The sequence below is a fragment of the Actinocorallia sp. API 0066 genome (genome assembly GCF_020991275.1).
In the GTDB taxonomy this organism is placed as follows: Bacteria; Actinomycetota; Actinomycetes; order Streptosporangiales; family Streptosporangiaceae; genus Actinocorallia.
Window position 1 is genome coordinate 226,238 of record NZ_JAJLQY010000004.1, and the last position, 56,052, is coordinate 282,289.

Genomic DNA, 56,052 nt, shown 5'->3' on the forward strand with positions numbered 1-56,052 from the left:
ACCTGTCCACGAAGTACGCGCTGGAGCTGGCCGAAGCCGAGGGACTGGAGCTCGTCGGGGTGCAGCACCACCACGCCCACGTCGTGTCGTGCCTCGCCGACAACGGCGTGGCCGGGCCCGTCCTCGGGATCGCGTTCGACGGGCTCGGCTACGGCCCGGACGGCACCCTGTGGGGCGGCGAGGTCCTCGTCGCGGACGCGGCGGGCTACCGGCGCGCGGCCCATCTCGCGCCCGTCCCGATGCCGGGCGGCGCGGCGGCGATCCGCGAGCCCTGGCGCATGGCCGCCGCGTACCTGGACGCCGCCTACGCCGGAGACGTCCCCGAGCTGCCCCTCATGGCCCGGCACGCCGACCGCTGGTCCGCCGTGACGTCGCTGGCCCGCTCCGGCACGCACGCCCCGCTCACGTCCAGCGCGGGCCGTCTCTTCGACGCCGTCGCCGCCCTCGCCGGGCTCCGCGACACCGTCCGCCACGAGGGCCAGGCCGCCATCGCCCTCCAACACGCCGCCGACCCCTCGGAGCCCGGCTCCTACCCCATCGACATCTCCGACGGCGACCCCATGGTCCTCTCCTGCGCCCCCCTGATCCGCGCCGTCACCGACGACATCCGCAGGTCCACCCCGCCCCCCGTCATCGCCGCCCGCTTCCACAACGCCCTGGCAGAAGCCGTCCTCACCACCGCCAGAACCCTCCGCTCCCGCACCGGCCTCACCACCACCGCCCTCACCGGCGGCGTCTTCCAGAACCCCCTCCTCCTCACCACCCTCACGACCGCCCTGGAAACCTCCGGCTTCCACGTCCTCCTCCACCACAGAGTCCCGCCCAACGACGGCGGCCTCTCCCTAGGCCAAGCCGTCATAGCCGCAGCTCACGCCTGACCTCCCATGGCACCGCTCCGCAGGCCGAGCCGCCGTAGCAGCCGCCCATCCACGGCTCCGGTCGCCAGGGCCAGGCAGTCGTAGCCGCCACGCGCCCCTGACCTCTCGGGGGCCGCGTTTCCCGGGGCGGGCCGTCATGGCCGCCCGGCGCCTCTGGCTTCCCGTGGCAGCCGATCCGTCAGCAGATTCGGGGGAGGGGGTCGCCTACCAGGACGTCGACTATTCGGGTGCCGCCGAAGGTGGTGTTGAGGAGGACCAGGGCGGAGGGGTCCTCGGTCACCCGGCCTATCTGGGTGGCGTCGGCGGAGAGGGGGTGGGAGCGGAGGGCGGTCAGGGCGGTTTCGGCGGCGGTAGCGGAGACGACAGCTACGAAGCGGCCCTCGCAGGCCACGTAGAGGGGGTCGATGCCCAGAAGTTCACAGGCGCCCGCGACGGGGGGCTGGACCGGGACGGCCGGTTCGTCGACGGTGATCGTCAGACCGGCGGCCCTGGCGATCTCGTTGAGGACGGTGGCGACGCCGCCGCGCGTCGCGTCGCGCATCACGCGGACGCCGTCCGGGACGGCGTCGAGCAGCGCCGCGACGGGCCCGTTCAGGGGCGCGGTGTCGGAGCCGAGGTCGGCGGCGAGGTCGAGTTCACCGCGCGCGAGCATGATGGTGACGCCGTGCTCGCCGATCGGCCCGGACACCAGGATCGCGTCGCCGGGCCGTACCGCGCCGGGGCCGAACGTGCCCGGCCGGTCCAGCACCCCGACCCCGGCGGTGGTGATGTAGCACCCGTCGCCCTTGCCCCGCTGGACGACCTTCGTGTCACCCGTCACGATCGCGACCCCCGCGCGCGCGGCGGCCTCGCCCATCGACGTGGCGATCCGCCGCAGGTCCGCCACCGGAAACCCCTCCTCCAGGACAAAAGCGGCGGACAGGTGCGACGGCCGTGCCCCGGACACCGCCAGGTCGTTGACCGTCCCGTTCACCGCGAGGTCCCCGATGTCGCCGCCGGGGAAGAACACCGGCGACACGACGAAGGAGTCCGTCGTCATGACCAGGCGCGGCCCGCCCGTCCCGAGAGCGACGACGGCGCCGTCCCCCAGCGCCTCCAGGGCCGGGTTGGCGAAGGCGGTGACGAACACGTCGTCCACAAGGGTCTGGGTGGCCTTGCCGCCCGCCCCGTGCGCGAGCGTGATCCGCTCCTCGCGGACCTTCGGGGCGCGGCGCCGGGCGCGGGCGATCCGGTCGAGGACCTGCTGTTCGGTGGTCATGCGTGGGTCGCCTCCCGGACGCGGTCCCTGGTGAACCGCCCGTAGTTGTAGTAGGCGGCGCAGGCCCCTTCGGAGGAGACCATGCACGTGCCGATGGGTGTCTCCGGGGTGCAGGCGGTGCCGAACACCTTGCACTCCCACGGCTTGATGACGCCCTTGAGGACCTCGCCGCACTGGCACGCCTTGGGGTCGGCGACCCGGATGCCGGGCAGCGCGAACACCTTCTCGGCGTCGTGCGCGGCGTACTCGTCGCGCAGCCGGAGCGCGGAGTGGGAGATGAAGCCGAGGCCGCGCCACTCGAAGTGCGGCCGCAGCTCCATGGTCGTGGCGATGGCCTCCAGCGCGCGTGTGTTGCCCTCCCACGGGACGACGCGCGTGTACTGGTTCTCCACCTCGCACCGGCCGTCCGTGAGCTGCTGGAGCAGCATGGCGACGGATTGCAGCAGGTCGAGCGGCTCGAACCCCGCGCAGACGAGCGGCCTGCCGTACCGCTCGGCGATGAACTCGTAAGGCCGACAGCCGATGACTGTCGAGACGTGGCCGGGCCCGAGGAACCCGTCGAGCCGCAGGTCCGGCGAGTCGAGGATCGCCTTGATCGCCGGAATGATGGTGACGTGGTTGCAGAAGACCGAGAAGTTGGCGATCCCCTCGGCGGCGGCCCGCAGCACCGTGACGGCCGTGGACGGCGCGGTCGTCTCGAATCCGATGGCCATGAACACCACACGCCGGTCCGGGTTCTCCCGGGCGATCTTGAGCGCGTCCAGCGGCGAGTAGACCATCCGGATGTCCGCGCCCTCGGCCTTCGCGTCCAGGAACGAGCCCGTGCCTCCGGGCACCCGCAGCATGTCGCCGAACGAGGTGAGGATGACGTCCGGCTCATGGGCGATCGCGATGGCGTCGTCCACCCGGCCCATCGGGATGACGCACACCGGGCAGCCGGGCCCGTGGACCAGCTCGACGGCCTCGGGCAGGTGGTCTTCGATCCCGTGCTTGTAGATGGTGTGGGTGTGGCCGCCGCACACCTCCATGAACTTGTAGTGCCTGCCGGGTTCGCACAGCGCGGCGATCCGCCCCGACAGCGCCCGTGCCTTGTCCGCGTCGCGGTACTCGTCGACGAACCGCATGCCCCCGCGCCCCCTCGGTCCCTAGATGTCAGGTGATGTCGGATTCGGCGAGCGCGTCGAGCTCGTCGGTGTACGCCTGGCCCAGCCCCTCAAGGAGCTTGAGCGTCGCGGCCGCCTCCGCCTCGTCGATCCTCGACATGGCGAAGCCGACGTGCACGAGCACCCAGTCGCCGGGCCGCACGCCGTCCGGGCCGAGCAGCCCCACGCTGATGGGCCGCCGCACCCCGGCGACCTCGACGAGGGCGAGGTCCTCCCGGTCCGGCAGGAGTTCCACGATCTCCCCTGGAATGCCCAAGCACATCGGCTCTGCCGCCTCTCACATCCGCCTCATCCTGAGGTAGCGCCGCAGCGCCGGAAGCTCCTTCACGAACACCGTCAGCGCGACGGCCGTCATCAGCGCGGCCATCACGATCCAGAGTCGTCGCACCACCGTCCCCCTTCCCCGAGGCGGGTGAAGAACGCCTCGATCTCCGGCCCGACCAGGGAGCCCCCGGACAGGCCCTTCCAGGTGCCGCGCACGACGGCCACCAGCCGGTGGCAGTCGGTGACGGGCACGAGCCACTGCTCGTCGGCCCCGCGCAGCGTGTTGACGAGCAGCGCTTCCACTCTCGGCGCGAGCCCCGCGAGCGGCGGGCAGGCGGCGACGGCGGCCGACCACGCCTCGGGGTCCACCTCCCAGCCGGTGGCCCCGGCCGGGCTGGGATACCGGGCGGTGACGGCGCCGTCGTGGCCCACGGTGAAGAACGCGAGGCCGACCGGGACGCCGAGGTCGGCGGCGCGCAGCCCGGTCAGCCGGACGCGCCGCTCCGGCACCGGCCGGTAGTGCCCGGTGCCCTCCCCGAACAGCAGGACACACGCCCTGCACGCGCACAGGAGCCCGTCGTCCCGCTCGTCCAGGACGTGCGGATGTTCCGCGCCGACGGGCGTGCCGCACAGCCCGCACGTCTCGGCCTGCGGCGCGGCGGCCCGGCGCATGAGCCGGTCGAGCGTCCGCCAGCTCACGGCGGTCCTCCCCGCAGCGCCTCCACGGGGACGAACGCGGGCTCGCCGCTGCGCAGGTCGACCGACGCGAGTTCGGGCGCGGTGGCCAGCACCGCGTCCCGTACCACGTCCTCCAGCGGCCCGCTGCCGCACCCACGCGCCCCGCTAAGCCGGATCCGCGCGACGTCCCCCGCGACGCCCTCAAGCCGCGCCTCAGCCCCGCCGAGGACCGGCCGGAGCCGGGCCAGCGCCCGCTCGATCCGGGTCTCCAGCGGCTCGGGGTGGACGCCGTGCAGCACGAGCAGGTGCCCGACGAGCTCGTCGGCGGCGAGCGCGTCGCAGAGCGCCCGCTCCCCGCCGATCCGGTCGACGACGCGGGCCAGCGCCTCCCCGTACACCTGGGTGAGGAGGGCGACGGCGTCCAGCGCGCGGGCGGCGGTCGCGCCCGGCATCGCCTCCAGCGCGCCGACCTCCGCCTCGATCCCCGCGAGCCGTTCGGCGACCGCCTCGTCGTCGAGCCGCTCACCCATGGGTGGCGCCGAACATCGGCGAGTGCGTCTTCTTCAGCGTCCTGCCCTTGCCGAGGTACATGTGGACGCCGCAGGGCAGGCACGGGTCGAAGCTGCGGACGGCCCGCATGATGTCCACGCCCCTGAAGTCCTCCTGGCCGTTCTCCTCGAAGATCGGCATGTCCTGGACGGCGTCCTCGTACGGGCCGGGCGTGCCGAAGCTGTCGCGCGGGCTGCCGTTCCACGGCGTCGGCGGGTACGGGTGGTAGTTGGCGATCTTGCCGTCGCGCACCACGAGGTGGTGGGACAGCACACCGCGCACCGCCTCGTGGAAGCCGCAGCCGATGGCCTCGTCCGGCACCTTGAACGGCTCGAAGACCTTCGTGTCGCCCGCCTTGACGAGCTTCAGCGCCTCCTCCACGAAGTGGACGGCCATCGCGGCCGCGTACGCCACGAAGTAGGAGCGCGCCCGGTTCCGCTCAAGCGCGTTGGACCACAGCGGGATCCGCCACTCCAGCGTCGTCTCCGGCAGCTCCGTGCCGCGCGGCAGCGAGATCCGGACGCTGGAACCGGTGGACCGCACGTACGGGGTGTCGACCATGCCCGCGAGGGCCGTCGTGTAGAGGCGGGCGAAGGCGCCGCCGCCCGTGTCGAGCGCGAGGTGGTCGCCGGTGGCCTTGTCGTACCAGCGGGGGCTCATCACCCAGCTGTACTTGCCTTCGAAGTCGCGCTTCTGCGGCGCGGGGGTCGTCGTCTGGTTCCACGGGTGGCGCATGTCCACCGGGTTGCCGAGCGGGTCGCGGTCGACGAACTTCTCGCCGCCCTCCCAGTCGTCGTAGTAGGAGCTGCCCAGAAGGATGCGGATGCCGAGGTTGATGTCCACCAGGTTGGTCGTGAGCAGCTGGCCGTCCACGACGACGCCGGGCGTGACGTACATGGCCTTGCCCCACGTGTCCATCGTCTCGTACCGGTAGTCGACGACGTTCGGGTCCTGGAAGGAGCCCCAACAGCCCAGCATGACCCTTCGACGGCCGACCTCCTCGTAACCGGGCAGCGCCTCGTAGAAGAAGTCGAAGACGTCGTCGTTCATCGCGACGGACTTCTTGAAGAAGTCCACGACCCGCATCAGCCGCGTCAGGTAGTCGGTGAAGACCGACGGATTCGGGATGGTGCCGACGCCGCCCGGATAGACCGTCGACGGGTGCACGTGCCTGCCTTCCATGAGGCAGAACATCTCCCGGGTGACCCGGCTTATCTTCAGCGACTCCTTGTAGACCTCGCCTTCGAACGGGTTGAACGCCTCCATGATGTCGCCGATCGTCCGGTATCCGTGGATCGCGGAGTTCGGCGCGGCGGTCTCCCTGGCCCGGCGCAGCACGCTCGGGTTGGTGTCCTTGACCATCGCCTCGCAGTAGTCCACAAAGACGAGGTTGTCCTGGAAGATCGTGTGGTCGAACATGTACTCGGCGGCCTCGCCGAGGTTGATGATCCACTCGGCGAGCGGCGGGTTCTTGATCCCGTAGGCCATGTTCTGCGCGTACACCGAGCACGTCGTGTGGTTGTCGCCGCAGATCCCGCAGATCCGGCTGGTGATGAACCCGGCGTCGCGCGGGTCCTTGCCGCGCATGAAGACCGAGTAGCCGCGGAACATCGACGACGTCGCGTGGCACTCGGCCACCCTCCGGTTCGCGAAGTCGATCTTGGTGTAGACGCCGAGGTTCCCGACGATGCGCGTGATCGGGTCCCAGGACATCTCCACGAGCTGGCCCGGCCTGGTCTGCCGGGCCGCCCTCGGATCGGTGATGGCCATCGGTGGTCCTTCCGTGGGTCGGGCGGCTCAGTGCCGCGTGGCCTGCCGGTGGTAGCCGCTGGTGAGCTTGTCGCCCGGGTGCCGCCACTTCGGCTCCCGGTTGGCCGTGTGGTTGGTGAGCGCGCGCATCCGCCGGATGAACGCCCCGTACGGCTTGATGAGCGTGGACGACAGGGACGCGCCCGGAGGCATGTCCATGAAGGGCATGAACTTGTCCGGGAACCCCGGCATGGTGCAGGCGATGCAGATGCCTCCGACGTTCGGGCAGCCCCCGATCCCGGCCATCCACCCGCGCTTGGGCACGTTGCAGTTGACGACCGGCCCCCAGCACCCGTCCTGCACCAGGCACTTGGAGGAGTTGTAGTCCGGCGCGAAGTCTCCCTGCTCGTAGGAGGCCGCCCTGTCGCATCCGTCGTGGACGGTCTGCCCGAACAGCCACGTGGGCCGTCCGAGGTCGTCCAGCGGAGGCACCGGCGCGGAACCCGCCGCGTAGTAGAGCAGCCAGGTCAGCGACTCCATGAAGTTGTCGGGCTGGACCGGGCAGCCGGGGATGTTGATGATCGGCAGGCCGCCCGCCGAGCGGAAGTCGGCGCCCAGGTAGTCCATGAGGCCCATCGACCCCGTCGGGTTGCCCTCCATCGCGTGGATGCCGCCGAACGTCGCGCAGGTACCGACGGCGACGACGGCGAACGCGCGCGGCGCCAGCGCGTCGATCCAGTGGTCGAGGGTGAGCGGCTCCCCGGTGACGAGGTCGTTGCCGAACGACGTCCAGTAGCCGTCCCCGTTGATCCGCTCGTTGGGGACGGAGCCCTCCAGCACAAAGATGAACGGCGTGAGCTCGTCGGACGCCGCGGCCCGGAACGGGCCGAGGAACTCCTCGCCGCCGAGCGTCGGCGACAGCACCTTGTTGTGCAGGTGCACCTTCGGCAGTCCCGGGATGAGGCCGGTGATGACGTCCTCGATGGCGGGCTGCGCGGCGGCGGTGATCGACACGGTGTCGCCGTCGCAGCTCATGCCCTCGGAGATCCACAGCACGTGGATCTCGCTGATCCCCTCGCGGGCCGTCTCGTCCCGCGTCGTAGCGGTGCTCATGGCACGCCTCCCCTCACCCGCCGGTCCCGGCGGGCTCGTCCACGGTGATCGACTCCAGGAACGCCTCCTCCTCCCCGGTCGCCTCCACGTCCAGCGCGCCGCAGTGCGCGCAGGCGGTCAGGCCCAGCGCGCCGTCGGCCCTGCCCTCGGTGCCGCAGGCGCGGCAGCGCACCTCGGCGAGCTCCTGCACCAGCTCCACCGACGCGTCGGCGGCGAGTGTCCCGGCCGCCGCCATGCGGAAGCCCTGCTCGATCACGGCGGGGTCCACCGGATGGCCGGTGACGCGCACCCGCACCGCGCGCACCCTCCGGTCGCCCGCGCGCTTCAGCGCCGCCTCGACGATCCCCTCGCACAGTCCCAGTTCATGCACCGGCCGGTTCCTCTCGTTCCGTCCGCGCCGCTTCGGCGCGGGCCACGTCACCTACCAGGCGGACCGCCTCGTCCACCGCCGCCCGCACGGGCTCGGACAAGCCCATGCCCTCCTCCAGCGACGCCGGGCGGCAGCCGACCACAAGGACCCGGTCCACCTCGCCGCCGAGCCTGCGCAGCAGCCGCAGCACGGCGAGCGGATGCATGCCGTGCGCGTCCACCGCCGCGTCGTCGTCCGCGCCCAGGTCGTCGGCGCCGACCTCAAGGACGGCGAGGGTTCCGGGCGGGCCTTCCAGCGGCACGGCGTCGACCATGACGAGGGTGTCCGTGGTGCCTTCCAGGAGTTCGTAAGCGAGGTGGACGCCTCTGATGCCGTAGTCCACGGCGCGGACACCTTCCGGCAGGGTGGCCGGGTCGATCCCGCGCAGCACGTCGACGCCGAACCCGTCGTCGCCCAGGAAGACGTTGCCTATGCCCGCCACCAGGACGCGGCGTGACGCGCTCATCGGGCGGCCTCGCCCTGCGCGAGGGGTTCGACCTCGTCGGGGGCGAAGTAGCGGAACCTGCCGTACCAGCGATCGAGGTCGGCGGCTGGGTCGTCCTCCAGGGTGACGGCCAGATGGGTGGCGTCGTCCATGTCGGCCAGTACCTTCTCCACCCGCGCGGTGCGGCCCTCCAGGAACCTGTCCTGCGGGTCGGTGCCCCGGCGGCGCGGACGCAGCCGCACCCGGCTGCCCGCCGTCAGCCGGACGCCCGCGACGACGACGGACGCGTCGGCCTCCGGCTGCTCCGGCCGCTCCAGCGCGCGGAGCGCGCCGTGCAGCCGCTCGAACACCTCGGGCGGCATCGCGTCCACCCGGTCCAGGATCGCGGCGGCCCGCGCGTCGGTGGCGCGCGCCTCGCGCTTCTCGGCGTCGGTCAGGGTGAGCGTGCGCAGCGACAGGATCTCGTCGATCTCGCCGGAGTCGTGCAGGTCGCCGGGGCTCTCCGGCGCCACCTTCGGGTGGTCGTACAGCAGGATCGGCGACGACAGGACGAGCGCGTCGTCCCGCGCGGCCAGGACGGGGAACGTATGGACGTTCGCGCAGCCGCGCACCGCAGGGGCCGCCCACTCGGGCGGATCGAGAAGCGAGACGAAAGCTCCGCCCTCCACGGCCAGAAGCAGGTGGCATGCCAGCGGCGAAAACCGCAGCGCCTCCTCACGCGGCGTTCCGGGCGCGACCCCTTCGGCGGCGTTCTCCACCCGGACGCTGAGCCGCGCGAGCGGGCCGTCGGGGCCCTCCCCGGCGGGCTCGGCGCTGATCCGCGCGGTCGCCTGGAGCCGCCACCTCGTGCGCACCACACGTCCGGCAAGGCCGCCGTCCGCCCTGGCGACCTCCTGCGCGTCCCGGCCTCCGGGGACGGTGAACGTCAGCGTCTCCTCCGAGCCGAGCACAAACGTGAAGGGGAACTCGCGGGGCACCGCCTCGTCGAAGGGGACCTCACGGCGTTCGCCCGCGTCGAGATCCTCCGCCGGGCGGTAGCGGCCGTCGACAAGCTCCTCGACGGTCTTGCGCTGGAGTTGCAGGAAGCGCAGCACGCCGTGCACGCGGACGCCCTCCGGGGCCCGCACCAGGCACTGCGTCCGCTGCCACCAGCCCTCGGCGGAGCCCGCGACACCGGTGTCGTCGGGGCCGCGCGCCCTCGTCCACGCGCGCGGGGTGAGCACGCCGAACTGCCAGCGCACCCGGTTCTTCCCGGACGACCGCCGGTACGGGTACAGGAGGTAGCCCTCGTACAGGATCGCGTCCGCGACCGCGCGGACGGGCCCGAAGGCGTCGTACGCCGGTTCCGTCGTCATACCCCGCCCCTCCCCGCCCCGCGCGCTCACGATGAGTACCCGGTTCGTCCCCATGGGTGACGTTCTCCGTTCTAGCCGGTGGCCGGGGACGCGGGTAAGTGGCGGTGCCCGCTAGGTGCGGAAACCACCTAGTCGGTGGAGGAACGAACTCCTTCTGTGGGTTGATCGGAATGCCCTAGGATCTTCCGGCGAAGGGGGAGATCACCATCGGAGCGCACGCCCGCCGCCGGATCGGCGGCAAGACCTGGCACGTCGCCGTCGCGGTGGCCGTCGTCGCGGCGACGGCGGGCGCTTTCGGCGTCGCCGGGTTCGGCGACGACACCGAGGACCTCGCCATCGCGCCCGAACGGCCCGCCGCCGCCACCGCGACGACGAGCATCGTGCCGAGCACGGCCCCGCAGCTCGCCTCGCAGTCCCCCAAGCCCGTCGCGCCGCCCTCCCCCACCGAGACGCCGACGTCGCAGGCCCCGCCCTCGCAGCCGCCCGCACCGCCCTCCTCCGTGCCGCCGCCGCCCGACCCGAACCTCAGGACCGTCCCCGACGTGGTGGGCCTCTCCGTCGACGAGGCGGCCGCGCGCCTGGCCGCCGCGGGCTTCGGCTACGGCACCGTCTGCGTGCGCGGCCGCTCGGGCCGGGTCGTCGCCCAGAACCCCACCCCCGGCCGCGAGTGGACGGCGGGCGGCGAGGTCGCCATCGTCGTCTCCGGGCGCTGCCACGGCGGCGGCTGGGACAACGACCGCCACTGACGGCTCACACACTCCCTCAAGTGTCCTACTTTGACATCCCAGGGTAATTGAGGGAGTCTGAGGGCTACTGAGAGAGTGGGGCGGGATGGAGCAGCGGTACTACTCGGTCGAGGAGGTCGCCGAGGTGCTCGGGCTGCACGTCAAGACCGTGCGGGCGCACATCAAGGACGGGCGGCTGCGGGCGGCCCAGCTAGGCAGGCGGTACAGGGTGAGCGCGGCCGATCTCGCCGCCTTCACCGGCACGCCCACCGCGCCCGAGCCCGCGCCCACGCCGCACGTCGAGGTGTCGGCGACCGCGCGGATCGAGGGGATCTCCCCCGAGGAGGCGCGCCGCGTCACCGCCGCGCTCACCGCCTCCGTCTCCGGCCGCGACCTCCAGGGCCCGCCCCTGCGCGTCCAGACGGCGCACGACGCGGGCCGGGCCGTCCTCACCGTGCTCATCCTCGGTGGCCCCGCCGACACGGCGGCGCTGCTCAGGTTCGTCGAGGCGCTGGCCGCCAACCCCCGCTGACCGCCCGGCGCGGCACCGGGAAGACAAGGAGTCCCCATGTCCGAGACCGCTCCCCCCGTCGCCGTGGACGTGCACGGCACGGACGTCCTGTTCTGCCCCGTCGAGGGCGCGCCGTTCGCCGACGTCGCGGAGGTCATCGGCGACGCGTGGGCCACCGGCGCGTCCTGGGTCGTGGTGCCGGTCGGGCGGCTGCTTCCGTCCTTCTTCGACCTGGCGACGCGCGAGGCGGGCGAGATCGTGCAGAAGTTCGTCAACTACCGCCTCGGGCTGGCCGTCGTCGGCGACCTCACGCCCTATCTGGAGGCCAGCAACGCGCTACGGGCCTTCGTGGGCGAGGCCAACCGGGGCGCCCACACCTGGTTCCTTCCGGACGAGGACGCCTTCCGCGCCCGCCTCCTCCCCCGCTGACCATCCGGGCCGGATCGGACACGTGCCGCACGGGACGGAAGTCACCCAGGGCAACGTAAAGGAGCCCTGGGTGACATCGTGGTTTCTGGGACCCGGCGGGCGCCACGGGCCCGGAAGCCCTTGTGGGACAAGGGAAGCCGCCGCCTTTACGCAGTAAGACGGTCTGTGTCAGACGGCTGCCTTGACCGCCTCGTGGGCGGCCTGCCGCATCCGGGCGTGGAGCAGCGCGTTCTTCTCCCGGTCGGTCTTGGCCTCGATGACCCGCAGCCCGTCCCCCGACAGCGCCCGCGCCAGCCCCGACGCCGAGTCCAGCCGGGTGTACGGGAGCCCGTACGCGGCGGTGATCCGCTCCAGGTCCACCCCGTGCGGGGTGCCGAAGACCCGCTCGAACGGCTCGCGCAGCGACGCCTGCGGCAGCAGCGAGAAGATCCCGCCGCCGTCGTTGTTCACCACGACGATCGCCAGGTCGGGCCGTGGCTCGCGCGGCCCGATGACGAGGCCGTTCTGGTCGTGCAGGAAGGCGAGGTCGCCGAGCAGCGCGTAGGAGCGGCCGCTGTGCCCGAGCGCCAGGCCGATCGCGGTCGAGACGAGCCCGTCGATGCCCGACGCGCCCCGGTTCGCCATGATCCGCAGCCCGCGCCGGGGCCGCATCGTCTGGTCGAGGTCGCGGACCGGCATGCTCGCCGACGTCAGCAGCAGCGAGCCGCCCGGGATCGTCGCCGCCAGGTCGCGGGCGAGGCGCGGCTCGGTGACCTCGTCGTCCGCGTCCAGGACGTCGTCCACGGCGGCGCCCGCCGCCTGGTCCACCGCGCGCCACGCCTTCAGCCAGCCGTCGTCCCCCGACACCACGGGGATCTCCACCTCCTGTGCCACCTGGGTCGCCGACCGCACCGGGTCGGGCCAGCGGGTCAGCGAGGGCGTCACCACGATGTGCCGCTGGGCGCGCCGCAGCATGCCGAGCAGCGGCTTGGACAGGCCGGGCTTGCCGAGGGTCACGACGACCTCGGGCTGGTGCGCCTCGATGAACTCAGGCACGCCCAGGAGGAAGTGGTAGGACGACATGGCGTGGTCGCCGTACCTGCCGTTGCCGATCGGCTCCGACAGCACCGGCCAGCCCGCCATCGACGCGGCGGCCACGTACCGTTTGACGTTCACCGCGCCGTCCCCGACGACGAGCACGCCGCGCCGGGTCGGCGGCACGTGCAGCACCGAGCCGGGCGCGCTCTCGCGGACCTTGGTCCACACCCCGGTGTCGCCCGCGTCCAGCGGTTCGCACCAGCCGTCGTCGCCGCCCGGGATCAGCGGCTCCCGGAACGCCACGTTCAGGTGCACGGGCCCCGCGTCGGGGTAGAGCGCGGCGGCGTAAGCGCGGCTCGCGGTGGAACGCCAATAGGCGACCATCCCCGGACGCTCCTCAGGCACGCCGACCTCACAGGTCCAGCGGACCGCGCCGCCGTACAGCTTCACCTGGTCGATCGTCTGGTTCGCGCCGGTACCGCGCAGTTCCGGCGGCCGGTCGGCGGTGAGCACCACGAGCGGCACCGCCGACTCCGACGCCTCGATCACGGCGGGGTGGAAGTTCGCGGCCGCCGTCCCGGAGGTGCAGGCGAGCGCCACGGGACGGCCCGTGCGCTTGGCCAGGCCGAGCGCGAGGAACGACGCGGAGCGCTCGTCCACCCGCACGTGCAGGCGCAGCCTTCCGGCGCGCTCGGCGGCGTCGAAGGCGAGCGCCAGAGGGGCCGAGCGCGAACCGGGGGCGAGGACCGCGTCGGTCATCCCGCCCCGCAGCAACTCGTCCACCAGGACCGTCGCCAGCGCCGTCGCCGGATTCATGCTCTCCCCGCTTCCTCCGCGCGTCGCCGCCAGGCCGTCGGGTCCACCTCGTAGCGCGCGAGCGCAGCGAGATCGACCTCGGGCCTGCGGACGGCGATCTCCCCGTCCACGGCGACCAGGGGGTCGCCGGTCACATCCCCGTCGAGCAGGCTGAGCGTGGCGAGCCCGCACGCGTAAGGCAGGTCGGGCAGGGCCGCCGCCAGCGCGACGCCCGCCGCGAGCCCCACCGACGTCTCCACCGCGCTCGACACCACCACAGGCAGGCCGATCGCCTCGGCGATCGCCAGCGCGGGCGCGACGCCGCCGAGCGGCTGCACCTTGAGCACGGCGATGTCGGCGGCCTCGGCGGCCACCACCCGGAAGGGGTCGTCGGCGCGCCGGATCGACTCGTCGGCGGCGACGGGCACCTCGACCCTGCGCCGCACCCGCGCCAGCTCCTCGACCGTCGCGCACGGCTGCTCGACGTACTCCAGGTCGAACGCGTCGAGCAGTTTGACCATCCGGACCGCCCGCTCGACGTCCCAGGCGCCGTTCACGTCGATCCTGACGCGTCCGCCGGGGCCGATCGCGTCCCGGACCGCCTCGACCCGCGCGAGGTCGTCAGCATCGGCCTGGCCGCGTTCGGCGACCTTGACCTTCGCGGTGCGGCAGCCGCTCCCGGCGGTGATCTCCCACGCCCGCCCGGGCTCGACGGCCGGGACCGTGACGTTCACCGGCACCCGGTCGCGGACCGGCGCGGGGAACCCCGTGTCAGCGGCCTCCCGCGCGGCGGCGAGCCACCGGGCGGCCTCGGCGGGCCCGTACTCGGCGAACGGGGAGAACTCCCCCCACCCGGCCGGACCCTGGATCAGGGCGCCCTCCCGGCGCGTCAGGCCACGGAACCGGACGCGCATCGGGATGGCGAAGGCGCGCATCAGCCGTACCAGGGGTAGGCCGACCAGTCGGGGTCCCGCTTCTCCAGGAACGAGTCGCGGCCCTCGGCCGCCTCGTTCGTCCCGTAGGCCAGGCGGGTCGCCTCCCCGGCGAACACCTGCTGGCCGACGAGGCCGTCGTCGATGAGGTTGAACGCGAACTTCAGCATCCGCTGCGCCGTCGGCGACTTCGCGTTGATCTTGCGGGCCCACTCCAGCGCCGTCTTCTCCAGCTCGGCGTGCGGCACGACGGCGTTGACCATGCCCATCCGGTGCGCGTCCTCGGCGGTGTAGGTCTCGCCCAGGAAGAAGATCTCGCGCGCGAACTTCTGGCCGACCTGACGGGCCAGGTAGGCCGAGCCGAACCCTCCGTCGAAGCTGGCGACGTCCGCGTCGGTCTGCTTGAAGCGGGCGTGCTCGCGCGAAGCGAGGGTGAGGTCCGACACGACGTGCAGGCTGTGCCCGCCGCCCGCGGCCCAGCCGGGCACCACGCAGATGACGACCTTGCCCATGAACCGGATGAGCCGCTGCACCTCAAGGATGTGGAGGCGGCCCGCCCTGGCGGGGTCGATGCCCGCGGCCGTCTCGGACTCCGAGTACTTGTAGCCGTCCTTGCCGCGGATGCGCTGGTCGCCGCCCGAGCAGAACGCCCACCCACCGTCGCGGGGGGACGGCCCGTTGCCGGTGAGCAGGATCACCCCGACGTCGGCGCTGAGCCTGGCGTGGTCGAACGCCCGGTACAGCTCGTCGACGGTGTGCGGCCGGAACGCGTTGCGCACCTCTGGCCGGTTGAAGGCGATCCGCACCGTCCCCTGGTCCACCGCCCGGTGGTAGGTGATGTCCGTGAAGCCGAACCCGTCGACTTCCTTCCACGCGGTGGGATCGAATATCTCGGAGACCATGAGCCTATTCAACCGTCTTTTGGTCCCGCCTTCGCCCGGAGGTAGCCTGATCACGATATGAGAGCTCTGCGTGCGGTTGTGCTGCCGCCGGGGCCCCGGCTGCTGGAGGCGCTCACGGGGGCGCTGGACGGGGCGGGGCCCGCGGTGCTGCCGATCGCGCCCGGCCTGCCGGGTCCGGCGCTCAGGGGGCTGCTGGAGGCGGCGCGGCCGGAGGCGGTCGTGGACGAGCACGGGGTGCACCCGCTGCCGGACGCCGCGCCGACGGACGCGGCGGTCCTGATCGCCACGTCGGGGTCCACCGGGCGGCCGAAGATCGTGGAGTTGACGGCGGGCGCGCTGGAGTCGTCGGCGCGGGCGACGCTGGCCCGGGTGGGCGGCTGGGACGCCCCCTGGCTGTGCTGCCTGCCGACGTCGCACATCGCGGGCGTCCAGGTGCTCGTCAGGGCGCTGCTGGCCGGTACTCCCCCGGTGATCCACCCTGGGTTCGACCTGATGGAGGTCGCCAAGGCGGGCGAGGCGCACGTGTCGCTCGTCCCCACCCAGTTGCGGCGGCTGCTCGACGTCGGGGCCGACCTGTCGTCCTACGCCTCGATCCTGCTGGGCGGGGCCGCCGCGCCCGCCGCGCTGCTGGCCGAGGCCCGCGCGCGGGGCGCCAGGATCTTCACCACCTACGGGATGAGCGAGACGAGCGGCGGCTGTGTCTACGACGGGGTGCCCCTGGAAGGCGTCGAGGTCTCCCTGGACGACGACGGCCGGATCACCCTCGCCGGTCCCGTCCTGTTCTCCGGCTACCGGTTCGGGCCCGCCAGGACGGGCCGGTGGTTCGCGACCCAGGACCTCGGGGCCTTCGAGGACGGCAGGCTCCGCGTCCGTGGCCGGATCGACGACGTGATCAACACCGGCGGCGAGAAGGTCGTCGCGGGCGAGGTCGCCGCCGTCGTCTCCGCGCACCCGTCGGTCCGCGACGCCGTTGTGGTGGGCCGCGACGACCCCGAGTGGGGCTCCCGGGTGACGGCCGTCGTCGTCGCCGACGGGCCCGTCACGCTCGCCGAGCTCCGTGATCTCGTCAAGGCCGAACTCCCGGCCCACGCCGCCCCGCGCGAGCTGGAGATCCGCGCCGAACTCCCCCTGCTGCCCTCGGGCAAGCCGGACCGCGCGGCCCTGCGCCGTCCGGCTGACCCCGGCGCCAGCTCCACCTGACGCGCCGGTGAGAGTCCCACCACACCGGTGAACCCCCGGCGGCGCCCGGGAATCATACGTATTACCCGGACGTTATGGATAACGCCGGACAGGACCGACCGGGTCCGCGCGGGGCCACAAGCCCCTGTTTCTGTGCGTTTTTGCTGGTCGGGAACATCCTGGACATGGTCCACCGTTTCGGATACGTGCCCAAAAGGCATAATTCGGATCCTGCAGAAGGGAGGGTCGGACCCTATGCCTCGCAAGGCTTCAGCGGCCCCGACCGCGGACAACGGCGCGTCGGCCCACCTTGAGGAGCTGTTGGCGCTCGGCAAGTCCCGGGGCCACCTGTCGCTCACCGAGGTCCGCCGGGCGTTCGAGGAGGCGGGTGTCTCCGCCACTCGTGGCCGGTCCCTGCTCAAGGAGCTCACCGACAGCGGCGTCCGCCTCGGCGACGACGGCTCGGACCCCGCTCCGGCCGGGCCCAAACTCCGCGCCGCGGGCACCGCGACGCGCACCCGGAAGACCACCACCCGCAAGACGGCGACGGCCCCCGCCGCGGGCACCACCGCCGCGAAGGCCGCCGAACTCGGCGACGACGACTCCGAGTTCGACCCGAACGCCGAGGAGGAGGGCGTCGAGGAGGTCAGCACCAGGGACCTCGACGACAACACCTCGGTGATGGGCGACTCCGTCCACACCTACCTCAAGGCCATCGGCCGCCGTCAGCTGCTCACGGCCGAACAGGAGGTCGACCTCGCCAAGCGGATCGAGGCCGGCCTGTACGCCGAGCACAAGCTGGAGGAGGCCCCGCCGAACATGTCGCCCGGCCGGCGCGCCGAGCTGGAGTGGATCGCCGAGGACGGCAACCGCGCCAAGGCGCACATGCTGGAGGCGAACCTGCGCCTCGTGGTGTCGGTCGCCAAGAAGTACTCCGACCGCGGCCTGTCCCTGCTGGACGTCGTGCAGGAGGGCAACCTCGGCCTGATCCGCGCGGTGGAGAAGTTCGACTACACCAAGGGCTACAAGTTCTCCACCTACGCGATGTGGTGGATCCGCCAGGCGATCCAGCGCGGCTTCGCCGACTCGGCCCGCACCATCCGGCTGCCCGTCCACGTGCTGGAGCTGCTGTCCAAGCTCAGCCGGATCGAGCGGGACATGCACCAGCGGCTCGGCCGCGAGCCCACCCCGGAGGAGCTGGGCGAGGAGATGGGCAAGAGCCCCGAGCAGGTGCGGGAGCTGCTGCGCACGAGCCGCCAGCCGATCAGCCTGGACTCCACCATCGGCGAGGACGGCGAGACGCGCATCGGCGACCTCATCGAGGACACCGACAGCGTCGAGGCGTCCGAGCTGGTCGACCGCCAGCTCATGGCCGACCAGCTGCGCCGCGCCCTGGCGGTGCTGTCGCCGCGCGAGGCCAAGATCATGTCGATGCGGTTCGGGCTGTACGACGGCACACCGCGCACGCTCGACGAGATCGGCAAGCACCTCGGCCTCACCCGCGAGCGGATCCGCCAGTTGGAGAAGGAGTCGCTGTCCAAGCTGCGGCACCCCAGCAACGCCCAGCCGCTCCTGGACTTCGCCGTCTGAGCGAGGCCCGAGCGGTCCGGACGGGCCCCGCGCGTCCCCTCAGCTGAGGGCGAACGCGCGGGCGCCGACGCGTGCCTCGTCGAACCGCCGCAGCACCAGCGCCGCCAGCTCGGGATGCGCCCCGAGCGGCGGCGCGACGGCGTCCGCGCCGGTCGCGACGAGCCTGCCCTGGAAGAACCCGGGCGCGAGAAGGTAGGAGGCGACCGCGACGCTGCGGGCGCCTCCGGCTCTGGCCCGCGCCACCACGTCGGCGAGCTTCGGCCCCGGACCGCCCACGAACCCGAACGGCACCTGCCTGCCCAGCCTGCGGCCGAGCATGCGGGCGGCCGCCGCGACGTCGGCGACGCCGCGCGGGTCGGTCGATCCGGCGGCGCCCAGGACGACCGCGTCGGCCTCGGCGGCGTCGCCCAGCCGTTCGGCGAGCACGCGGGTGAGCGCCGCGTGCGGGCCCAGCGGACGGGCGACGGCCGCCTCCGCGCCCGCGGCGGCGAGCTGCGCGGGGATGTCCACAAAGACGTGGTAGCCCCGGCCGAGCAGCAGCGGCACCGCGAAGACCTGCCGCCCCGGCGGCAGCGCCGCCACGGCCGCGGCCACCGACGGCCGGGTGATCTCGGCGTAGGACTCGGCGACCGCGAGGTCCGGCCGTGCCTCGCGCACCAGCGCGAGCAGGCCGCGGATCGCGGCCGCGCCCGCCGGGTCACGGGTGCCGTGCGCCACCCCGAGCAGCACCGCCATCAGGCGAGCGCCTCGCGTCCCGGCTCGCACGCGAGGCGGTAGCCGCGCTTGACGACGGTCTCCACGATGCCGGTCCGGCCGAGACCGCGGCGCAGCCGTGCCACCGCCATCTCGACCGCGTGCTCGTCGGCCTGCGGACGTCCGTCGCGCGGGCTGGTCCAGCTGGAACCGGCCGCGACGACGCGGGACGGCAGCACCCCGCACAGCTCGGCCCGCGACACCACGTGTCCGGGCCGCCGGGCGAGCGCCCGCAGGATCGCCATCGGGGCCGGGGCGATCGGCCGCAACTGGCCGTCGAGCACAACGGCGTGCCCGCGCAGCTCCAGGGCGTGGCCGCGCACGTGCAGGCGCCGCGCCCTGCGCGCGGGCAGGTCCTCGACGATCGCCCGGACCAGCGCGCCGATCCTGGCGCGCTCCGGCTGGATCGTGGGCACGCCGCGCTCGGTCAGCGCGAACGCCGTCACCGGGCCGACGCACGCCGCCACGACGTGGGTGCGCAGCGCCTCGATGAGGGCGTCCTCCAGACCGTCCTCGGCCGCCACCGCGAGCGTCGCGGTGACGGCGGGGGCGCTGGTGAAGGTGATCGCGTCGACGGTGCCCGCGACGGCCTGGCCGACGAGGCGGCGCAGCGGCGTCGAGTCGTCGGTGCGCGACCAGCGGTAGACCGGCACCTCGATGACCTCCGCGCCCTGGCCGCGCAGCGCGTCGGTGAACTCCGGCAGCGGCTCCCCGTACAGCTGGACGGCGATGCGGCTGCCGCGCAGGTCGAACTCCAGGAGGTGCTTGAGCACCTCCTCGCAGCTCTCCGACTCCGGCGACCACGCCTCGGTGACGCCCGCCGACCGGATCGCGCCGCGCGCCTTGGGGCCGCGCGCCAGGATCGGGACGCTGCCGAGCTTGTCCAGGAGGCTGTCGCGCAGCCCCCAGCCGTCGGCGGTCTCCAGCCAGGCGCGGAACCCGATGCCGGTGGTGACCACCACGTAGTCCAGCGGGCGGCTGATGCACTCCTCGGTCGCCTGGAGCAGCTCCGCGTCGTCCTGGAGCGGCACGAGCCGGATCGCCGGGGCGTGCACCACGCGGGCGCCCCGTCTCTCCAGGAGCGCCGCGAGTTCCTCATGGCGGCGGGCCGCCGTCACCCCGACGGCGAACCCCGACAGGGGTTCACTGGTCAGCACACCCGCCTGAATCGTCACGTCATCACTTCCACTCGGTCGCCGTTGAGCCTGATGGAAAAAATCGGGACGGAGGTGTCCGGGTCGTCCAGGCACCGTCCGGTGGTCAGGTCGAAGACCTGCTTGTACATCGGGGAGGCCACGGTCGGCACGCCGCCGCGGCTCCCGAGGATGCCCCGGGACAGCACGTACGCGTTGCTGAAGGGGTCGTGGTTCGACAGGGCGTACAGCTCCCCGTCGAAGGTGCGGAAGATCGCCACCTGGACGCCGCCGACGAGCGCGCAGACGCCGCGCTCGGGCGTGATCCGGTCGAGGGAGCAGACGTCGATCCAGGTCGAGACGGCGGTCGCGGTCACTGGCTGATCACCTCCAGGTGGGGTCCGGCCACCAGGACCGGCTTGATCTGGTCACGCTCGACCTCGAAGGAGATGCTGGGGTCGGGCGTCTCGGGGGCGTTGACGAAGGAGACGAACCTGGCCATCCGCTCCGGGTCCTCCAGGGTCTCCCGCCATTCGTCGCCGTAGGACTCGACGTGCCGCGCCATCGCGGCGTCGAGTTCGGCGCAGATGCCCAGGCGGTCGTCGATGATGACCTCGCGCAGGTAGTCGAGGCCGCCTTCGAGGGACTCCATCCACACCGAGGTGCGCTGGAGCCGGTCGGCGGTCCTGATGTAGAACATCAGGAACCTGTCGATGTAGGTGAGGAGCTGCTCGTCGGTGAGGTCGCTGGCGAACAGGTCGGCGTGCCGGGGCCGCATGCCGCCGTTGCCGGACAGGTAGAGGTTCCAGCCCTTCTCGGTGGCGATGATGCCGAAGTCCTTGGACTGGGCCTCGGCGCACTCGCGGGCGCAGCCGGACACCGCGGACTTGAGCTTGTGCGGGGCGCGCAGGCCCCGGTAGCGCAGCTCCAGCTTGATCGCCATGCCGACGGAGTCCTGGACGCCGTAGCGGCACCAGGTGGAGCCGACGCAGGACTTCACCGTCCGCAGCGACTTGCCGTAGGCGTGGCCGGATTCGAACCCGGCGTCCACGAGGCGCTTCCAGATCTTGGGGAGCTGCTCGACGCGGGCGCCGAACAGGTCGATCCGCTGACCGCCGGTGATCTTGGTGTAGAGGCCGAAGTCGCGGGCGACCTCGCCGATGACGATCAGCTTGTCCGGGGTGATCTCCCCGCCCGGGATGCGCGGAACGACCGAGTAGGTGCCGTTCTTCTGCATGTTGGCGAGGAAGTGGTCGTTGGTGTCCTGCAGGGCCGCCTGCTCGCCGTCCAGAATGTGGCCGTTGCCGAGCGAGGCGAGGATCGACGCGACGGTCGGCTTGCAGATGTCGCAGCCGCGGCCGGTGCCGTGCTCGGCGATCAGCCTGCTGAACGTGCTGATCTGGCGGACCCTGATGATGTCGAACAGCTCGGCGCGGGAGTAGGCGAAGTGCTCGCACAGCGCCCGGCTGACCTCGATGCCGGCGGCCGCCAGCTCGGCGTCCAGCAGCTTCTTCACCAGCGGCACGCAGCTTCCGCAGCTGGTCCCGGCGCGGGTGCAGCTCTTGACGGCGGCCACGTCGCGCAGCTCGTGGTCGCGGATGTCGCAGCGGATGTCGCCGGCCGTCACGTTGTTGCAGGAGCAGATGACGGTGCCCTCGGGCAGGTCGCCGCCCGCGGCCTCGGTGCCGCCGAACAGCATCTGCTCGGGCTCGCCCGGCAGGGACGCGCCGACGTAGGCGCGCAGCGTCGAGTACGCCTCGGCGTCGCCGACGAGCACGCCGCCCAGCAGCGTCTTGGCGTCGTCGCTGACGAGCAGCCGCTTGTAGACGCCCGCGACGGGGTCGGTGTAGGTGACGCCGAGCGCGTCGGCGAACGGGTCGCCGAAGCTGGCGACGTCCACGCCCATCAGCTTGAGCTTGGTGGACAGGTCCGCGCCCTCGAAGGCGGCGGTGCTGTCGGGGTTCACCAGGCGGTCGGCGACGACCTCCGCCATCGAGAAGCAGGGGCCGACCAGGCCGTAGACCATGCCGCCGATCAGGGCGCACTCGCCGATCGCGTAGATCGCGGGGTCGTCGGTGCGGCACGCGGAGTCCACCGTGATGCCGCCGCGCTCGCCGACGGTGAGGCCGCTGCTCCTGGCCAGCTCGTCGCGCGGCCTGATGCCCGCGGAGAACACGACGAGCTCGGCGGGGACCTCCTTGCCGTCCTGGAGGACGACCTTGCTGACGGCGCCGTCAGGCCCGGCCTCCAGGCGGGTGATGGGGGTTCCCGCGTGCACGTCCATGCCGAGGTTCTCGATGTGGCGCCTCAGCATGGCGCCGCCGCCCTCGTCGAGCTGGCGCGGCATCAGCCACGGCGCGACCTCGACGACACCGCTGTCCAGGCCGAGCCCCTGGAGCGCGCGGGCTGCCTCAAGACCGAGCAGGCCGCCTCCGATGACCGCGCCGGACGCCTTGTCGGCGGCGTAGTCGCGCATCGCGTCCAGGTCGTCGATGGTGCGGTAGACGAAGACGCCGGGCAGGTCCTTGCCCTCGATCGGCGGGACGAACGGCGACGAGCCCGTGGCCAGCACCAGCGCGTCGTAGCCGAAGCGGCGGCCCGAGGCGGTGACGGCCTCCCGGGCGGCGCGGTCGATCTCCACGACCCGCTCCGCGCAGTGCACGTCCACGTCCGCACCGGGGGACGGGTAGGCCAGGTCGGCGCCTTCGAGGTGGGTGGTCAGCGCGACGCGGTCGTAGGCGGGGCGGGTCTCCTCACCGATGACGGTGATCTTCCAGTGCGGGCCGGTGGCGGCGCCGTCCCGTTCGCGCAGCGCCTCGACGAGCCGGTGCGCGGCAGGGCCGTAGCCCACCACCACCAGCCTCTTGCGGGAAACGACTCCTCCGTGATCCATGGACAGATATTCGGAACGGCGCGTTTCGCGTCAGGGTCCCCATTGTCACCCCTGTGTTAAAACACGCTCACGTCGAGACATCGCTGTTGTCATGACGTGACCAAGAATCGGACTTTTTCCGCATTCGTCAACAAAAACCGGAAACCCGCCGTGACGAGGGGTCACAGCGGGTCCGCGGAGTTGAACCGTTTCAGCGGCCTCAGGGGCCGTCGAGCATCAGCGGCAGCAACGGATCGGGCAGACCGGTCGGCTCCACCCGTACCGCCCACACCGCCGGGGCGGGCTCCTGGCCGTCGCCGGCGAGCGGATGCGCCGGGCCCGCGCCGCCCCACGGGAACGGCAGGCACACCGTGTCCTCACGGAGCGTGTCGCTCAGCCGGGCCCGCGCGATCACCACGCCGCGCCGCCCCGACACCCGGACCGTCGCGCCGGGACCGATCCCCAACCGCTCGGCCAGCTCCGGATGCAGCTCAAGGTAAGGCGTGTCCTCAAAGGGGGCGTGCGTGCCTCCGGGCTGCCGCTCGGCCGTCAGATACAGCGGATAGCGCGCGTCCACCTCTTCGGCGGCGCCAGGCTGGTCCACCGCTGTGAACCGTGCCCTCCCGTCCGGGGTGGCGAACCCGTCAAGGAAGGGCCGGGGCGTGCCCGGATGCGCCGGATCGGGGCACGGCCTGAAGACGCCGCCCTCCACGTCGATCCGCGCGTAGGTGATGCCCGCGTAGTCCGCGCTCCCCCCTGACGACGCCCTGCCCAGCTCGGCCAGGACCTCCTCCGGATCCGCGCTCCACTCCCCCGGGCCGTCCAGGCGGGAGGCGAGATCGCGCAGCACCTCCAGCTCGGTGCGCACACCCTCCGGCGGCGCCATCACCCGCTCACGCCGCAGCACCCTGCCTTCCAGCGTCGTGACGGTCCCGGACACCTCGTTCCAGTGCGCGGTCGGCAGCACCACGTCAGCGCGGCGCGCCGTCTCCGACAGCGTGTGGTCGGCCACGACGAGCAGATCCAGGCCGTTCAGCCGCTCCTCCACCGCCGCCGGACGGGGCGAGGACGCCACCGGGTCCGAGCCGAACAGCAGCAGCGCGCGCGGCTTACGCGGCCCGTACAGGAGCCGTTCGGCGGCGACCGTCGAGGCGGGCAGCAGCGTCGGGTCCATGCCCCAGACGGCGGCGACGGCGGCGCGGGCGGCCGCGTCGTCCAGGGGGCGGTCGCCGGGCAGCAGGTCGGCCCGCTGGCCGTGCCCCTCGCCCGGATCGGTCGCGCACGCGAACCCCGACCCGTCGTGTCCCGGCAGGCCGAGGGCGAGCGCCAGGTTCACGAACGCGGCGACGGTGTCCCTGTCGCGCGGCCGCTCGGCCACCACGTACGCCCGGCCCGCCGACGACAGCAGCCGCACCGCCTCACGCATCAGCGCGACCGGCACGCCGGTGATCCGCTCGGCCCGTTCCGGCCAGTATCCGCTCAGCGCGGTGCGCAGCCGGGCGAACCCCGTCGTGCGCGCCGCCACGTACCCGGCGTCCACAAGGCCGTCGGCGTCCGCGAGCCGCAGCATGCCGTGCGCCAGCGCCAGATCCGTGCCCGGCGTCAGCTGGAGGTGCAGATCGGCCATACGCGCCGTCTCCGAGCGGCGCGGATCGGCGACGACGAGGATGCCGCCCGCCGCGCGCATCCGCCGCAGCTCGCGCGGGAACGACGGCGACGCCTCGGCCGCGTCCCCGACCAGGAGCAGCACGTCCGCGTCGCCGAAGTCCGCCAGCGGGCCCGGCAGCGGCCGGTCGACGCCGAACGCGCGGGCCAGCGCCTCGGCCGCGCCCGGCGCGACCCGCGGCCCGCCGCTGAACGCCACCCGCGGCGTGCGCAGCACCGACCTGGCGAACCTGCCGAGCCGGTAGGCGGTCTCGCCCGTCATGGCGCACCCCCCGAGCACCGCCACGGCGTCGTGCCCGTAGGATGCGCGCAGGCCGCGGACCTTACCGGCGACCGCGTCGAGCGCCGCGTCCCACGAGACGGGTTCGAGCGGCGCGCCGGGATGCACCCGCATCAGCGGCGTCGTGACACGATCGGGGACCCCGGACGGCACAGCGCCCGAACCGCCCGCGCGCGCGCACCGCGCGGCGTGGCACGGGCAGCGGGACGACGTACTTGCCGGTTCGCTTACGGCCATGTCCCGATCGTGATCGGAGGCCGTTTCACATGCGCGTCCCGTGCATGTCCCGGGTGTTAACACCCCCTCACCCGGTCCGCCACGCGGTCGTGCGTTTACCGCCTACACCGGCGCTTCCGCGCCCGTTCGGCTTACGCTCGAAGCATGGCCGACGCCGCTTACCTCGCCACGCTCCCGCGCACCCGGGGGGCCGCCTCAGCGCTGCTCACCGACGACCGCGGCCGCATCCTGCTGGTGAAGCCCACCTACCGGCCGGGATGGCTGCTGCCGGGCGGCGTGATCGAGGCCGGAGAGTCGCCCCTGGCCGCCTGCCTGCGCGAATGCCAGGAGGAACTCGGCCTCCGGCCCCGCATCGACGGCATGGTCTGCTTCGACTGGGCGCCGCCCGCAGGGGAGATCGACGCCACCAACGTCTGGGTGTTCGCCGGAAGGCTCGACGGCGAGGAGATCGCGCGGATCACACTGCCGCCCGACGAACTGTCCGAACACGTCCTGGCCGCGCCCGAGGACGTCCCGGCGTTCACACCCCCGCACATCGCGCGGCGCGTCGCGGAGATCCTCGCGGCCGAGGGGCACCCGGTCTACCTGGAGGACGGCGTGCACCCGGCGGCCGTCCGGCTCGGCGCGTTCCCGCTGCCGCGCCGCTGAGCGCTCAGGCGGGCGCCCGGTCCGCGATCTTCCCGGCCGCCGCGCCCTCCTTGGCGCGGGCGCAGTGCGCGCAGCAGTACCAGTGCCGGTTCACCTCGACGCCGTGGCCGATCACCCGGCACCCGCAGTGCTCGCAGATCGGCGCGAGCTTGTTGATCGCGCACTCGAAACTGTCGAAGACGTGCACCGCGCCCTGCGCGCGCACCTCGAACGCCAGGTCGTAGTCGTTGCCGCAGACCTCGCACGTGGCCATCGGAATCCCCCCCGCGATCCGGCCCGGCGGCGGCCGCTCCCGACGAAGTCGGGGTCGCGAAGCGGCCATCCTCCGGGCCCATCGAACATGTCCCGGGGGCGGCCGCTCCCGACGAAGTCGGGGTCGCGAAGCGGCCGTCCTCCGGGTCCATCGAACACGTCCCGGCCTCCCCCGAGACCGGCGATGACGGACCTACCCGGCGCAACCGCCCGTCATGCGCGGTACCGGCCGTGTTCGTGTGCCGCGCGGGCCGTCAGCGCCGCCTGCGGGCCCGCACCGGGCGGTCGCGCCGCCACTCCTGGGAGCGGCCGGACGAGCGCAGCACCCGGATCCAGGGGTCGGCCTCCCGGCTCAGCGGCAGATGCGGGACGCCCCACGCCCACGCCGCCACGAGCAGCTCGGGATCGGCGGGCCGGTAGTCCTCGCCGACGGCGCGGGCCAGATCCCACGCGTGCAGATGCCACTCCACACAGGCCGAACCCGCGTGGTCCCCGACCGTGTACTTCGTCCCCCGGAAGATGAAGTGGGTCTTCTCCCACGCGTCGGCCATGAGGTCCAGATACGCGTCGGCCGAGACGGTGAACGACATGATCCGCTCCCGTCCCGACTCCGGCGGCAGCACCGCGAGTTCCGCCGCGTTCTGCCTCGCCTGCTGGCGGATCAGCACCGCCGTCGCGATGTCCTGCGCGAACAGCTTCGCGAGCCTGCTGTCGGGCGCGTCCTGCAGGTACTCCAGGTGGTTCTCCGCGACGCAGCGCAGGTGCCCGGCGAGGTCGATCGCCTGCCACTCGGCGCACGGCGTCGGCGCCTCCCAGTCGTCGCAGCGGGCCGCGAACTGCCGAATGGCCGCCACCCCGGCCCGGTAGGACTCCAGCAAGCGATGCCGGTCAGGCGGCCTGCGATCCAACTTCGAACCCCCACGATTTCCCCCGCCGAGCCTTGCCCCGGCCCGTGCCTGCCTGGGGCCGGAACGGACGCTTCGCGACCCCGACTTCGTCGGGAGCGCCCGCCCCCGGCCCTGGTGCCCCCTCACTCGCGGTGACCCTCCGCGAACGCGCAGGCAAGGTTCTCAGAGTTCCGGCCGCTGTGCCACCTGAGGCGGCAAGCGCGCCGGAAACCCCCGACATCGTCCCCGTCAGACCCCTTCAGGGTGTCCTGCGGGGAGTCACACCCTTTCGAGCGACCGGTAGGACAGCTTGTGCGCCTCGCGCGCCGTCCGCAGCCGGTCGAGTTCCTCACTGTAGGGGCGCACGGACGCCTTCGCCCGCGCCTTGCGCCGGGAGATCTCGGCGGCCCGGCTGGTGCCGTACGTCCGGGGGCCCATCGCGACCCGCTCGGCCGCCGCGGCGGACTCGACCGCCGCCGTCAGCGCCTTCTCCAGGACGCCCGCGAGCGCCCGCCGCTCGGCCGTGTCGGGCGCGCCCGCCCGCTGGGCCGCGCGCGCCTCCTCGACGTCCGCCAGGCGGGCCCGGTACTCGCCGGCGAGCGTCTTGTCGGCGGCGTACTGGGCCGCGACCTCGGGGCTGATCCGCCGTCCGAAGAGCATGAGTCGATCCTTTCCGCACAGGTACTCGCGGCAGCCTACGCCGCCTCGTGACGGCAGGCACATCCCCGCCGGGGGATTTTCCCGCGCGCCCGCGTTTTCCCGCGCGGCGCGCCCCGGCCGGGGCCTTTACGCAGTAAGGTCGCTGGTGGTCGCCGCGGCGGCGGCCACCGCAGGAGAGGAGACCACCGCACGTGAGCCCCCGTGAGCCGCTGACCCGCGACCGCATCATCGAGGCGGCCCTGCACATCGTCGACGGCCAGGGCCTCGGCCGGCTGACCATGCGCCGGCTCGGCGACGCCCTCGAAGTCGAGGCGATGGCGATCTACCACCACCTGCCGCGCGGCAAGGAGGAGCTCCTCGACGGGCTCATCTCCCACGTGGGCGTCCTACACGCCGACACACGGCCCCTGGGCGCCGACGACTGGCGCGACCGCATCCGCTCCTGGGCCGAGGCGTACCGGGCGCTGCTCGTGGACCACGCGGGCGTCCTGCCCCTCCTGGTGACCCGCCGCAACCCCGCCGCGCTCGCCACCACCACCCGGTCCGTCGCCGAGGTGCTGCGCCTCGCCGGGTTCCTGGAGTCCGCCGCGCACAGCGCCGCCCGCACCCTCATCGCCTTCCTCATCGGCCACGCCGCCCTGGAGGTGCGCGGCCGCGAGGCGCAGGGGGCCGAGACCGTCGACTGGGACCGGCAGTTCGACGAGGGCCTCGACGTCATGCTCTCCGGGATGCTCACCGCGCCCCTGTGACGGGTTATCACCAAGAGGACATGATCTTCTGTCCAGCACGCCCACCCGACCGTTTCCTTCCCGATACGCGCGGGAAGGATCGGTCCACGTAGATCAGCCGGAGCCGCCGCAACGAAGCGACGGCCTCGGTAGCGATGCCACAACAGTCCCATCGGGCTATGTCCCGGCGGACACGAACCGATGCACACTGGTACGCGTCCAACGTGACAGAACACACACGCCCATTCGAGAGTGAGAACCGGAGGCACGCCGATGTGCCCGCACCAGCCGCCCTGTCCCTCTTCCGACGGAACGGACCGCGACGCCGCGCGGACCCTGGCCAGCCACCCCGAGCAGGGGTGGAGCCTGCTGTGCAACGGCGTCGTCGTGTTCGAAGACACCGGTGAGCTGCTGCCCGACGGGGGTATCGTCGCACCGCACCGTCCGACCGACCTGCACGCCCCCACCGCGGCCTGAGTCCCGCCCGGGACTAGTCCGATCGGGTGATCACCGCGCTTCGGGGACCCCTACCCCGGAGCCACCGCCTCACGGCCCCGCCACCGGCGCCACCGTGCTCCGCCACCGCCGGAGCCACGGCTCCACCGCCGCACCCACCCGGGCGGGGTCCTTGCGCAGCTCGTGGTTCTCGCCGGGCAGCACGACGACCTCGGCGGCGTCCGCCGCGTCGGGTATCCCGAACGGGTCGCGATCCCCGTTGACGACGACCACGGGAGCGCCCGCGCCGCGCAGCTCGGCCGCCCGGCTCTTCTCCGGCTTCCCCGGCGGATGCAGCGGAAACGCCAGCGCCACCACCCCGACGGCCCCGACGACACCGGCCGTCCGGCACGCCACCCGTGCCCCGTTGCTCCGCCCGCCCTGCACCAGCGGCACCCCGGGCCAGCGCTCCCGGACCGCGCCCACCAGCTCCACCCACGCGGCGTCCTGCTTCAACGCGCTCCCCGGCGCCCTGCGCCCCGCCAGCCTGAACGGCTGAGTGACCCGCGCGACGGCGGCCCCCAGATCGAGCGCCACCTCCCGCACCGCCAGCAGATCCGGCGCGTCCACGCTCCCGTTCGACCCGTGCGTCAACACGACGACGAGCCCGGCGTCCCCCTCCCCCTCAAGAAGAACCTCCCCTTCCCCCACCCCGGTGACGATCCGCACCCGCCCATTGTCCCATGATCACTCCGGCCCCCGGACCCGCCCCGCCGGACGCGTCAGGACCCTAACGGGGGTTTCTCGTGCGTCGGCGGAGGACCGAGATCAGGGCGCCCGCCGCGCACGCGCCGATCCCGGCGCCGACGTAGGCGAGCCTCCGGTACGGGACGGCGGATCTGGGGGCGGCGGGCTCGGACGCGTCCGCCGGCGGCCCGTTCTCGACCGCGTCGAGGTAGGCCCGCTCGACGATGTTGATGAACCGGCGATCCCTGCCGCGCGGATGCCGCGCCAGCCACGCCGCGCGCGCCCCCGCCCAGTACTCGCGGCCGGACTCCGTCGCGAACAGCCCACGGCAGTTCCCCGCCAGCGCCCCGTTGGTCAGCCTGTCCACCCGGTACCGGGAGATCCAGTACGACATCCACAGGTTCGCGTAGTACGTACGCTTCTCCTCACGCAGCCCGCGCGGCGAGTCGTCGGGCAGCGGCCGCATCACCCCGAGCAGATCCGGGTCGCCCATCCCCAACGCCGTCAGCTCGTTGTGCGTCGCCCGTAGCGCCTGCTCCCGGGCCACCCGCACCTCCCGCGCCTGCACCACCAGCGAAACCGCGAGCACGGGCAACGTCACCGCCGTGAGCAACGCCGCCACCCCGCCATAAGCCTGCCCGATGTCACTCAGCCCCTTCCAGTCCGCCCCCACCCGCTCCCCCACCACCCCGAACCCCAACGGCGAAACCACAACCACCACCAACCCCCCAACAACCCCAAAACCCACAACCAACCCCCACCCCCACTTCCGCCACCAAGCCCTCAAGACCAACCCCCTCCCCTAACCCCACCCCCAAAGGCTAACCAACCCCCACCCCCCAGAAAACCCCCACCCAGAAACTCTCCCCCAGCCCCCCTTCCGGACAGAGGCGGTCTGGGATCTTTTGCCATGGGCATCCGGGATGTGGATGTTCGGGGGTTTGTGGGGTTGATGCGGGCGCCGTTTTCGGCTGGCTTCGGTACGGTTTGTCGGGTGTGCGTCTCGATGGGGCCCGCTGCGTTCTCGGGCACGATCCTTTACTGCGGCCGTAGGCTGCATCCGGAGCACGGCAGGATCGAGGTGCTCGGGTACCAGAACACGGCGGTGAACCTCGCGGCCGGACCGAACGCCCTGCTGCTGCACCTCCCGGCCCGGTCGATCGACGCGCGGCACTTCCTCCCGGTGAGCCGGGCCGAGTCGGTGCTCCAGAACATGGTGGACGCCGTCGCCCCGGTCGCCGCGGGGTCCACGATCGACTGGATGGGGGGCGACGCGCCCCGTGGCGCCGTCCAGGTCTTCCGCCACGACATCTACACGGTCGTCCTCGCCGAGAACGCCGCGGACATCACCGCCGCGCTGGGCCGGGTGGAGCCGTCGCGGCGGCCCGCGCTCAACCCCGAGCTCTTCGACTTCTACGCCGCCGCCTTCCCCGACCACGCGGTCGCGCTGTGCTGCTTCGACAACGCCGAGGCCGCCGCCGCCAAACCGCTGCTGCTCTGGTACCGGCCGCTGGACGACGACAGGCTCGTGCTCCCGGCGATCGACTGCCACACCGGCGCCGTCCCCGACCTCGACGCCGTCGTCCACACCGACCACTGGGTGCTCTTCGGCTCCGACGAGACCGACCCGGACTGGGGCACACCCGTCACCTACCGGGACAGGCTACGAAGCCGCCTCCGCGCCTTCCTCCCGGACCGCGTCGTCGGCCGCCGGTTCCAGGAGCCCCTCCCTAATGGCGACTTCGCCATCACCCACACCGACCTCCGCCAAGCCGACCTCACCCGGATCCACCGCCTCCGCCCCTAGGGGTCAGGGGGCGGGACGCTGGAGGCGGGCGGTCACCTGGGCGTGGAGGGCCGGGTCGGAGAGCGCCCGGCTCCAGACGGCCTCGGCCTCGGTGTCCCGGGCGCGGAGCCGCAACGTCCGCGCCAGGAGCTCGACGGCCAGCGGGGTGACGTCGGGGGCGGTGGTGGCGTCCACGGCGGCGGTGAAGGCGCCGATGGCCTGGTCCAGGTGGGCGAGGCCCATCAGGGTGGCCAGGCGGGCGTAGGCGTAGGTGTCGGGGGTGAGCGTGCGGAGGGTCTCGGCGAGCACGCGCTGGGCGGCGGCGGTGCGGCCCGCGTCGAGGAGGTGCTGCGCCAGGTCGTGCGCGGCGACGGGGGCGTACTCGGGGTCGCCCGTCTCGATCACCCGCTCCCACCAGGTGACGGCCGCCTCCGGGTCGGCGGCGTCGTCGGCGAGCTGGGCCAGGGCGAGGCACGCGGCGGGGGTGTAGGCGGCGTGTCCTGAGGAGGCGACGATGTGCCACGCCTCGGACGCCTCGGCGGGCTCGCCCGCGCGCTCGTGAGAGAGGGCCAGGTGGTAGGCCGCGCGTGGCGCGTACTCCGGGTCGCCGGTCTCGATGGCCGTCCAGTCGGCGCGGCGGGCGCCCTCGGTGTCGCCCAGGTCCTCCAGGACGACGGCGAGGCCCAGGGCCGCTTCGGCCCGCTCCGCCGGGACGTCCGAGGCGAGCGCCTCGCTGAACAGGCCGGCGGCGCCGGTGAGGTCGCCGGTCTCGGCCATCTGCCGTGCCTGCGCCAGGGACAACCGGGGCCTCCTCACCTCCGCGGACGCACCCCGACCCTACCGATCCGGCGACGCCGCCGGGGCGGGACACGACCGGATCGCCGAAGATCTCCCGATCGGTCCCACCCGGGGGCGGGCGCTCCCGACCCGGTCGGAACTCGCCAAGCGCCCGCCCTCGGGCAGATCGAACACAGCGGCGCGGGAGGCGTCAGTCCTCGAAGGCTTCGGGCGGGGGGCAGGAGCAGACGAGGTTGCGGTCGCCGTAGGCGCCGTCGATGCGGCCGACCGGGGCCCAGTACTTGTGCGCGCGCAGCGACGCCACCGGGTAGGCGGCCTCCTCGCGGGTGTACCCGTGCTTCCACTCCTCGACGAGCAGGGTCTCGGCGGTGTGCGGCGCGTTGTGCAGCGGGTTGTCGGCGGCGTCCCACTCGCCGGACGCGACCCTGTCGATCTCCGCGCGGACGGCGATCATCGCGTCGCAGAAGCGGTCGAGTTCGGCGAGGTCCTCGGACTCGGTCGGCTCGATCATCAGCGTGCCCGCGACCGGGAAGGAGAGGGTCGGCGCGTGGAAGCCGTAGTCGATGAGCCGCTTGGCGACGTCCTCGGCGGTGACGCCGGTGTCCTTGGTGAGCTTGCGCAGGTCGGCGATGCACTCGTGCGCGACGAGCCCGCCCTGCCCGGTGTAGAGGATCGGGTAGTGCGGGGCGAGGCGGCGCGCCACGTAGTTGGCGGCGAGCACGGCGACCTCGGTCGCGCGGCGCAGGCCGGTGGGGCCCATCATCGCGATGTAGGCCCACGGGATCGGCAGGATGCCCGCCGAGCCCCACGGCGCCGCCGAGATCGGCCCGACGCCCGTCTCGGGGCCGGCCTCGGGCCGCAGCGGGTGGCTGGGCAGGAACGGCGCGAGGTGCGCGCCGACGGCGACCGGGCCGACGCCGGGGCCGCCGCCGCCGTGCGGGATGCAGAACGTCTTGTGCAGGTTGAGGTGGGAGACGTCGGCGCCGAACTCGCCGGGACGGGCGAGGCCGACGAGCGCGTTGAGGTTGGCGCCGTCCACGTAGACCTGGCCGCCCGCCGCGTGCACGGCCGCACAGATCTCGGTGATGCCCTCCTCGTACACGCCGTGCGTGGACGGGTACGTCACCATGATCACGGACAGTTCCTCGGCGTGCCTGTCGAGCTTGCCGCGCAGGTCGTCGAGGTCGACGTTGCCGTTGTCGTCGCACTTGACGACGACGACGCGCATCCCGGCCATGACGGCGCTGGCCGCGTTGGTGCCGTGCGCGGAGGACGGGATGAGGCAGACGTTCCGGTGCGCTTCGCCGCGCGAGGCGTGGTAGGCGCGGACGGCGAGGAGCCCGGCCAGTTCGCCCTGCGATCCGGCGTTCGGCTGCACGGACACCTTCGCGTAGCCGGTGATCTCGGCGAGCCACTCCTCCAGCTCGGTGATCAGCTCGACGTACCCCGCGGCCTGCTCGATCGGCGCGAACGGGTGCAGGTTCGCGAACTCGGGCCAGGTGATGGGCTCCATCTCGGTCGTCGCGTTGAGTTTCATGGTGCAGGAGCCCAGCGGGATCATGGAGCGGTCGAGCGCGATGTCCCGGTCCTGGAGGCGGCGCAGGTAGCGCAGCATCGAGGTCTCGGACCGGTGGGTGTGGAACACCGGGTGGGTGAGGAAGTCGCTCGTGCGCAGCACCTCGGTGGGCAGCGCCTCGCCCTCGGCCTCGACGACGGCGACGGCACGCCGGAACGACCGCTGCTCCATCGCCTCAAGGAGGTTCTGGAGGTCGTCCTCGGTGGTGGTCTCGTCGAAGGCGACGGCGACGGTCTCGGCGTCCACGAGCCGGATGTTGTACCCGGCGCGGCGCGCGGCCGCGACGGTGTTCGGCCCCGTGGTGGGGACGCGGATCGTCAGCGTGTCGAAGTACGTGGTGTTGACGACCTCGTAGCCCTCGACCTCCTGCGCGGCGATCGACGCGGCGAAGGACGCGGCGCGCCGGTGCACGCGCCCGGCGATCTCCCGCAGCCCGTCGGGCCCGTGGTAGACGGCGTACATGGACGCCATGACGGCGAGCAGCACCTGGGCGGTGCAGATGTTCGAGGTGGCCTTCTCGCGCCGGATGTGCTGTTCGCGGGTCTGGAGCGCGAGCCGGTAGGCGGGCCTGCCCGCGGCGTCCACGGAGACGCCGACGAGACGGCCGGGGAGCTGCCGCTGGAGTTCGGCGCGCACGGCCATGTAGCCCGCGTGCGGTCCGCCGAACCCGAACGGCACACCGAACCGCTGGGCCGAGCCCACGACGATGTCGGCGCCGCTCTCGCCGGGCGACTTCAGCAGGGTCAGCGCGAGCAGGTCGGCGGCGACGACGAGCTGGGCGCCGCGCGCGTGCACCGCCTCGGCCAGCGGCGCGAGGTCGCGGACGGCCCCGGACGCGCCGGGGTACTGGGCGAGCACGCCGAAGACCTCGCCCTCGGGCAGCGGCCCGTCCAGGTCGGCGACGACGACGGGGATGCCGAGCGGCAGCGCGCGGGCGCGGATGACCTCGACGGTCTGGGGCAGCGCGTCGGCGTCCACGACGAACGCGCCGGGCTCCTTGCGGCGGGTCGCGCGCAGCGCCAGGGCCATCGCCTCGGCGGCGGCGGTGCCCTCGTCCAGCATGGACGCGTTCGCGACGGGCACGCCGGTGAGGTCGGCGATCATGGTCTGGAAGTTGAGCAGCGCCTCAAGGCGGCCCTGGGAGATCTCCGGCTGGTACGGGGTGTAGGCGGTGTACCAGCCCGGGTTCTCCAGGACGTTGCGCAGGATCACGCCGGGGGTCGTCGTGCCGTGGTAGCCGAGGCCGATGTAGGAGGTGAGCACGCGGTTGCGGGAGGCGAAGCCGCGCAGCTTGGCCAGCGCCTCGGTCTCGCTCAGCGGAGCGGGCAGGTCGAGCGGCCGGGTGGTGCGGATCGAGGCCGGGACCGCGGCGTCGATGAGCGCGCCGAGATCGGCGAACCCGACGACGGCGAGCATCCGTTGGAGGTCGGCGGCCGACGGGCCGATGTGACGGTCGGTGAAGTTGGCGGTCATCCCGGAGCCTCCCGAAGGCGCGGTGCAGAGGTTGAGGGGTCGTTGGACCCGCGCTCCCCCTCTGTTTCGGAACCTGAGAGCTTCGCCCTGGCATCAGGGCTTTCACCTTCGGTGGGGCACATGCCCGCTTTCCAGAGGCGCCTCACCCGACGGTCCGTTTGCCTGAGAGGTTCCGGGGACGTTGCTCCTTCGGCGCTCCGCACCGGATTGCACGGAGTCTCTCCCGCCTGGGGTCGACAGCGTGGCCAGTGTACCTTGTGCACGATCTCCCCTGCGCGGGCGCCCCGGACGGGGGATCGTACCTGGGTAGGACAACGCGGTGCGGACGGCTCGTCCGTCGAGGTGATCACGTCTGGGCAGGGGCCGACTAATCTTGGGCGATACCGGGAACCGGGAGGACGGTGGCGAGGTGACGAAGACGCAGGGCGCGACAGCCCTGGAGCCGCCGCTCAGCCTTCCCGACGGCGCCGAGGTGGACGAGGCGCCCTTTCCGGCACGGATCCGCAGCCAGGGCGATCTCATCAAGACGCTCGCCTGCCTGGCGGGCCTCGGCCTGCTCCTGCTGCTGCCGACCTTCGCGACGCAGACCACGACCGGCCTGGAGAGCGACGTCACCCGGGGCACCGAGCAGGCGCCGCACTTCCTGCTGAGCCTGGCCAGCCTCACCGCCGGGTTCGGCGTGCTGGCCGTGCCGATGGCGTTCGCGGTGGACCGGGTGGTGCGCCGCGACCTCACCCGGATCGCGGTCGGCCTCGTCGCCGCGATCGCCGCGCTGGGCGCCGTCGTCGCGTTGGACGCGTGGATCGAGCACGCCTCCCCCACGATCATCGTCAACGCGCTCGGCTGGACCAAGACGGGCCAGACGCCCGTCCCGGCCGACCTCACCCCCGTCATCGCCTACGTGACGGCGGTGCGCCTGGCCGGGCGGCCGCGCTGGCAGGCGGTCATGTGGGGCACGATCGCGCTGGCGGGCCTCGCCTCGCTGGTGGCGGGCCACACGACGGCCCTCGGCCTCGTCGCGACGTATCTGATCGGCCGTCTCGTGGGTTATCTCACGCTCTACGGGCTCGGCACCCCCAACCCCCGGCCGCCGGGGGCGGCCGTCGTGGCGGCGCTGGACCGGCTGGGCCTCCAGCCGCTCAAGGCCACCCGGGTGGACGACGGCACCCTCGACCACCGCAGCTACCTCGTTCACGGCCGCACCCGCGACCTCGACGTCACCGTCCTGGACCGCGACCAGCAGACCGCCGGCCTGTTCTACCGGGCCTGGCGCGGGGTGCGGCTGCGCGCCCACCAGCCCCGGCGGACGGTGCGCTCGCTGCGCAGGTCGCTGGAGCAGGAGTCGCTGATGGCCTACGCGGCGACGGCGGCGGGCGTGCAGACGCCACGGCTCGTCGCCACCTCCGAGGTCGGCACCGAAGCGGCCCTGCTCGCCTACACGCACGTCGAGGGCACCACCCTGCTCGACCTGCCCGACGAGGAGATCACCGACGACCTTCTGAAGGGCATCTGGCTGCAGCTCGGCCTGCTGCACCGGCAGCGGATCGCGCACCGCAGCCTGGACGGCTCCGCGGTCCTCGTCTGCGAGGGGCGGCCCTGGCTGGTCGGCCTGGGCCGGGGCGAGATCGCGGTCGGCGACCTCCTGCTCCGGCTCGACCAGGCCCAACTGCTCACCACGCTGGGCCTGCGGGTCGGCGCGGGGCGGGCGGTGCACACGGCGTCGGCGATGCTGGGCGCGGACGCGCTCGGCGCGCTGGTGCCGCTGCTCCAGAAGGTCGCGCTGTCCCGGGAGACGCGGGCGGCGCTGCGCAAGGACGGCAAGCTGCTCGGGGCGCTGCGGGAGGAGATCCTGCGCTTCTACCCCGAGACCGAGGTCGCGACCGTCAAGCTGGAGCGGTTCCGGCCCCGGACGATCTTCAGCATCGTCGGCGCCGCGATCGCCGCCTACTTCCTGCTCACCACGCTCGGCGGCCAGGACCTCGGAAAGCTCGTCACCGAAGCCGACTGGCGGTGGGCGGTGCTCGCCCTGTTCGCCTCCGGCGTGTCGTTCGTGGCCGCCGCGATGATGGTCATCGGGTTCGTGCCGGAGCGGCTGCCGATGTGGCGGACGGTCGCCGTGCAGTTCGCCGCCTCGTTCGTCAAGCTGGTCGCGCCCGCCGCGGTCAGCGGCATCGCGATCAACACCCGCTACCTCCAGCGGATGGGGGTGCGGCCGGGGCCCGCGGTGGCCAGCGTCGGCGCCTCCCAGCTCACCGGCCTCGTCGTGCACATCATGCTGCTGTTCGTGATGGGCTTCCTGACCGGTTCCGGGCAGCCCGACCGCGACTTCGCCCCGTCCAAGACGGTGATGCTGGTCCTGCTGGCCGTCGGGGCGGTGGCGGGGCTGGGCGCGGCCGTCGGCCCGGTGCGGCGGCTCGTGGTGCGCCGGCTGAAGCTGATGTTCTCCGGTGTCGTGCCCCGGCTCGTGGACGTGCTCCAGGACCCCCGCAAGATCGTGACGGGCCTCGGCGGCACCCTGCTGCTGACCGTCGCCTTTGTGGTCTGCCTCGACGCGTCCATCCGCGCCTTCGGCGGCTCGCTGGGCTGGACGGCCGTGGCGGTGGTGTTCCTCACCGGCAACGCGCTCGGCTCGGCCGCGCCCACGCCGGGCGGTCTCGGCGCCGTCGAGGGCGCGCTGGTCCTGGGCCTGACGGTCGCGGGCCTGCCGGTCGAGACGGCCACCTCGGCGGTGCTGCTCTTCCGGCTCCTGACGTTCTGGCTGCCGGTCCTGCCCGGCTGGGCCTCCTTCCACTACCTGCAACGCACCGAATCGCTCTGACGGGCCGCTCAGCGCCGTCCAGGGCCGAAGAATCCGGCGGGGTCGGCGGGCGGGTCAGCCCGTCTTGCGGGCGCGGCGCCGGGACAGCTCGTCGCCCGCGCCGGTGCTCGGCGCGGCGCTCTCGGCGGGCATCCGGGCGAGGCTGCCCTCGACCTCCTGCCAGACCCGGCCCAGCGCGATGCCGAACACGCCCTGCCCGCCCTGGAGCAGATCGACGACCTCGTCGGGGCTGGTGCACTCGTAGACGCTGACGCCGTCGCTCATCAGGGTGATCTGCGCCAGGTGCGCCACGCCCCTGTCCCGCAGGTGGCTGACGGCGGCCCTGATCTGCTGGAGCGACACGCCGGTGTCCAGCAGCCGCTTGACGACCTTGAGCACGAGGATGTCGCGGAACCCGTAGAGCCGCTGGCTGCCGGAGCCGTGCGCGGGCCGCACGCTCGGCTCGACCAGGCCCGTGCGCGCCCAGTAGTCGAGCTGGCGGTAGGTGATCCCCGCCGCGGCGCAGGCCGCCGGGCCACGGAACCCCACCTCGTCGGAGAGCCGGGACGGCACGGTGATGCCGCCTTCGAACAGCAGACCCTGCTCGCCGGCCCGCTGGGAGGCGAGCTCACGATCGCGATCCACCTTGTCCTCGCCGCTGCTCACCGCCACGCGGACCTCCGGCTTCTGTCATCCCCGGGTCATCCCGGCAAGGGGGTTTGCCGGAAATTCACCGCGGGTGCTCCACCAGCACGGTAGGTGCCGGTCAGGGCATGGTCAACGTTCAACGTCGGCGCGTCGCAAGGCGGATGTATCCGCCTTCACGTGCGCAAACGGCTCGCTTTCCGCTCCCCCTCCTCCCCTACCCTGCGCGACGGGTGTGGGAAACGGTCATGACTCCTGTCACGTCCGGTGAAAGGTCACGGAGCGCGGCGCGGGTGCGCCACACCGTACGGCGCCTAAGCGCCGCCCTTCTTGAAGTCCTCGGGGGAGACGCTGTCCAGGAACTCCCGGAACTGCTCCACCTCGTCCTCCTGCTCGTCGGGCATGGACACGCCCGCCGCCTCCAGCACGTCCTCGCTGGCGAAGATCGACGAACCCGTGCGCAGCGCGAGCGCGATCGAGTCCGAGGGCCGCGCGCTGACCTCGGTGCCGTTGGAGAACACGAGGTCGGCGAAGAAGATCCCGTCCCGCAGAGCCGTGATGTTCACCGTCGCCAGCGTCACGCCCAGCGCCTCGATCACGTTCTTGAACAGATCGTGGGTGAGCGGCCGCGCCGGCGGCTGTCCCTCCTGCTGCGCGACGGCGATGGCGGTGGCCTCCACCGCCCCGATCCAGATGGGCAGGTAGCGGTCTCCGCCGATCTCCTTCAGCAGCACGATCGGCTGGTTGGTGGGCACCTCGACCCGTACGCCGATGACCTCCATCTGCTTCACGGCGGCTCCCTGCGTCACGCGGTCCTTCTTCACAAACTACACCTTCCGGAGCGCGATCACCGGTTCCGGTACGGCCCGGAGCAGGCCATGGCGGAACCAACTCCGATCTAGCGACCGAGGCTGTCGCGCAGCCCGGCGGCGACGAGCGCGGTGTGCAGTTCGACGACGAGGGCGGCGAGCGCGTCGGCGGTGCGGCCCGCCTCCTCGTGCGCGCCGGGGGCGCGGCGGCGCAGCAGGGGGGCGACCATCTGCTCGATGAGGTCGAGTTCGCGTTCGGCGGCGGCCCTGATCACCCGCAGATGCCGGGCCTCGATCCCGTAGGGGGCCAGGCGCGCCGCGGTCCTGGCGACGGTCAGCGCCTCGGAGCCGAAGTGCCCGTTCGTCCGGCGGACCAGCCCGTACGCCTCAAGCTCGTCCAGCGTCGACTCGGTCAGGCCGGAGGCGTCCAGGAGCTGTCTGCGGGTCAGCGCGACCTCGGCGGCGGGCGCGGAGTCGGCGGCGACGAGGGTGCGCGGCACCCTCGCCGCGAGCTGCTCCTTGATGACCCGCAGCGGCAGGTAGCTGTCACGCTGCGCGGCGAGGATGTAGCGCAGCCGCTCGACGTCGGCGTGTGTGAACTTCCGGTAGCCCGCGGGGGTGCGGTCCGGCTCGATCAGCCCCTCGGACTCGAGGAAGCGGATCTTGGACGGCGTGATGTCGGGGAACTCGCCCTGCAGCAGGGCGAGGACGTCCCCGATGGTCATGTACGCCCGCGCGGCGCTGCTGCTCACCCGTGCTGTGGATTGGTGAGGAACACGAGCCGGAACTTCCCGATCTGCACCTCGTCTCCGCCGTGCAGCGCCACGCTGTCGATCCGCTCGCGGTTGACGTAGGTGCCGTTGAGGCTGCCGACGTCGCGGACGGAGAAGCCGCCGCCGTGGCGGGTGAACTCGGCGTGCCGGCGCGAGACCGTGACGTCGTCGAGGAAGATGTCGCTCTCGGGGTGCCGGCCCGCCGACGTGCGCTCCTTGTCGAGCAGGAAGCGGCTTCCGGCGTTGGGGCCGCGGCGCACCACGAGCAGCGCCATGCCGAACGGCAGCGCGTCGACGTTGAGCTGGTCGGAGCCGGACTCCTCGGCGGGGGCCTCGGTGGGGATCTCCAGCCCGTCGGTCAGTCCGCTGATCGAGATCGTCGAGGTCGACTCACCGGGCGTCTCGGGAGGAGGGTACGCCCCGCGCACCAGTGGAGTGCCGCAGTTGGAGCAGAAGCGGGCGCCTTCAGGATTGGCGTGACCGCACTGCGTGCAGTAGACGCTCGGCATCGATCGGCTCGGCCTCCTACCCTCGGCGGGTCCCCCTGGACCGCGCCCCCGCAAAGAACACTTCCGGACAACGCTACCGGCAGCCATGATCGGCGGTCTACGCCGCCGCGCGGTAGGGCCCTCCGGAAAGCCTGTCAGGAAGACCGTACCGCGCGGACGGCTGTCCCTGCGCCCCCCGTGATCGATTAGTGGGCGCGGGCACCGCGATTTTCACGTCCCGGCGGCCTCGACCACGGCGACCCACTCGGCCATGAGCTCGCGCGCTCCCCCCTCGTCGGGCCCTTCGGCCCACAGGTGGGTGACGGCCTCGGCCGGGTCGGGGAGGACGAGAGCCCACCGCCCGTCCTTCTCGACCACACGAACGCCGTCGGTGGTGTCCACCGTGCGGTCGCCCGCCGCCTCGACCACGTGCCGCATGACGCTGCCCTTGGCCGCCCAGGGCGTCGGCACGGACGCGCGCAGCAGGTGCGCGTCCGGGATGCGCGCGTCGATCTGGGAGAGCGTCATGCGGGTGCGCGCGACGAGGCCGATCAGCCTGACGAACGCGGCGATGCCGTCGACGGTGTGGCTGAACTCGGGGAAGACGAACCCGCCGCGCCCGTCGCCCGCGAAGACGACGTCCGGGTCGGCGGCGGCCTTGGTGAGGACGTCCTGGTGGGTGGAGGTCCACCGCACCTTGACCCCGTGCGCCGCGCAGACGCGCTCGGCGACCCTCGTGGTGGTGACGGGTAGGGCGACCTCGCCCCCGCGCCGTTCGGCCGCCACGAGGTCCAGGAGGACCAGCAGGGCCCTGTCGTCGGAGATGGGGGTGCCGCGTTCGTCCACGAGGGAGATCCGCTCGCCCACGGGGTCGAACCTGACGCCGAAGGCGGCCCGCGAGGAGGAGACGATGGCGCCCATCGCGGCGAGCGCCGTCTCGCGGATCGCGGGGGTCTCGGTGGGGTGCAGCTCGTCCAGCCGGTTGTTGAGGGTGAGGACCTCGACGCCGACCTTGGTGAGCAGGCCCGGCAGGACGTTGGCCGAGACGCCGCCCGCGCAGTCCACGACGATCTTCAGGCCCGCCTCGTCGATGCCGGACATGTCCATCTGGCGGACGAGGTCGCGGCTGTAGGTCTCCACCACGCGGGTGGGGTAGCTGAGCTCGGCGATCTCGCCGGGGAAGGCGCGGCGGAACTCCTGCCTGCCGAAGACGCGCTCCAGCTTGCGCTGGGCGGCCTGGGACAGGTCGGCGCCGGTCTCGTCCAGGAAGATGATGTCCACGCCCTGCGGGTCGCCGGGGGTGGTCCGGACGACGATGCCGCCCGCGCAGTCGCCGTTGGCGGTCTCGAAGCGGGCCATGGGCAGCGCGCACGCCTCCAGGTCCTCGACGTTGATGGCGCCGGCCGTCAGCGCGGCGATGACGGCGCGTTTCAGGGTCCGGGCGGCACGGGAGGCGTCGCGTGCCGTCGTGACCGTCGCGCCCTTCTTCAGGGTCGTGGCGTAGGCGCTGGTGAGCCGGACGACCAGTTCCGGGGTGATCTCGACGTTGATGAGCCCGGAGACGCCGCGCGGCCCGAACAGGTTGCGCTGGCCGCGCGACTCCCAGATGACCGAGGTGTTGACGACAGCCCCGGCCTCGACCGTCTTGAACGGGTAGACCTTGACGCCGTTGGAGACGTAAGCCTCGGCCTCGATGACGCACTCGTCACCGACGATGGCGTTCTCCTCGATCCGGGCCCCGGCCATGACGTCGGTGTTCTTGCCGATGACGCAGCCGCGCAGGTTCGTGGACGGCCCGACGAACACGTTGTCGTGGACGACGGCCCGGTGCAGGAACGCGCCCTCCTTGACGACGACGTTGCTGCCGAGCACGGTGTACTCGCGCAGCTCGGCGCCCGCCTCCACCTTGGCGTAGTCGCCGACGTACAGGGGGCCCTTGAGGACGGCGCCGGGATCGACCTCGGCGCCCTCGGCGATCCAGACGCCGGGCGACACCTCAAAACCGGGGATCTCGACGTCGACCTTGCCGGAGAGCATGTCGGCCTGGGCCTTCAGGTAGCTCTCGTGGGTGCCGACGTCCTCCCAGTAGCAGTCGGCGACGTACCCGAACAGGGGTGCGCCCTCGGCCAGGAGCTGGGGGAACACGTCGGAGGACCAGTCGACGCTCTCGCCGGGCGCGACCCGTTCCAGCACCTCGGGTTCCATCACGTAGATGCCGGTGTTGACGGTGTCGGAGAACACCTGGCCCCAGGTGGGCTTCTCCAGGAACCGCTGGATGCGGCCCTCGTCGTCCACGATGATGATGCCGAACTCCAGCGGGTTGGGCACCCGCTTGAGGCCGATCGTCACCAGGGCGCCGTTCTCCTTGTGGAACCTCACCATGTCGGTGAGGTCGATGTCGGTGAGGGCGTCGCCGGAGATGACCAGGAAGCGGTCGTCCTTCAGGGCGTCCTCGGCGTTCTTGACGCTGCCCGCGGTGCCGAGCGGCACCTCCTCGGTGGCGTACTGGAGGCTCATGCCGAGCTCCTCGCCGTCGCCGAAGTAGTTGCGGATCAGCGCGGCCAGGAACTGGACGGTGACGACTGTCTCGCTGAAGCCGTGTTTCTTCAGCAGCCGGAGCACGTGCTCCATGATCGGACGGTTGATGACGGGCAGCAGAGGCTTGGGCTGGTTGGCGGTCATGGGACGCAGACGCGTCCCCTCGCCTCCGGCCATCACTACGGCCTTCATGGCGCTGGTGCGACTCCCTCGTTCTCGGCGCCCGCTCGGGGGGGCAGCGCTCGGATGAGTTGTCGTGCCTGTCTTGTGTAGAGGACGGCGGCCCACCAGTAGAGGGCCGTGCCCCAGATCGCGAACGCCCAGCCGACGATCCGGGCGAGCGTCGCGGCGAGGCCGTCGTGGGCCCCCCACAGCAGCAGGGGGAAGGCGTAGAGGAGGCACATGGTGGCGGCCTTGCCGACCAGGTGGACGGGCAGGCCCGTCCAGCCGTAGCGGCGCAGGACGGCGAGGACGACGGCCATGTAGACCTCGCGGGCGGCGAGCCCGGCGGTCAGCCACCACGGGATGATCTCGCGGACGGTGAGCCCGACGAGGGTGGCGAGGATGTAGAGCCGGTCGGCGGCCGGGTCGAGCAGGGTGCCGAGCCGGCTGGTCTGGTCGAGGGCGCGGGCGAGTTTGCCGTCCGCCCAGTCCGAGAGCCCCGCGAAGACGAGCAGTCCGATCGCCCAGGCGTCGTGTTCGGCCAGGACGAGCCAGAAGAAGAGCGGGACTCCGAGGAGGCGGGCGAGGCTCAGCGCGTTCGGCACCGTGAAGATCCGGTCCCTCGTCTCCAAGCGTCCCACCTCCCTGAACCGACCTTACCGGGCGGTTGATCGAAGCCCCCTGGCTGGATCGCTCCAGCGTTCCGATCATGGCAGGTATGACGCACTTCACACCCACCGGCCCGTCAACCCGCGGGTCAGCGCCGTGTCGCGCGCCCCGTCGCGCGCCCCGTCATTCCTCGCGCCGGGCGGTGGCGCGCCGCTGGGCGCGCAGGCACAGCGCGACGAGGGCCGCGAGCCCGGCGTAGACGCCGAGCTGGACGAGCGCGGAGACGGCCGAGCTGGGCCGGATGGCGGTGGTGCCGGAGACGGCGACGATCGCGGCGACGAGGCAGATGGCGGCGCCCGCCGCGCAGCACTGCAGGACGCGCCGCTGACTGCGCCGCCAGGCGGCGGCGTCGCGGTGCACGGCGGTGGCGCGCAGGCCGAGGATCACCATGACGGCGGCGTTGAGCGTGCCCGCGGTGAGGAGGGTGAGGTAGGCGAGCATCCCGGAGGCGAAGTCCACGTCGGCGTGCGCGGTGCCCTCCCCGACGGGGCGGGTGGCCTCCTCCAGCGGGAGCACGACCCGGCTCAGGCAGATGGCCAGGACCTCGGCGCCGACGCCGACCGCGGCGAGGCTGACCACCAGGCGAATAGTGCGCATCGTCCTTCCCCCGGGCTCGGCCTCCTTCAGCAAAGCGTAGTCAGGCGGGGGCAAATCACGCCGAAGTAGTCGATCAAGACGGGGCAAAGACGATGATCGCGGCAGATAATGGGGACCATGGCGAAGACGGCGAAAACGGCGAAGCTCCCCCGCAAGGTGTACAACGACGAGATCCTCCGGCTCCAGGCGGAGCTGGTGAAGCTCCAGGAGTGGGTGAAGGCCGAAGGGCAGCGCCTCGTCGTGGTCTTCGAGGGCCGTGACGCGGCGGGCAAGGGCGGGTCGATCAAGCGGATCACCGAGTACCTGAGCCCGCGTGTCGCCAGGATCGCGGCGCTGCCCACGCCGACCGAGCGGCAGCGCACCCAGTGGTACTTCCAGCGGTACGCGGAGCAGCTCCCGGCGGCCGGGGAGATCGTGCTGTTCGACCGGAGCTGGTACAACCGGGCGGGTGTGGAGCATGTCATGGGGTTCTGCACGCACGAGGAGTACTCGCGGTTCCTGCACCAGTGCCCGATCTTCGAGCGGCTGCTGGTGGAGGACGGGATCCTGCTGCGCAAGTACTGGTTCTCGGTGAGCGACGCCGAGCAGCAGCGCAGGTTCGAGGCGCGCTTGGACGACCCGATGCGGCGCTGGAAGCTGTCGCCGATGGACCTGGAGTCCATCAGCAGGTGGGAGCAGTACTCGCAGGCCAAGGACCAGATGATGGTCTACACCGACATCCCCGAGGCGCCCTGGTACGAGGTCGAGAGCGACGACAAGCGGCGCGCCCGGATCAACATGATCTCGCATCTGCTTTCGACCGTCCCCTACTACGAGGTGCCTCCGCCGAAGATCGAGATGCCGCACCGTCCGGCACCCAGCGGATACGTCCGACCACCCCGCCAGACGACACTCGTCCCCGACGTCGCCTCCGACCTGTTCTAGGCGCTGCGCGCGTTGCCTGGTTTTCGCGGGCGGGCATCGGGCAGTGTCCTGCTGCAAACGATCTTCGCCGCGTTCGGGGGACTGCGCATGAAGAAGCTGGCGGTGGCGTTGATGGCGGCGCTCGCGCTGGTGACGGTGGTGGCGCTCGGGGCGGGGCTGGCGATCGGCATGGCGGGCCTGGGCGTGGTCGCGGTCGTCGATGACGTGCACCTGCTCCCGGAGGGCCCGGCCGAGGGCGTCCAGGGGCGGCCGTGGGCGGCGCCGGTCGCGGCGGACGCCGAGGCGCGGCGCGGCCTGCGGGCGGACGCCTACCCGCACGACTGCTCGGTCGAGAAGTGCGTGGCGCTCACGTTCGACGACGGCCCGGGGCCGCACACCGACGCCCTGCTGAAGACGCTCGCGGCGGAGAAGGTGCGGGCGACGTTCTTCGTGCTGGGCGAGATGGTGGCCGAGCGGCCCGAGGTGCTGCGCCGGACGGCGGAGGCGGGCCACCAGATCGGGAACCACACGTGGGACCACAAGGACCTGACCGGGCTCACCCCGGCGCAGGTCAGGTCGCAGCTCACCAGGACGTCGGATCTGGTCGAGCGGGTGACGGGGCGGCGTCCGGCGGTGATGCGGCCGCCGTACGGGGCGAGCGACAGGAAGGTGGCCAAGGAGGTGGCCGCGCTCGGCATGCCCGAGGTGATCTGGGGGGTGGACCCGCAGGACTGGCGGGGCATGGGCGCGGACGAGGTGGCGCGCAAGGTGCTGAAGGAGGTGCAGCCGGGGGAGATCGTGCTCCTGCACGACATCCGCAAGCCGAGCGTCGCGGCGATGCCCCGGGTGATCAGGACGCTGAAGAAGCGCGGCTACGTGTTCGCGACCGTCTCCGAGCTGCTGGCCTCCGCCGTCGTCCAGCCGGGGGCGCAGTACCGCCGCCTGGTCTGACTCCCGGATTCTCGCGGCGCGCTGACCTGCGGCGATGCCGAAGAGACACAGCTCACCGGGCATTTTCCGGGACAGCGGGGTGAACATGCGTTTACTCTGGCGTGGTGAACGGACGTACACCCCCCATCACGGCAGTGCTCGCGTCCTCCGGCACGGTGGTCGCGCTCATGCAGACGATCACCGTGCCCATGCTCCCCCTGTTCCCCGAGATCACCGGAAGCGCGCCCGCCGACGTCAGCTGGGTCGTCACCGCCACGCTGCTCAGCGGCGCCGTCGCCACGCCCCTTCTCGGCCGGGCGGGCGACATGTACGGCAAACGCCGCGTCCTGCTGTGGTCGCTCGTGCTCGTGGCGCTCGGCTCGGTGCTGTGCGCGCTGACCACCGCCCTCCCTCTGCTCATCGCCGGGAGAACGCTCCAGGGCGTCGGCATGGCCGCGACCCCGCTCGGCATCAGCATCCTGCGCGACGTGCTGCCGCCCGAGCGGGTCGCGGGCGGCGTCGCGGTGATGAGCGCCACCATCGGCATCGGCGCGGCGGTCGGCCTGCCCGTCGCCGCCGTCGTCATCGAGTACGCCGACTGGCGCGCGATGTTCTGGGTCTGCGCCGTCGCGTCCGTCGCGATCCTCGTCGCGGTGCGGCTGCTCGTGCCCGAGTCGACCGTCACCACGCCCGGCAAGTTCGACTACCTCGGCGGCGTCGGCCTGACGGCCATCCTCGTGTTCCTCCTCCTCGCCGTCACCAAGAGCGCGGACTGGGGCCTGGGCTCCCCCGTCGTGCTCGGGCTCGGCGCGGCGACGCTGGTCCTGGTGCCGGTGTGGGTCTGGCACGAGCTGCGGCGGCCCGACCCGCTGGTGGACCTGCGCGTCGCCGTCCGTCCCCCGGTGCTGCTCGCCAACATCGCGGCGCTCGTCATCGGGTTCGCCTTCTACGCCAACTCGCTGTCCACCGCCCAGCTCGTCCAGGAGCCGACCAGCACCGGCTACGGCCTCGGCCTGTCGGTCATGGCGGGCGGCCTGTGCATGCTGCCCGGCGGCGTGTCGATGGCGCTGCTCGCCCCGGTGTCGGCAAGGCTGACCAACCGGCGCGGCCCCAAGATGACGGTCGCGCTGGGGGCCCTCGTGATGGCACTCGGCTACGCGGTCCGTTACTCTGCGAGCCACGTCCTGTGGTCGATCATCCTGGGAGCCACCGTTGTCGCCGTCGGCACCGCCCTGGCCTACTCCGCGCTGCCGGTCCTGATCATGGGCGCGATCCCCGTCACCGAGACAGCGGCGGCGACCGGCCTCAACACGCTCATGCGGATGGTCGGGCAGGCCGGGTCGAGCGCGATGTGCGCGGCGGCGCTCAGCCACCTCGTCATCAACGGCGCCGCCAGCTTCGACGCCTACCTGCTCATCTTCCTCGTCTCCGGCGCGGCCGCCGTGTGCGCGCTGCCGCTCGCGCTGATCGTGCCGCGCCCCCGCGCCGCCGACAAGCCGACCGACAAGCCCGCCGACCTCCTCCCCGCGCGGAGCGTCGCGGCGTGAGCACCGACTCGGGACGGACGGCGATCCTGCGCGCCGCGCGGCGGGCGTTCGCGTCCCGGTCCTACGCCACCGTGACGCTGCGCGGGATCGCCGCGGACGCCGGGGTGAGCGCCGCCCTCATCGTCAAGCACTTCGGCGGCAAGGAGCAGCTCTTCGAGGCCGTCGCAGACTTCACCGCCGACCTCGACACGCTGCTCGCCGCGCCGCTGCCCGACCTGGGCAGGCACCTGGTGGAGACGGCGGTGATGGTGCGGCACCGCGAGGAGCCGCCGCCGCTGCTGCGAGTGATCTTCGGCATCGCGGCGGGCGACGAGCGGGCGCTGCTCGTCGGCAGGTTCCGCGACCAGGCCCTCGCGCGGCTCACCGCCCTCCTGCCGGGTCCGGACGCGGCGCTGCGGGCGGAACTGGTGTGGGCGCACTTCCTGGGCCTGAGCACGATGCTGGCGATCCAGAAGGACGGCGCCGCGATGGCCGCGGACCCGGCCGTGGTCGTCGCCAGGTACGCGCCCTCACTCCAGACACTGATCGACGGCTGACGGGCGGGGCGCCCGCCAGCACGTCACTGCCGGGTGGGTCCGGGATCAGACGGAGACGAGTTTGCGGGCCCGCAGCAACGACTGGACGATCTCGCCCGCGCGGACCGCGGTGTTGGACAGCAAGGTCGAGCTGAGGCCGTGGGTGCGCTCGGTGGCGCCCTGCAGGTAGACGCCGCAGCGGACCTCGGGGGCGGTGGCGACGCGGTAGTCGCGGCCGAGGTCCACGCCGCCGTCCGGGCGGCGCGCGCAGTGCTCGGCGAGGCCGTCGAGCAGGGCGAGCGGGTCGCGGCTGCGGTAGCCGGTGGCGCACACCAGGGCGTCGGCCTCCAGCACGGTGCGCTCGCCCGTCGGCAGGAACTCCACAACGGCGCTCACGCCGTCGCCGTGCTCGGTCAGCTCGGTGATCCGGGAGACGTTGAGGACGCGCAGGCGCTCCTTGCCCTGCACCTTCTCCTGGTAGACGCGCCGGTACAGCTCGTCGATGAGGTCGAGGTCCACGACCGAGTAGTTCGTGGAGCCGTGGTAGTCCAGCAGCATCCGCTTGACGTCCTCGGGCGCGTAGTGGAAGTGGTCCACCGCGGCCGGGTCGAAGATGCGGTTGGCGAAGCTGCTGTCGTCGGCGGGGGTGTAGCCGTACTTGGCGAAGACGGCGCACACCTCGCTCTCGGGGAAGCGCTGGTGCAGGTGGTCCACCACCTCGGCGCCGCTCTGGCCCGCGCCGAGCACCAGCAGGCGGCGCGGCGCGGTCAGCTCCGGCAGCCGCCGCAGCAGCTCGTGGCTGTGCCAGACCCGCTCGCCCAGCGCGACGCCCTCGGGCACCACGGCCTCCAGGCCGGTCGCGACGACAAGGTTGCGGGCGCGGCGGGTGACCGTCACGCCGTCCCGTCTCGCCACCACCTCGCAGGCCGTCACCACACCGTCCTCGACGACGGGACGGACGGCCACCACCTCGGTGCCGTACTCGACCTCGTCGGCGAACCGGGCGGCGGCCCACTCCAGGTAGTCGTGGAACTCGACGCGCGAGGGGAACATCGTCTTGTGGTTGATGAAGTCCACAAGCCGGTCGCGCTCCTTCAGGTAGGTGAGGAAGCTGAAGGAGCTCGACGGGTTCCGCATCGTCGCGAGGTCCTTGAGGAACGACACCTGCATCGTGGTGCCCTCGATGAGCATCCCCCGGTGCCATCCGAACGCCCGCTGCCTCTCCAGGAAGACCGCGTCGAGCCCCTCGCCCTCTTCCCGCAACGCGATGGCGAGGGCGAGGTTGGAGGGACCGAAACCGATCCCCACCAGGTCGTGGACATGCTCTGCGGCGCCGCTCATGGGGGTCCCCTCACTACAGGTCTGTTAACGAACTTAGGCAAGCCTAATGAAGGTAAGCCTTACCTATGATCGCCGTCCATACCGGGGCACCCCTAGCGGGCGTGACGCGGGCCCCTCCACGCGACCCGCGCCGCCGCGTCAGCCCCGCTTCTCGTCGGCCGCGCCGCCCGCGCCGACAAGCCCGATCTTCCCGCCGGCCTGCGCCCACCGCTCGTCGAACCCGGCGAGCATCTTGCCCGCCCGGCCGGTGATGATGCCGGGCAGCAGCGGCCGCAGGTAGCGCAGTCCGGGCAGCCACCACTGGCCGTACACCTGCGGCTTGCGGCGCACGATGCCCGCGACGAGGCGGTCCACCGTCGGCTCCAGCGGGTAGGTCTTCCCGGCGGGCCACGGCATCTTGGCGCGCAGGTCGCGCATCACCGCGTCCTGGTCGGCGCCGCGCACCATGTCGGTGTCGGTCCAGCTCAGGTAGCCGACGCCGACGCCCACGCCGTACCGGGCGACCTCGGCGCGCAGGCAGTGCGCGAACGCCTCGACGCCGGACTTGCTGGCGCAGTAGGCGGCCATCATCGGCGCGGCGGTGAGCGCGGCCAGCGAGGCGACCTGGAAGTAGTAGCCGCGCGAGGCGCGCAGCGCGGGCAGGAACGCGCGCGCGGTGGTGGCGCTGCCCAGGAGGTTCACCTGGATCACCCGGTTGAAGGTGACGGCGTCGGACAGCTCGACCGGGCCGCCGGTCGCGACGCCCGCGTTGGCCACCACGACGTCCACGCGGCCGAACTTCTCCTTGATCCGCGCGGCGACCTCGGCCATCGAGGCGTCGTCGGTGACGTCGGCCTTCCAGGACTCCGAGCCGTTCCCGCACGCCGCGGCGACCCGCGCCATCTCGTCCGGCTCAAGGCCGACGAGCGCCAGCCGGTAGCCGCGCGCGGCGAGCCTGCGCGCGATCAGCTCGCCCAGGCCGCGGGCCGCGCCCGTGACCACCGCCACCTTGACGTCGCTCATACCGCCTCCATCTTTCCAGTTGTGGCTGGGACAGTCGGGAGCGTAGACGATTTGTCTAGTAAGCGCCAGAGCCCGGTTCGGCGGAGCCGCGTTTCCCCCCGGCTAAACCCGCGTTGCCATGCCGTAACCGGCCTTCCCACCCGGCGCGATCGGCGCTATTCAGGGCAGATGAGCACCCGTGTCCCCATCATCGACCTGACCCCCTGGTTCCAGGGCTCCCCCGACGGACGGGCCGCCGTCGCCCGCGCGGTGGACGCCGCGCTGCGCGAGACGGGCTTCCTCCTCGTCACCGGGCACGGTGTGCCCGAGGCGCTGCGGGCCGACATCCGGGCGGCGGCCAAGCGGTTCTTCGCGCTGCCCCGCGACGTCAAGGACGCCTACGCCACGACGGTCGGCGGCCGGGGCTGGCTGCCGCCGGGCGTCGAGGCCAACGGGTACGCCGAGGGCACCGCGACACCGCCCGACCTCAAGGAGAGCTTCGCGGTGGGCGCGCGGGAGACGACGGGCGACGCTGCCGTCGACGGGTTCTGGTTCCCGCCGAACGTGTTCCCCGGCGAGGTGCCCGAACTGCGCGCCCTGCTGGAGGACTACCTGGCCCGGATGCGGGCGCTCGGCGACGAACTGCTCAGGATCTGCGCGGCCGCGCTCGACCTTCCGCTCGACTTCTTCACCGCCAAGACAAGCCACCCGTCCTACACGCTGAACCTCAACTGGTACCCGCCGCTCGCCGTGACCGGCGCGCCCGAGCCCGGCCAGTTCCGGATCGGCCCGCACACCGACTTCGGCACGGTGACGATCCTGGACCGGGAGCCCGGCACCGGCGGCCTCCAGGTGTGGGGCGAGGAGGACGGCTGGGTGGACGCCCCGTTCGTCCCGGACTCCTTCACCATCAACACCGGCGACCTGCTCTCCCGCTGGACGGGCGAGCGCTGGAAGTCCAACCGGCACCGGGTCCTGGCCCCCGACGCGTCGGCGCCGGAGGAGGAGCTGATGTCGCTCATCTTCTTCTACGAGACGGATCCGGGCGCCGTCATCGAGTCGATCCCCGCGCCGCTCGGGAGGGTCGCGCACCCGCCCGTGCGGGCCGCCGACTACCTCGGGGCCAAGCTCGCCGCGATCACCGTGGGGTAGCCGCGCCGGTCAGTGGAAGACCCGCCACGACTGCTCCACCACGAGCTCCCGGCTACGCCAGCCGACGGGTGTGCGCTCCATCCGGTGGTGGTAGTAGCCGCCGCCCTGGACGAGGCCGGGAGCGGCGGCGCCGAGCGGCTCGCGGGAGGGCGCGAGCGTGTCGGTGAACGCCACGGTGACGCCCGCGTGGTCGCCGTCGAAGGCGATCGCGGGCGGGCCCAGCAGGTGCAGCCGCCCCGGGAACGCCGGAAGCACCTCGCTCAGCCACGCGCGCACCTCGCGGAGCCCGCCTTTCGCGCCGCCCGTCGCCGTGTAGTCGAGGATCGCGTCGGGCGTGAACACCGTGTCCAGCAGCGACCAGCGCCCGCTGTCCACGGCGAGCCCGTAGCGGGCGAGCAGGTCCGCGATCTCCAGCCGGTCGAGAACAGCCTGTGAGCTGGCCGGTTCGGTCACCGGGGGTCACCTCCGTACGCCGGGAGCAACCGCGATCGTGCCACGACAACCCGCCACCCGGTAGCCCCTTGCCCCAAAAACGGACGCCCTCAGCACTCGAGCGCCCCGGCCCCCGACGTGGCTCCGGTGAGGAGTGCTCTTCTGCTGATCGGCATGAAACCCCCTGTTCCGGCGGCAGGGGACAGAGCGTTTCACACGCTGATCATCTCGGGTAGGCCAGGATCATCCCCCCTCGTCGCCGGAGAAGGGGGCACGGTGAAGAGCTGGAGCACGGCGGTGCCGGTCCTGGCCATGGTCGGGCTGCTCATCTCGCTCTTCACCGGGCCGTCGGGGGCCGTCGCGGTGATCGCGGCGCTGCTGCTCGCCGGGGCCGTGCTCGCCGCCGTGCACCACGCCGAGGTCATCGCGCACCGGGTCGGCGAGCCGTTCGGGTCGCTCGTGCTCGCCGTCGCCGTCACCGTCATCGAGGTCGCGCTCATCGTCAGCGTCATGCTGTCCAGCGGGCCGAAGGGCGCCTACCTCGCGCGCGACACCGTGTTCGCCGCGGTCATGATCACCTGCAACGGGATCGTCGGGGTGTCGCTGTGGCTGACCGCGCACCGGCGGCGGATGGCGCACTTCCAGCCGGGCGGCACCGGCGGCATGCTCGCCATCGTGGCGTCCCTGGTCACCCTGACGATGGTGCTCCCCTCGTTCACCACCACAGCGGCAGGGCCGCGGTTCGCCACGATCCAGCTCGTGTTCGCCGCGCTCATCGCGTGCTTCCTGTACGGGCTGCACGTGTTCACCCAGACGGTCCGGCACCGCGACTACTTCCTGCCCGTCACCAAGGAGGGTGAGGTGCTGGAGGACGACGAGCACGCCGCGCCCCCGACGAACGCGGCGACGTTCTACAGCCTGGGGCTGCTCATGGTGGCGCTCGTCGCGGTCGTGGGGCTGGCCAAGGTGGAGTCACCCGTCATCGAGCGGGGGGTGGAACAGTTGGGGATGCCGCACGCCGTCGTCGGGGTCGTCATCGCGCTGCTCGTGCTGCTGCCGGAGACACTCGCGGCGCTGCGCGCGGCCGGGCGCGGGCGGCCGCAGACCAGCCTGAACCTCGCGCTCGGCTCGGCCAACGCGAGCATCGGCCTGACCATTCCGGTCATCTCGATCGCGTCGTTCATCGTGCCGGGCGACCTCGTTCTCGGGCTCGGGCCCACACAGCTCGTGCTGCTCACGCTCACCATGGTGGTGTCGATCCTCACGATCGTGCCCGGCAAGGCGACGGTGCTGCAGGGCGGCGTCCACCTGGCCATCTTCGCGTCGTTCCTCTTCCTGACGGCGGTGCCCTAGACGTCAGCGAACACTTGCTCTATAAAAAGTAGTACTACACGTTGTAGTACATACGAGGGGCAAGGTGGTCGCCGGTGCGCGTACTCGTCGCGGGCGCGGGAATCTGCGGGCTCGCCACCACCCTCGGACTGCTCCGCGCGGGCCACGAGGTGCGGGTGCTGGAGGAGGCCGAGGCGCCGCGCCTGGGCGGCGGCGCGATCAACCTGTGGCCGCACGGCACCTACGCGCTCCGGGCGCTCGGCGTCGAGACCGCGAAGCTGGGGCAGCGGTTCTCGCGCCTCGCGCTGCGCACCGCGACCGGACACCGCGTCCTGGAACTCGACCTCGACACGATGACCACGCCGATGGGCTCCGAGACCCGCGCCACCCCGCGCGGCACACTCATCACCGCGCTCGCGTCCCTGCTGCCCGCCGAGGCCGTCGGCTACGGCGACGGCGTGGTGGACGCCGGAACCGACCGCGACGGCGCCTGGGCCCGGACGGCCTCCGGCCGCGCCCACCGGGCCGACCTCCTCGTCGGCGCCGACGGGGTCCGCTCCCGAGTCCGCCAGGCCGTGCTGGGCGGCCCGCCCGCCGTCGCGACAGGCGTGGCGACGTGGCAGGGCCTCACCCCCGCGCCGTTCGACACCGGCGCCACCACCACACTGACCCTCGGACGGCAGGGCGACTGCGGCTACATGGGCGCGGGCGACGGGCTCACGCAGTGGTTCTTCGACCTGCCGAGCACGATCGACGTCCCACCGTCCGCGCGGCTCGACGTGCTGCGCCGCAGGTACGGCGGATGGGCCTCGCCCATCCCCGAACTCCTCGACGCGCTGTCCCCCGCCGACATCGAGATCTTCCCGCACACCCGGCACCGGGTGCCCGTCCGGTGGGGCGCGGGCCGGTGCGTCCTGCTCGGCGACGCCGCGCACGCGATGCCGCCCGTGATGGCGCACGGCGCGAACCAGGGCCTGGAGGACGTCTCGGTGCTCCTGGAGTGCCTGGAGAGCGTCGCCCTCGACGAGGTCGTGGACGTCTACTCCGCGCGGCGCAGGAGGGCGGCGAAGGTCGCGTCGGCCATCGCCAGCCGGAGCCTCGCCATCTCCGGGCCGCGCACGCTCGCGCAGAGCGGGCCGCTGCTACGACCCCTCGCCCTCGCCCCGCGCAGGGTCGTCACCGCCGGTTTTGCGGGGATGCTGAAGGCGGTCAGCGCGCGGCGCTGAGCACGCCCGGTGGCGCCCGGTTCGTGGCGCGGAGTCCGAGAAGATCCAGTAGGCTCGGCCTGTTCCCCGGACCGGCCGCCCTCGCGGCCCGACAGGCGCGAAGGGCCCCCATCGATGCGCGCACGCTCCGCGGCGCTCCTGCTGTGCGTCGGCGCCACCGCCATCATCCCGGCGGTGCCCGCGCCCGCGGCGCCCGGCGACGCCGCCCTCGTCGTGCACACGACCGTGACCACCGCCCAGCCCCGGCGCGGCGCCGACGTCACCGGCCAGGTGTGGGTCGCCGCGACGGGCGAGGGCGCGCGGAACGCGACGCTGTCGTTCTCCGCCGAGCCGAACGCGGGGGTCGTGCTGGAGGCGGTGTGCACCAGGACCGCGCAGGGCTACTGCAAGCTCGGCGACGTTGACGCGGCGGGCACCTCCGTGCCGTTCACGATCCGCGTCAAGGCGGGGGCCGAGCCACTGACCGTCACCCTCGGGGCCTTCACCCGAGGCGACGACGTCGAGTCGGCGTGGGAGTACACCAAGGTCACCTTCCGGCCCGCCAAGCGGCCCAGACCGACCGAACCGGAGCCGAGCGGGCCCGCGCCGCCCGATCCCGCCTCGCCGAGCGCCACGCCCGCGACGCCGTCCGGGCCCGCCGTGCCCGCGCCCGTCGCCACCCCGCCCGTCGTGCCGCCGCCCGACACCGCGCAGCCGTCCGCCACGCCCGACCCCGGCATGGGGCTGCCGCAGGTCGCCGACTCCACCGGGGCCACACCGGGGCCCGGCTACGTCATCCCCGCGCCGACCGGCCAGACCCTGCCCGCGACCGAGCTGACCGGCGCCCGCGAGGTCTCCCCCGTGCTCGCGCTCAGCCAGAGCGTCTGGCTCGGCTTCCTCCTCGCTGCCTGCACACTCGCCGCCGCCGTGGCGTTCCGGCGCGGCGCGCGGATCCGGCGCGGCCCGGCCGGACGCGGCAAGTAAGCACAGCCCCCGGCCGATGCCCGACATCTGAGCAGGACGGCATATCGGAAGGTATGACCATCCCGAAGGAGAAGCAACGAGGCGGAAGGTCGCCGATCCTGCGCCATCTTCGCAGCACGCCTCGAAAAACAGATAACGCAGGATAAAAGCAAGCACATGAGGGAAAGATACCCATACCCGAGGAGTGGGTAGAAGAACAGCTCAAGAGCGCGCCCGAAAGATCCCAAAGAATGGTCTTATGCCGTCGCCAGTATTGTGCAGCATGAAAAATAACGGAAGAGGAATAATTCCCCGCCGCCCATCTCGATCGTGAGGCTTGGAGAACTATGTCAGCAGCGTCCGCAACTGCTGGCGCATAATTCTCACCTCAGGCACTTCACG

At 72.6% G+C, this 56,052-nt stretch carries 56 protein-coding genes and 2 riboswitches (2 of these 58 only partly in view); of the genes, 19 read left to right on the forward strand and 37 right to left on the reverse strand.

The genetic code is table 11. The annotated features are described in order from the left end of the window. On the forward strand, positions 1-878 hold the final stretch of the coding sequence (hypF, locus tag LO762_RS11975; RefSeq protein WP_230614675.1) for a carbamoyltransferase HypF. The gene continues 1,405 nt to the left of window position 1, outside the view; 878 of the gene's 2,283 nt are visible here — the last part of the coding sequence; the start codon falls outside the window, past its left edge; it ends in the stop codon at positions 876-878. 178 nt (positions 879-1,056) lie between these two features. On the opposite strand, the gene hypE is transcribed toward hypF, so the two are convergent. The 11 genes from hypE to LO762_RS12025 are packed head-to-tail and all read right to left on the reverse strand — an operon-like array spanning position 1,057 to position 9,861. Next, positions 1,057-2,136: a hydrogenase expression/formation protein HypE gene (hypE, locus tag LO762_RS11980; RefSeq protein WP_230614676.1), complete on the reverse strand. Its 1,080-nt coding sequence runs from the start codon at positions 2,134-2,136 to the stop codon at positions 1,057-1,059. Next, on the reverse strand, positions 2,133-3,260 hold the full coding sequence (hypD, locus tag LO762_RS11985) for a hydrogenase formation protein HypD (RefSeq protein WP_230614677.1): 1,128 nt from the start codon (positions 3,258-3,260) through the stop codon (positions 2,133-2,135). The genes hypE and hypD overlap by 4 nt, the downstream gene beginning before the upstream one ends. A 28-nt stretch (positions 3,261-3,288) precedes the next feature. Beyond that, entirely contained in the window at positions 3,289-3,561 is a 273-nt protein-coding gene (locus LO762_RS11990) for a HypC/HybG/HupF family hydrogenase formation chaperone (protein WP_255685625.1), read from the reverse strand. 15 nt (positions 3,562-3,576) lie between these two features. Next, positions 3,577-3,687: a hypothetical protein gene (locus tag LO762_RS33890; protein WP_374201550.1), complete on the reverse strand. Its 111-nt coding sequence runs from the start codon at positions 3,685-3,687 to the stop codon at positions 3,577-3,579. After that, complete coding sequence (locus tag LO762_RS11995; RefSeq protein ID WP_230614679.1) at positions 3,666-4,262, reverse strand: DUF5947 family protein; 597 nt, start codon at positions 4,260-4,262, stop codon at positions 3,666-3,668. Before LO762_RS11995 ends, LO762_RS33890 begins: the two co-directional genes overlap by 22 nt. Further along, positions 4,259-4,771 (reverse strand): NifU family protein, encoded by a 513-nt coding sequence (locus LO762_RS12000; RefSeq protein WP_230614680.1) that lies wholly within the window; start codon positions 4,769-4,771, stop codon positions 4,259-4,261. The genes LO762_RS11995 and LO762_RS12000 overlap by 4 nt, the downstream gene beginning before the upstream one ends. After that, positions 4,764-6,560: a nickel-dependent hydrogenase large subunit gene (locus LO762_RS12005; RefSeq protein ID WP_230614681.1), complete on the reverse strand. Its 1,797-nt coding sequence runs from the start codon at positions 6,558-6,560 to the stop codon at positions 4,764-4,766. Before LO762_RS12005 ends, LO762_RS12000 begins: the two co-directional genes overlap by 8 nt. Before the next feature lie 27 nt (positions 6,561-6,587). Then, positions 6,588-7,652 (reverse strand): hydrogenase expression protein HypE, encoded by a 1,065-nt coding sequence (locus LO762_RS12010; protein ID WP_230614682.1) that lies wholly within the window; start codon positions 7,650-7,652, stop codon positions 6,588-6,590. Between the two features lie 13 nt (positions 7,653-7,665). Next, positions 7,666-8,022 carry a hydrogenase/urease maturation nickel metallochaperone HypA gene (locus tag LO762_RS12015; RefSeq protein ID WP_230614683.1) on the reverse strand — a complete coding sequence of 119 codons (357 nt, stop codon included), beginning with the start codon at positions 8,020-8,022 and terminating at the stop codon, positions 7,666-7,668. Then, positions 8,015-8,527 (reverse strand): hydrogenase maturation protease, encoded by a 513-nt coding sequence (locus LO762_RS12020; RefSeq protein ID WP_230614684.1) that lies wholly within the window; start codon positions 8,525-8,527, stop codon positions 8,015-8,017. The genes LO762_RS12015 and LO762_RS12020 overlap by 8 nt, the downstream gene beginning before the upstream one ends. Then, the gene (locus LO762_RS12025; protein ID WP_230614685.1) at positions 8,524-9,861 is read right to left on the reverse strand and encodes a hypothetical protein; all 1,338 of its coding nucleotides are present in this window, start codon (positions 9,859-9,861) and stop codon (positions 8,524-8,526) included. The genes LO762_RS12020 and LO762_RS12025 overlap by 4 nt, the downstream gene beginning before the upstream one ends. 263 nt (positions 9,862-10,124) lie before the next feature. Here LO762_RS12025 and LO762_RS33465 point away from each other — a divergent pair, with 263 nt between their 5' ends. The 3 genes from LO762_RS33465 (at position 10,125) to LO762_RS12040 (ending at position 11,526) form a co-directional block, all read left to right on the forward strand. After that, positions 10,125-10,607, forward strand: a complete 483-nt coding sequence (locus tag LO762_RS33465) for a PASTA domain-containing protein (protein WP_230614686.1) — start codon at positions 10,125-10,127, stop codon at positions 10,605-10,607. Positions 10,608-10,692: 85 nt separating this feature from the next. Next, positions 10,693-11,118, forward strand: a complete 426-nt coding sequence (locus tag LO762_RS12035) for a helix-turn-helix domain-containing protein (protein ID WP_230614687.1) — start codon at positions 10,693-10,695, stop codon at positions 11,116-11,118. Between the two features lie 36 nt (positions 11,119-11,154). Next, positions 11,155-11,526, forward strand: coding sequence for a DUF4180 domain-containing protein (locus LO762_RS12040; protein ID WP_230614688.1), 372 nt, complete (start codon positions 11,155-11,157; stop codon positions 11,524-11,526). Positions 11,527-11,694: 168 nt separating this feature from the next. On the opposite strand, the gene menD is transcribed toward LO762_RS12040, so the two are convergent. From menD to LO762_RS12055, 3 genes are read right to left on the reverse strand one after another with little or no spacing between them, the layout of a single operon-like run. Continuing rightward, a complete protein-coding gene (menD, locus tag LO762_RS12045; protein WP_230614689.1) occupies positions 11,695-13,359 on the reverse strand; it encodes a 2-succinyl-5-enolpyruvyl-6-hydroxy-3-cyclohexene-1-carboxylic-acid synthase in 1,665 nt (554 codons plus the stop codon). Beyond that, positions 13,356-14,273, reverse strand: coding sequence for an o-succinylbenzoate synthase (locus tag LO762_RS12050; RefSeq protein WP_230614690.1), 918 nt, complete (start codon positions 14,271-14,273; stop codon positions 13,356-13,358). Before LO762_RS12050 ends, menD begins: the two co-directional genes overlap by 4 nt. Beyond that, positions 14,273-15,172 carry a 1,4-dihydroxy-2-naphthoyl-CoA synthase gene (locus LO762_RS12055; RefSeq protein WP_230614691.1) on the reverse strand — a complete coding sequence of 300 codons (900 nt, stop codon included), beginning with the start codon at positions 15,170-15,172 and terminating at the stop codon, positions 14,273-14,275. The genes LO762_RS12050 and LO762_RS12055 overlap by 1 nt, the downstream gene beginning before the upstream one ends. Before the next feature lie 57 nt (positions 15,173-15,229). Between LO762_RS12055 and LO762_RS12060 the strand changes: the two genes are divergently transcribed. Next, entirely contained in the window at positions 15,230-16,372 is a 1,143-nt protein-coding gene (locus tag LO762_RS12060; RefSeq protein WP_230614692.1) for an AMP-binding protein, read from the forward strand. Between the two features lie 234 nt (positions 16,373-16,606). Next, entirely contained in the window at positions 16,607-17,941 is a 1,335-nt protein-coding gene (locus tag LO762_RS12065) for an RNA polymerase sigma factor (RefSeq protein WP_230614693.1), read from the forward strand. Positions 17,942-17,980: 39 nt separating this feature from the next. On the opposite strand, the gene LO762_RS12070 is transcribed toward LO762_RS12065, so the two are convergent. The 5 genes from LO762_RS12070 to LO762_RS12090 all read right to left on the reverse strand — a co-directional run bounded on the left by LO762_RS12070 (position 17,981) and on the right by LO762_RS12090 (position 24,881). Next, positions 17,981-18,676 (reverse strand): sirohydrochlorin chelatase, encoded by a 696-nt coding sequence (locus tag LO762_RS12070; RefSeq protein WP_230614694.1) that lies wholly within the window; start codon positions 18,674-18,676, stop codon positions 17,981-17,983. Continuing rightward, positions 18,676-19,869, reverse strand: a complete 1,194-nt coding sequence (locus tag LO762_RS12075; protein WP_230614695.1) for a uroporphyrinogen-III synthase — start codon at positions 19,867-19,869, stop codon at positions 18,676-18,678. The genes LO762_RS12070 and LO762_RS12075 overlap by 1 nt, the downstream gene beginning before the upstream one ends. Then, entirely contained in the window at positions 19,866-20,204 is a 339-nt protein-coding gene (gene nirD / locus LO762_RS12080) for a nitrite reductase small subunit NirD (RefSeq protein ID WP_230614696.1), read from the reverse strand. The genes LO762_RS12075 and nirD overlap by 4 nt, the downstream gene beginning before the upstream one ends. Beyond that, positions 20,201-22,720 carry a nitrite reductase large subunit NirB gene (gene nirB, locus LO762_RS12085; protein ID WP_230614697.1) on the reverse strand — a complete coding sequence of 840 codons (2,520 nt, stop codon included), beginning with the start codon at positions 22,718-22,720 and terminating at the stop codon, positions 20,201-20,203. The genes nirD and nirB overlap by 4 nt, the downstream gene beginning before the upstream one ends. A gap of 199 nt (positions 22,721-22,919) precedes the next feature. Next, complete coding sequence (locus LO762_RS12090) at positions 22,920-24,881, reverse strand: molybdopterin oxidoreductase family protein (protein ID WP_304523640.1); 1,962 nt, start codon at positions 24,879-24,881, stop codon at positions 22,920-22,922. A gap of 144 nt (positions 24,882-25,025) precedes the next feature. Here LO762_RS12090 and LO762_RS12095 point away from each other — a divergent pair, with 144 nt between their 5' ends. Continuing rightward, the gene (locus LO762_RS12095) at positions 25,026-25,529 is read left to right on the forward strand and encodes an NUDIX hydrolase (RefSeq protein ID WP_230614699.1); all 504 of its coding nucleotides are present in this window, start codon (positions 25,026-25,028) and stop codon (positions 25,527-25,529) included. 4 nt (positions 25,530-25,533) lie between these two features. Here the strand turns inward: LO762_RS12095 and LO762_RS12100 are convergent, their stop codons facing one another. From LO762_RS12100 to LO762_RS12110, 3 genes are all read right to left on the reverse strand, one after another. Beyond that, the gene (locus tag LO762_RS12100; protein ID WP_230614700.1) at positions 25,534-25,782 is read right to left on the reverse strand and encodes a hypothetical protein; all 249 of its coding nucleotides are present in this window, start codon (positions 25,780-25,782) and stop codon (positions 25,534-25,536) included. 253 nt (positions 25,783-26,035) lie between these two features. Beyond that, positions 26,036-26,659, reverse strand: coding sequence for a maleylpyruvate isomerase N-terminal domain-containing protein (locus LO762_RS12105; protein ID WP_230614701.1), 624 nt, complete (start codon positions 26,657-26,659; stop codon positions 26,036-26,038). A 288-nt stretch (positions 26,660-26,947) separates the two neighbouring features. Further along, positions 26,948-27,328 (reverse strand): plectin, encoded by a 381-nt coding sequence (locus LO762_RS12110; RefSeq protein WP_230614702.1) that lies wholly within the window; start codon positions 27,326-27,328, stop codon positions 26,948-26,950. A gap of 191 nt (positions 27,329-27,519) precedes the next feature. Between LO762_RS12110 and LO762_RS12115 the strand changes: the two genes are divergently transcribed. Then, complete coding sequence (locus tag LO762_RS12115) at positions 27,520-28,077, forward strand: TetR/AcrR family transcriptional regulator (RefSeq protein WP_230614703.1); 558 nt, start codon at positions 27,520-27,522, stop codon at positions 28,075-28,077. Positions 28,078-28,329: 252 nt separating this feature from the next. Continuing rightward, positions 28,330-28,533, forward strand: coding sequence for a DUF5999 family protein (locus tag LO762_RS12120; RefSeq protein WP_230614976.1), 204 nt, complete (start codon positions 28,330-28,332; stop codon positions 28,531-28,533). A 69-nt stretch (positions 28,534-28,602) separates the two neighbouring features. Here the strand turns inward: LO762_RS12120 and LO762_RS12125 are convergent, their stop codons facing one another. Together LO762_RS12125 and LO762_RS12130 are read right to left on the reverse strand one after the other, a co-directional pair. Then, positions 28,603-29,220, reverse strand: a complete 618-nt coding sequence (locus LO762_RS12125; protein ID WP_374201551.1) for an alpha/beta family hydrolase — start codon at positions 29,218-29,220, stop codon at positions 28,603-28,605. 61 nt (positions 29,221-29,281) lie between these two features. Then, positions 29,282-29,950 carry a DUF6082 family protein gene (locus LO762_RS12130; RefSeq protein WP_230614704.1) on the reverse strand — a complete coding sequence of 223 codons (669 nt, stop codon included), beginning with the start codon at positions 29,948-29,950 and terminating at the stop codon, positions 29,282-29,284. A gap of 282 nt (positions 29,951-30,232) precedes the next feature. Between LO762_RS12130 and LO762_RS12135 the strand changes: the two genes are divergently transcribed. Then, a complete protein-coding gene (locus tag LO762_RS12135) occupies positions 30,233-31,045 on the forward strand; it encodes a hypothetical protein (RefSeq protein ID WP_230614705.1) in 813 nt (270 codons plus the stop codon). A gap of 3 nt (positions 31,046-31,048) precedes the next feature. Here LO762_RS12135 and LO762_RS12140 read toward each other — a convergent pair whose 3' ends face one another. Further along, on the reverse strand, positions 31,049-31,825 hold the full coding sequence (locus tag LO762_RS12140) for a tetratricopeptide repeat protein (RefSeq protein ID WP_230614706.1): 777 nt from the start codon (positions 31,823-31,825) through the stop codon (positions 31,049-31,051). Positions 31,826-32,012: 187 nt separating this feature from the next. After that, on the reverse strand, positions 32,013-34,871 hold the full coding sequence (gcvP, locus tag LO762_RS12145; protein WP_230614707.1) for an aminomethyl-transferring glycine dehydrogenase: 2,859 nt from the start codon (positions 34,869-34,871) through the stop codon (positions 32,013-32,015). A 54-nt stretch (positions 34,872-34,925) separates the two neighbouring features. Continuing rightward, a riboswitch (glycine riboswitch) is annotated at positions 34,926-35,011 on the reverse strand. After that, a riboswitch (glycine riboswitch) is annotated at positions 35,012-35,107 on the reverse strand. A 173-nt stretch (positions 35,108-35,280) separates the two neighbouring features. Between gcvP and LO762_RS12150 the strand changes: the two genes are divergently transcribed. Further along, entirely contained in the window at positions 35,281-37,689 is a 2,409-nt protein-coding gene (locus tag LO762_RS12150; RefSeq protein ID WP_230614708.1) for a lysylphosphatidylglycerol synthase transmembrane domain-containing protein, read from the forward strand. A gap of 54 nt (positions 37,690-37,743) precedes the next feature. Here the strand turns inward: LO762_RS12150 and LO762_RS12155 are convergent, their stop codons facing one another. The 7 genes from LO762_RS12155 to LO762_RS12185 form a co-directional block, all read right to left on the reverse strand. Continuing rightward, positions 37,744-38,340, reverse strand: coding sequence for a MerR family transcriptional regulator (locus LO762_RS12155; protein ID WP_308103770.1), 597 nt, complete (start codon positions 38,338-38,340; stop codon positions 37,744-37,746). Between the two features lie 287 nt (positions 38,341-38,627). Further along, entirely contained in the window at positions 38,628-39,104 is a 477-nt protein-coding gene (locus LO762_RS12160; protein ID WP_230614709.1) for a bifunctional nuclease family protein, read from the reverse strand. Positions 39,105-39,211: 107 nt separating this feature from the next. Continuing rightward, the gene (locus LO762_RS12165) at positions 39,212-39,874 is read right to left on the reverse strand and encodes a MerR family transcriptional regulator (protein WP_230614710.1); all 663 of its coding nucleotides are present in this window, start codon (positions 39,872-39,874) and stop codon (positions 39,212-39,214) included. Next, entirely contained in the window at positions 39,871-40,404 is a 534-nt protein-coding gene (locus LO762_RS12170) for an FHA domain-containing protein (RefSeq protein WP_230614711.1), read from the reverse strand. The genes LO762_RS12165 and LO762_RS12170 overlap by 4 nt, the downstream gene beginning before the upstream one ends. A gap of 210 nt (positions 40,405-40,614) precedes the next feature. Further along, positions 40,615-43,113, reverse strand: coding sequence for a mannose-1-phosphate guanyltransferase (locus LO762_RS12175; protein ID WP_230614712.1), 2,499 nt, complete (start codon positions 43,111-43,113; stop codon positions 40,615-40,617). Then, positions 43,110-43,724, reverse strand: coding sequence for a CDP-alcohol phosphatidyltransferase family protein (locus LO762_RS12180; RefSeq protein WP_230614713.1), 615 nt, complete (start codon positions 43,722-43,724; stop codon positions 43,110-43,112). Before LO762_RS12180 ends, LO762_RS12175 begins: the two co-directional genes overlap by 4 nt. A gap of 151 nt (positions 43,725-43,875) precedes the next feature. After that, positions 43,876-44,349, reverse strand: a complete 474-nt coding sequence (locus tag LO762_RS12185; protein WP_230614714.1) for a hypothetical protein — start codon at positions 44,347-44,349, stop codon at positions 43,876-43,878. Between the two features lie 117 nt (positions 44,350-44,466). Here LO762_RS12185 and ppk2 point away from each other — a divergent pair, with 117 nt between their 5' ends. From ppk2 to LO762_RS12205, 4 genes are all read left to right on the forward strand, one after another. Next, positions 44,467-45,273, forward strand: coding sequence for a polyphosphate kinase 2 (gene ppk2 / locus LO762_RS12190; RefSeq protein WP_230614715.1), 807 nt, complete (start codon positions 44,467-44,469; stop codon positions 45,271-45,273). Positions 45,274-45,360: 87 nt separating this feature from the next. Beyond that, entirely contained in the window at positions 45,361-46,203 is an 843-nt protein-coding gene (locus LO762_RS12195; protein WP_230614716.1) for a polysaccharide deacetylase family protein, read from the forward strand. 104 nt (positions 46,204-46,307) lie between these two features. Beyond that, the gene (locus LO762_RS12200; protein WP_230614717.1) at positions 46,308-47,729 is read left to right on the forward strand and encodes an MFS transporter; all 1,422 of its coding nucleotides are present in this window, start codon (positions 46,308-46,310) and stop codon (positions 47,727-47,729) included. Next, positions 47,726-48,265: a TetR/AcrR family transcriptional regulator gene (locus tag LO762_RS12205; protein ID WP_230614718.1), complete on the forward strand. Its 540-nt coding sequence runs from the start codon at positions 47,726-47,728 to the stop codon at positions 48,263-48,265. The genes LO762_RS12200 and LO762_RS12205 overlap by 4 nt, the downstream gene beginning before the upstream one ends. Before the next feature lie 45 nt (positions 48,266-48,310). Here LO762_RS12205 and LO762_RS12210 read toward each other — a convergent pair whose 3' ends face one another. Then, the gene (locus tag LO762_RS12210) at positions 48,311-49,585 is read right to left on the reverse strand and encodes a lysine N(6)-hydroxylase/L-ornithine N(5)-oxygenase family protein (protein ID WP_230614719.1); all 1,275 of its coding nucleotides are present in this window, start codon (positions 49,583-49,585) and stop codon (positions 48,311-48,313) included. Positions 49,586-49,723: 138 nt separating this feature from the next. Then, complete coding sequence (locus LO762_RS12215) at positions 49,724-50,587, reverse strand: SDR family oxidoreductase (protein WP_230614720.1); 864 nt, start codon at positions 50,585-50,587, stop codon at positions 49,724-49,726. 168 nt (positions 50,588-50,755) lie between these two features. Here LO762_RS12215 and LO762_RS12220 point away from each other — a divergent pair, with 168 nt between their 5' ends. After that, complete coding sequence (locus LO762_RS12220; protein WP_230614721.1) at positions 50,756-51,718, forward strand: isopenicillin N synthase family oxygenase; 963 nt, start codon at positions 50,756-50,758, stop codon at positions 51,716-51,718. 9 nt (positions 51,719-51,727) lie between these two features. Here the strand turns inward: LO762_RS12220 and LO762_RS12225 are convergent, their stop codons facing one another. Further along, complete coding sequence (locus LO762_RS12225) at positions 51,728-52,171, reverse strand: nuclear transport factor 2 family protein (protein ID WP_230614722.1); 444 nt, start codon at positions 52,169-52,171, stop codon at positions 51,728-51,730. A gap of 255 nt (positions 52,172-52,426) precedes the next feature. On the opposite strand from LO762_RS12225, the gene LO762_RS12230 reads away from it, so the two are divergent. The 3 genes from LO762_RS12230 (at position 52,427) to LO762_RS12240 (ending at position 55,671) form a co-directional block, all read left to right on the forward strand. After that, positions 52,427-53,503: a calcium:proton antiporter gene (locus tag LO762_RS12230; RefSeq protein ID WP_230614723.1), complete on the forward strand. Its 1,077-nt coding sequence runs from the start codon at positions 52,427-52,429 to the stop codon at positions 53,501-53,503. A gap of 74 nt (positions 53,504-53,577) precedes the next feature. Then, positions 53,578-54,708, forward strand: coding sequence for an NAD(P)/FAD-dependent oxidoreductase (locus LO762_RS33470; protein ID WP_230614724.1), 1,131 nt, complete (start codon positions 53,578-53,580; stop codon positions 54,706-54,708). 114 nt (positions 54,709-54,822) lie between these two features. Then, entirely contained in the window at positions 54,823-55,671 is an 849-nt protein-coding gene (locus tag LO762_RS12240; protein WP_230614991.1) for a hypothetical protein, read from the forward strand. A gap of 324 nt (positions 55,672-55,995) precedes the next feature. On the opposite strand, the gene LO762_RS12245 is transcribed toward LO762_RS12240, so the two are convergent. After that, positions 55,996-56,052, reverse strand: the end of a protein-coding gene (locus LO762_RS12245) for a helix-turn-helix transcriptional regulator (protein ID WP_230614725.1). 1,068 nt of this gene lie beyond the right edge of the window; only the last 57 of its 1,125 coding nucleotides appear in the window; the start codon falls outside the window, past its right edge; the stop codon is at positions 55,996-55,998.

Excerpts from the sequence above, each read along its gene's own strand:
- LO762_RS12040 (WP_230614688.1), top strand. The coding sequence starts at position 11,155 with ATGTCCGAGACCGCTCCCCCCGTCGCCGTGGACGTGCACGGCACGGAC.
- hypE (WP_230614676.1), bottom strand. The coding sequence starts at position 2,136 with ATGACCACCGAACAGCAGGTCCTCGACCGGATCGCCCGCGCCCGGCGC.
- LO762_RS12005 (WP_230614681.1), bottom strand. The coding sequence starts at position 6,560 with ATGGCCATCACCGATCCGAGGGCGGCCCGGCAGACCAGGCCGGGCCAG.
- LO762_RS12010 (WP_230614682.1), bottom strand. The coding sequence starts at position 7,652 with ATGAGCACCGCTACGACGCGGGACGAGACGGCCCGCGAGGGGATCAGC.
- gcvP (WP_230614707.1), bottom strand. The coding sequence starts at position 34,871 with ATGACCGCCAACTTCACCGACCGTCACATCGGCCCGTCGGCCGCCGAC.
- menD (WP_230614689.1), bottom strand. The coding sequence starts at position 13,359 with ATGAATCCGGCGACGGCGCTGGCGACGGTCCTGGTGGACGAGTTGCTG.
- LO762_RS12185 (WP_230614714.1), bottom strand. The coding sequence starts at position 44,349 with ATGCGCACTATTCGCCTGGTGGTCAGCCTCGCCGCGGTCGGCGTCGGC.
- LO762_RS12050 (WP_230614690.1), bottom strand. The coding sequence starts at position 14,273 with ATGCGCGCCTTCGCCATCCCGATGCGCGTCCGGTTCCGTGGCCTGACG.
- LO762_RS12120 (WP_230614976.1), top strand. The coding sequence starts at position 28,330 with ATGTGCCCGCACCAGCCGCCCTGTCCCTCTTCCGACGGAACGGACCGC.
- LO762_RS12000 (WP_230614680.1), bottom strand. The coding sequence starts at position 4,771 with ATGGGTGAGCGGCTCGACGACGAGGCGGTCGCCGAACGGCTCGCGGGG.
- LO762_RS12195 (WP_230614716.1), top strand. The coding sequence starts at position 45,361 with ATGAAGAAGCTGGCGGTGGCGTTGATGGCGGCGCTCGCGCTGGTGACG.
- LO762_RS12100 (WP_230614700.1), bottom strand. The coding sequence starts at position 25,782 with ATGGCCACGTGCGAGGTCTGCGGCAACGACTACGACCTGGCGTTCGAG.
- LO762_RS12175 (WP_230614712.1), bottom strand. The coding sequence starts at position 43,113 with ATGAAGGCCGTAGTGATGGCCGGAGGCGAGGGGACGCGTCTGCGTCCC.
- LO762_RS12170 (WP_230614711.1), bottom strand. The coding sequence starts at position 40,404 with ATGCCGAGCGTCTACTGCACGCAGTGCGGTCACGCCAATCCTGAAGGC.
- LO762_RS12035 (WP_230614687.1), top strand. The coding sequence starts at position 10,693 with ATGGAGCAGCGGTACTACTCGGTCGAGGAGGTCGCCGAGGTGCTCGGG.
- LO762_RS11990 (WP_255685625.1), bottom strand. The coding sequence starts at position 3,561 with ATGTGCTTGGGCATTCCAGGGGAGATCGTGGAACTCCTGCCGGACCGG.
- LO762_RS12210 (WP_230614719.1), bottom strand. The coding sequence starts at position 49,585 with ATGAGCGGCGCCGCAGAGCATGTCCACGACCTGGTGGGGATCGGTTTC.
- LO762_RS12055 (WP_230614691.1), bottom strand. The coding sequence starts at position 15,172 with ATGGTCTCCGAGATATTCGATCCCACCGCGTGGAAGGAAGTCGACGGG.
- nirB (WP_230614697.1), bottom strand. The coding sequence starts at position 22,720 with ATGGATCACGGAGGAGTCGTTTCCCGCAAGAGGCTGGTGGTGGTGGGC.
- LO762_RS12095 (WP_230614699.1), top strand. The coding sequence starts at position 25,026 with ATGGCCGACGCCGCTTACCTCGCCACGCTCCCGCGCACCCGGGGGGCC.
- LO762_RS12070 (WP_230614694.1), bottom strand. The coding sequence starts at position 18,676 with ATGGCGGTGCTGCTCGGGGTGGCGCACGGCACCCGTGACCCGGCGGGC.
- LO762_RS12065 (WP_230614693.1), top strand. The coding sequence starts at position 16,607 with ATGCCTCGCAAGGCTTCAGCGGCCCCGACCGCGGACAACGGCGCGTCG.
- hypD (WP_230614677.1), bottom strand. The coding sequence starts at position 3,260 with ATGCGGTTCGTCGACGAGTACCGCGACGCGGACAAGGCACGGGCGCTG.
- LO762_RS12240 (WP_230614991.1), top strand. The coding sequence starts at position 54,823 with ATGCGCGCACGCTCCGCGGCGCTCCTGCTGTGCGTCGGCGCCACCGCC.
- LO762_RS12060 (WP_230614692.1), top strand. The coding sequence starts at position 15,230 with ATGAGAGCTCTGCGTGCGGTTGTGCTGCCGCCGGGGCCCCGGCTGCTG.
- LO762_RS12020 (WP_230614684.1), bottom strand. The coding sequence starts at position 8,527 with ATGAGCGCGTCACGCCGCGTCCTGGTGGCGGGCATAGGCAACGTCTTC.
- LO762_RS12215 (WP_230614720.1), bottom strand. The coding sequence starts at position 50,587 with ATGAGCGACGTCAAGGTGGCGGTGGTCACGGGCGCGGCCCGCGGCCTG.
- LO762_RS12110 (WP_230614702.1), bottom strand. The coding sequence starts at position 27,328 with ATGCTCTTCGGACGGCGGATCAGCCCCGAGGTCGCGGCCCAGTACGCC.
- ppk2 (WP_230614715.1), top strand. The coding sequence starts at position 44,467 with ATGGCGAAGACGGCGAAAACGGCGAAGCTCCCCCGCAAGGTGTACAAC.
- LO762_RS12090 (WP_304523640.1), bottom strand. The coding sequence starts at position 24,881 with ATGGCCGTAAGCGAACCGGCAAGTACGTCGTCCCGCTGCCCGTGCCAC.
- LO762_RS12025 (WP_230614685.1), bottom strand. The coding sequence starts at position 9,861 with ATGACGACGGAACCGGCGTACGACGCCTTCGGGCCCGTCCGCGCGGTC.
- LO762_RS12220 (WP_230614721.1), top strand. The coding sequence starts at position 50,756 with ATGAGCACCCGTGTCCCCATCATCGACCTGACCCCCTGGTTCCAGGGC.